Origin of the sequence: Paracoccus sp. 228 (genome assembly GCF_000967825.1) — a bacterium.
Classification (GTDB): domain Bacteria; phylum Pseudomonadota; class Alphaproteobacteria; order Rhodobacterales; family Rhodobacteraceae; genus Paracoccus; species Paracoccus marcusii.
On record NZ_JYGY01000007.1, the window covers coordinates 1 to 57,197 of the forward strand.

The 57,197-nt window shown below is 58.0% G+C and carries 54 protein-coding genes and 1 pseudogene (1 of these 55 running past the window's edge); 26 read left to right on the forward strand and 29 right to left on the reverse strand.

Annotated features, from left to right (window positions below; translation table 11 throughout):
• Window positions 1-180: 180 nt before the first annotated feature.
• From SY26_RS17895 to SY26_RS20615, 5 genes are all read right to left on the reverse strand, one after another.
• Entirely contained in the window at window positions 181-1,617 is a 1,437-nt protein-coding gene (locus SY26_RS17895; protein ID WP_045999910.1) for an IS1182 family transposase, read from the reverse strand.
• Between the two features lie 730 nt (window positions 1,618-2,347).
• The gene (locus tag SY26_RS17900) at window positions 2,348-3,094 is read right to left on the reverse strand and encodes a hypothetical protein (protein ID WP_046001758.1); all 747 of its coding nucleotides are present in this window, start codon (window positions 3,092-3,094) and stop codon (window positions 2,348-2,350) included.
• A gap of 319 nt (window positions 3,095-3,413) precedes the next feature.
• Complete coding sequence (locus SY26_RS20065) at window positions 3,414-3,947, reverse strand: hypothetical protein (protein ID WP_232303391.1); 534 nt, start codon at window positions 3,945-3,947, stop codon at window positions 3,414-3,416.
• 133 nt (window positions 3,948-4,080) lie between these two features.
• Window positions 4,081-5,085 (reverse strand): S9 family peptidase, encoded by a 1,005-nt coding sequence (locus SY26_RS17910; protein ID WP_046001681.1) that lies wholly within the window; start codon window positions 5,083-5,085, stop codon window positions 4,081-4,083.
• A complete protein-coding gene (locus SY26_RS20615; protein WP_198143204.1) occupies window positions 5,075-6,703 on the reverse strand; it encodes an RcgA family putative transporter in 1,629 nt (542 codons plus the stop codon). Before SY26_RS20615 ends, SY26_RS17910 begins: the two co-directional genes overlap by 11 nt.
• A gap of 775 nt (window positions 6,704-7,478) precedes the next feature.
• Here SY26_RS20615 and SY26_RS20620 point away from each other — a divergent pair.
• The 15 genes from SY26_RS20620 to SY26_RS17980 all read left to right on the forward strand — a co-directional run bounded on the left by SY26_RS20620 (window position 7,479) and on the right by SY26_RS17980 (window position 19,595).
• Window positions 7,479-7,850, forward strand: a complete 372-nt coding sequence (locus SY26_RS20620) for a hypothetical protein (protein ID WP_231559105.1) — start codon at window positions 7,479-7,481, stop codon at window positions 7,848-7,850.
• Between the two features lie 88 nt (window positions 7,851-7,938).
• Window positions 7,939-8,559 carry a lytic transglycosylase domain-containing protein gene (locus SY26_RS17920; RefSeq protein WP_046001760.1) on the forward strand — a complete coding sequence of 207 codons (621 nt, stop codon included), beginning with the start codon at window positions 7,939-7,941 and terminating at the stop codon, window positions 8,557-8,559.
• On the forward strand, window positions 8,556-8,876 hold the full coding sequence (locus SY26_RS17925) for a TrbC/VirB2 family protein (protein WP_231559042.1): 321 nt from the start codon (window positions 8,556-8,558) through the stop codon (window positions 8,874-8,876). Before SY26_RS17920 ends, SY26_RS17925 begins: the two co-directional genes overlap by 4 nt.
• Before the next feature lie 4 nt (window positions 8,877-8,880).
• A complete protein-coding gene (locus tag SY26_RS17930) occupies window positions 8,881-9,159 on the forward strand; it encodes a type IV secretion system protein VirB3 (RefSeq protein WP_046001683.1) in 279 nt (92 codons plus the stop codon).
• Window positions 9,149-11,527 (forward strand): VirB4 family type IV secretion system protein, encoded by a 2,379-nt coding sequence (locus tag SY26_RS17935; protein ID WP_046001684.1) that lies wholly within the window; start codon window positions 9,149-9,151, stop codon window positions 11,525-11,527. The genes SY26_RS17930 and SY26_RS17935 overlap by 11 nt, the downstream gene beginning before the upstream one ends.
• Window positions 11,520-11,744, forward strand: a complete 225-nt coding sequence (locus SY26_RS17940) for a hypothetical protein (protein WP_157020521.1) — start codon at window positions 11,520-11,522, stop codon at window positions 11,742-11,744. The genes SY26_RS17935 and SY26_RS17940 overlap by 8 nt, the downstream gene beginning before the upstream one ends.
• Window positions 11,731-12,933 carry a transglycosylase SLT domain-containing protein gene (locus SY26_RS17945; RefSeq protein ID WP_198143206.1) on the forward strand — a complete coding sequence of 401 codons (1,203 nt, stop codon included), beginning with the start codon at window positions 11,731-11,733 and terminating at the stop codon, window positions 12,931-12,933. Before SY26_RS17940 ends, SY26_RS17945 begins: the two co-directional genes overlap by 14 nt.
• 1 nt (window position 12,934) lies before the next feature.
• Window positions 12,935-13,723 carry a type IV secretion system protein gene (locus tag SY26_RS17950; protein ID WP_046001686.1) on the forward strand — a complete coding sequence of 263 codons (789 nt, stop codon included), beginning with the start codon at window positions 12,935-12,937 and terminating at the stop codon, window positions 13,721-13,723.
• Between the two features lie 8 nt (window positions 13,724-13,731).
• Window positions 13,732-14,430 (forward strand): virB8 family protein, encoded by a 699-nt coding sequence (locus SY26_RS17955; RefSeq protein ID WP_081994984.1) that lies wholly within the window; start codon window positions 13,732-13,734, stop codon window positions 14,428-14,430.
• Window positions 14,430-15,140 carry a TrbG/VirB9 family P-type conjugative transfer protein gene (locus SY26_RS17960; RefSeq protein ID WP_042250060.1) on the forward strand — a complete coding sequence of 237 codons (711 nt, stop codon included), beginning with the start codon at window positions 14,430-14,432 and terminating at the stop codon, window positions 15,138-15,140. Before SY26_RS17955 ends, SY26_RS17960 begins: the two co-directional genes overlap by 1 nt.
• A complete protein-coding gene (locus SY26_RS17965) occupies window positions 15,137-16,546 on the forward strand; it encodes a TrbI/VirB10 family protein (protein ID WP_046001687.1) in 1,410 nt (469 codons plus the stop codon). Before SY26_RS17960 ends, SY26_RS17965 begins: the two co-directional genes overlap by 4 nt.
• Window positions 16,547-16,548: 2 nt before the next feature.
• On the forward strand, window positions 16,549-17,559 hold the full coding sequence (locus SY26_RS17970) for an ATPase, T2SS/T4P/T4SS family (protein WP_369799451.1): 1,011 nt from the start codon (window positions 16,549-16,551) through the stop codon (window positions 17,557-17,559).
• A complete protein-coding gene (locus tag SY26_RS21250) occupies window positions 17,552-18,151 on the forward strand; it encodes a hypothetical protein (protein WP_157020522.1) in 600 nt (199 codons plus the stop codon). Before SY26_RS17970 ends, SY26_RS21250 begins: the two co-directional genes overlap by 8 nt.
• A gap of 109 nt (window positions 18,152-18,260) precedes the next feature.
• Entirely contained in the window at window positions 18,261-19,214 is a 954-nt protein-coding gene (locus SY26_RS17975) for a type IV secretion system protein (protein WP_046001688.1), read from the forward strand.
• A 66-nt stretch (window positions 19,215-19,280) separates the two neighbouring features.
• The gene (locus SY26_RS17980; RefSeq protein WP_046001689.1) at window positions 19,281-19,595 is read left to right on the forward strand and encodes an H-NS family nucleoid-associated regulatory protein; all 315 of its coding nucleotides are present in this window, start codon (window positions 19,281-19,283) and stop codon (window positions 19,593-19,595) included.
• A gap of 47 nt (window positions 19,596-19,642) precedes the next feature.
• Here SY26_RS17980 and SY26_RS17985 read toward each other — a convergent pair whose 3' ends face one another.
• Window positions 19,643-20,680, reverse strand: a complete 1,038-nt coding sequence (locus tag SY26_RS17985) for a type IV secretory system conjugative DNA transfer family protein (protein WP_232303394.1) — start codon at window positions 20,678-20,680, stop codon at window positions 19,643-19,645.
• Window positions 20,681-20,710: 30 nt separating this feature from the next.
• Between SY26_RS17985 and SY26_RS17990 the strand changes: the two genes are divergently transcribed.
• Window positions 20,711-21,643, forward strand: a complete 933-nt coding sequence (locus SY26_RS17990) for an IS5 family transposase (RefSeq protein ID WP_045983542.1) — start codon at window positions 20,711-20,713, stop codon at window positions 21,641-21,643.
• Between the two features lie 21 nt (window positions 21,644-21,664).
• On the opposite strand, the gene SY26_RS17995 is transcribed toward SY26_RS17990, so the two are convergent.
• The 3 genes from SY26_RS17995 to SY26_RS20075 are packed head-to-tail and all read right to left on the reverse strand — an operon-like array spanning window position 21,665 to window position 25,215.
• Window positions 21,665-22,756: a type IV secretory system conjugative DNA transfer family protein gene (locus tag SY26_RS17995; RefSeq protein ID WP_084693937.1), complete on the reverse strand. Its 1,092-nt coding sequence runs from the start codon at window positions 22,754-22,756 to the stop codon at window positions 21,665-21,667.
• The gene (locus SY26_RS18000) at window positions 22,749-24,614 is read right to left on the reverse strand and encodes a relaxase/mobilization nuclease domain-containing protein (RefSeq protein ID WP_084693915.1); all 1,866 of its coding nucleotides are present in this window, start codon (window positions 24,612-24,614) and stop codon (window positions 22,749-22,751) included. Before SY26_RS18000 ends, SY26_RS17995 begins: the two co-directional genes overlap by 8 nt.
• Complete coding sequence (locus SY26_RS20075; RefSeq protein WP_157020524.1) at window positions 24,598-25,215, reverse strand: hypothetical protein; 618 nt, start codon at window positions 25,213-25,215, stop codon at window positions 24,598-24,600. Before SY26_RS20075 ends, SY26_RS18000 begins: the two co-directional genes overlap by 17 nt.
• Window positions 25,216-25,980: 765 nt before the next feature.
• Here SY26_RS20075 and SY26_RS18010 point away from each other — a divergent pair.
• The 3 genes from SY26_RS18010 to SY26_RS21260 are packed head-to-tail and all read left to right on the forward strand — an operon-like array spanning window position 25,981 to window position 27,855.
• Window positions 25,981-26,748, forward strand: a complete 768-nt coding sequence (locus SY26_RS18010; protein ID WP_081994979.1) for a ParA family protein — start codon at window positions 25,981-25,983, stop codon at window positions 26,746-26,748.
• Complete coding sequence (locus SY26_RS21255; RefSeq protein WP_157020525.1) at window positions 26,738-27,445, forward strand: hypothetical protein; 708 nt, start codon at window positions 26,738-26,740, stop codon at window positions 27,443-27,445. The genes SY26_RS18010 and SY26_RS21255 overlap by 11 nt, the downstream gene beginning before the upstream one ends.
• Entirely contained in the window at window positions 27,442-27,855 is a 414-nt protein-coding gene (locus SY26_RS21260) for a hypothetical protein (RefSeq protein WP_156118014.1), read from the forward strand. Before SY26_RS21255 ends, SY26_RS21260 begins: the two co-directional genes overlap by 4 nt.
• Before the next feature lie 343 nt (window positions 27,856-28,198).
• Here the strand turns inward: SY26_RS21260 and SY26_RS21265 are convergent, their stop codons facing one another.
• From SY26_RS21265 to SY26_RS18015, 3 genes are read right to left on the reverse strand one after another with little or no spacing between them, the layout of a single operon-like run.
• On the reverse strand, window positions 28,199-28,363 hold the full coding sequence (locus SY26_RS21265; protein WP_156118013.1) for a hypothetical protein: 165 nt from the start codon (window positions 28,361-28,363) through the stop codon (window positions 28,199-28,201).
• Entirely contained in the window at window positions 28,360-28,533 is a 174-nt protein-coding gene (locus SY26_RS21270) for a hypothetical protein (protein ID WP_156118012.1), read from the reverse strand. The genes SY26_RS21265 and SY26_RS21270 overlap by 4 nt, the downstream gene beginning before the upstream one ends.
• Entirely contained in the window at window positions 28,530-28,733 is a 204-nt protein-coding gene (locus SY26_RS18015) for a zincin-like metallopeptidase domain-containing protein (RefSeq protein ID WP_369799456.1), read from the reverse strand. The genes SY26_RS21270 and SY26_RS18015 overlap by 4 nt, the downstream gene beginning before the upstream one ends.
• Window positions 28,734-29,153: 420 nt before the next feature.
• Between SY26_RS18015 and SY26_RS18020 the strand changes: the two genes are divergently transcribed.
• The 5 genes and pseudogenes from SY26_RS18020 to SY26_RS21965 all read left to right on the forward strand — a co-directional run bounded on the left by SY26_RS18020 (window position 29,154) and on the right by SY26_RS21965 (window position 35,603).
• On the forward strand, window positions 29,154-29,369 hold the full coding sequence (locus SY26_RS18020) for a hypothetical protein (protein ID WP_046001691.1): 216 nt from the start codon (window positions 29,154-29,156) through the stop codon (window positions 29,367-29,369).
• On the forward strand, window positions 29,366-31,864 hold the full coding sequence (locus tag SY26_RS18025) for an AAA family ATPase (protein ID WP_046001692.1): 2,499 nt from the start codon (window positions 29,366-29,368) through the stop codon (window positions 31,862-31,864). Before SY26_RS18020 ends, SY26_RS18025 begins: the two co-directional genes overlap by 4 nt.
• A 385-nt stretch (window positions 31,865-32,249) precedes the next feature.
• On the forward strand, window positions 32,250-33,140 hold the full coding sequence (locus SY26_RS21695; RefSeq protein WP_052715368.1) for a type I restriction enzyme HsdR N-terminal domain-containing protein: 891 nt from the start codon (window positions 32,250-32,252) through the stop codon (window positions 33,138-33,140).
• A 36-nt stretch (window positions 33,141-33,176) separates the two neighbouring features.
• Window positions 33,177-33,731, forward strand: a pseudogene (locus SY26_RS21960) (N-6 DNA methylase); the annotation flags it as partial.
• A 177-nt stretch (window positions 33,732-33,908) separates the two neighbouring features.
• A complete protein-coding gene (locus SY26_RS21965; RefSeq protein WP_369799457.1) occupies window positions 33,909-35,603 on the forward strand; it encodes a type ISP restriction/modification enzyme in 1,695 nt (564 codons plus the stop codon).
• 171 nt (window positions 35,604-35,774) lie between these two features.
• On the opposite strand, the gene SY26_RS18035 is transcribed toward SY26_RS21965, so the two are convergent.
• The 11 genes from SY26_RS18035 to SY26_RS18085 all read right to left on the reverse strand — a co-directional run bounded on the left by SY26_RS18035 (window position 35,775) and on the right by SY26_RS18085 (window position 48,284).
• Window positions 35,775-36,359 (reverse strand): recombinase family protein, encoded by a 585-nt coding sequence (locus SY26_RS18035; protein WP_046001693.1) that lies wholly within the window; start codon window positions 36,357-36,359, stop codon window positions 35,775-35,777.
• 234 nt (window positions 36,360-36,593) lie between these two features.
• A protein-coding gene (locus tag SY26_RS18040) for an IS3 family transposase (protein WP_232303395.1) occupies window positions 36,594-37,747 on the reverse strand; the annotation gives its coding sequence in 2 pieces (ribosomal slippage) (window positions 36,594-37,495 and window positions 37,495-37,747; 1,155 coding nt in all).
• Window positions 37,748-37,884: 137 nt separating this feature from the next.
• Entirely contained in the window at window positions 37,885-39,828 is a 1,944-nt protein-coding gene (locus SY26_RS18050; protein ID WP_232303396.1) for an integrase, read from the reverse strand.
• Window positions 39,829-40,037: 209 nt separating this feature from the next.
• Window positions 40,038-41,843, reverse strand: coding sequence for a hypothetical protein (locus tag SY26_RS18055; protein ID WP_046001696.1), 1,806 nt, complete (start codon window positions 41,841-41,843; stop codon window positions 40,038-40,040).
• On the reverse strand, window positions 41,840-43,225 hold the full coding sequence (locus SY26_RS18060; protein WP_046001697.1) for a site-specific integrase: 1,386 nt from the start codon (window positions 43,223-43,225) through the stop codon (window positions 41,840-41,842). The genes SY26_RS18055 and SY26_RS18060 overlap by 4 nt, the downstream gene beginning before the upstream one ends.
• 156 nt (window positions 43,226-43,381) lie before the next feature.
• Window positions 43,382-44,080: an ArdC family protein gene (locus SY26_RS18065; protein ID WP_084693916.1), complete on the reverse strand. Its 699-nt coding sequence runs from the start codon at window positions 44,078-44,080 to the stop codon at window positions 43,382-43,384.
• Window positions 44,081-44,808: 728 nt separating this feature from the next.
• Window positions 44,809-45,573 carry a hypothetical protein gene (locus SY26_RS21275; protein ID WP_157020526.1) on the reverse strand — a complete coding sequence of 255 codons (765 nt, stop codon included), beginning with the start codon at window positions 45,571-45,573 and terminating at the stop codon, window positions 44,809-44,811.
• Window positions 45,574-45,656: 83 nt separating this feature from the next.
• The gene (locus SY26_RS18070; protein WP_046001698.1) at window positions 45,657-47,096 is read right to left on the reverse strand and encodes a DUF4942 domain-containing protein; all 1,440 of its coding nucleotides are present in this window, start codon (window positions 47,094-47,096) and stop codon (window positions 45,657-45,659) included.
• Window positions 47,093-47,545 (reverse strand): hypothetical protein, encoded by a 453-nt coding sequence (locus SY26_RS18075; protein ID WP_042249951.1) that lies wholly within the window; start codon window positions 47,543-47,545, stop codon window positions 47,093-47,095. The genes SY26_RS18070 and SY26_RS18075 overlap by 4 nt, the downstream gene beginning before the upstream one ends.
• Window positions 47,542-48,015, reverse strand: coding sequence for a hypothetical protein (locus tag SY26_RS18080; RefSeq protein ID WP_046001699.1), 474 nt, complete (start codon window positions 48,013-48,015; stop codon window positions 47,542-47,544). The genes SY26_RS18075 and SY26_RS18080 overlap by 4 nt, the downstream gene beginning before the upstream one ends.
• Window positions 48,016-48,026: 11 nt before the next feature.
• Entirely contained in the window at window positions 48,027-48,284 is a 258-nt protein-coding gene (locus tag SY26_RS18085) for a hypothetical protein (protein WP_046001700.1), read from the reverse strand.
• A 466-nt stretch (window positions 48,285-48,750) separates the two neighbouring features.
• Here SY26_RS18085 and SY26_RS20625 point away from each other — a divergent pair, with 466 nt between their 5' ends.
• Window positions 48,751-49,035, forward strand: a complete 285-nt coding sequence (locus SY26_RS20625) for an HU family DNA-binding protein (protein WP_084693917.1) — start codon at window positions 48,751-48,753, stop codon at window positions 49,033-49,035.
• A 288-nt stretch (window positions 49,036-49,323) separates the two neighbouring features.
• Here SY26_RS20625 and SY26_RS21280 read toward each other — a convergent pair whose 3' ends face one another.
• The 5 genes from SY26_RS21280 to SY26_RS18105 all read right to left on the reverse strand — a co-directional run bounded on the left by SY26_RS21280 (window position 49,324) and on the right by SY26_RS18105 (window position 55,949).
• Window positions 49,324-49,614, reverse strand: coding sequence for a hypothetical protein (locus SY26_RS21280; RefSeq protein WP_157020527.1), 291 nt, complete (start codon window positions 49,612-49,614; stop codon window positions 49,324-49,326).
• A gap of 1,059 nt (window positions 49,615-50,673) precedes the next feature.
• The gene (locus SY26_RS18090) at window positions 50,674-52,548 is read right to left on the reverse strand and encodes a ParB N-terminal domain-containing protein (RefSeq protein ID WP_046001701.1); all 1,875 of its coding nucleotides are present in this window, start codon (window positions 52,546-52,548) and stop codon (window positions 50,674-50,676) included.
• Window positions 52,549-52,810: 262 nt separating this feature from the next.
• Window positions 52,811-53,224: a DUF3768 domain-containing protein gene (locus SY26_RS18095; RefSeq protein WP_052715370.1), complete on the reverse strand. Its 414-nt coding sequence runs from the start codon at window positions 53,222-53,224 to the stop codon at window positions 52,811-52,813.
• Between the two features lie 960 nt (window positions 53,225-54,184).
• The gene (locus SY26_RS18100; protein ID WP_046001702.1) at window positions 54,185-54,613 is read right to left on the reverse strand and encodes a hypothetical protein; all 429 of its coding nucleotides are present in this window, start codon (window positions 54,611-54,613) and stop codon (window positions 54,185-54,187) included.
• Window positions 54,614-54,749: 136 nt separating this feature from the next.
• The gene (locus SY26_RS18105) at window positions 54,750-55,949 is read right to left on the reverse strand and encodes a DUF1173 family protein (protein ID WP_084693919.1); all 1,200 of its coding nucleotides are present in this window, start codon (window positions 55,947-55,949) and stop codon (window positions 54,750-54,752) included.
• A 176-nt stretch (window positions 55,950-56,125) separates the two neighbouring features.
• Here SY26_RS18105 and SY26_RS20630 point away from each other — a divergent pair, with 176 nt between their 5' ends.
• Window positions 56,126-56,332, forward strand: a complete 207-nt coding sequence (locus SY26_RS20630) for a hypothetical protein (protein WP_084693920.1) — start codon at window positions 56,126-56,128, stop codon at window positions 56,330-56,332.
• A gap of 136 nt (window positions 56,333-56,468) precedes the next feature.
• Here the strand turns inward: SY26_RS20630 and SY26_RS18110 are convergent, their stop codons facing one another.
• Window positions 56,469-57,197, reverse strand: the 3' portion of a protein-coding gene (locus tag SY26_RS18110) for a Y-family DNA polymerase (protein WP_084693921.1). It continues 318 nt past the right edge of the window; only the last 729 of its 1,047 coding nucleotides appear in the window; the start codon falls outside the window, past its right edge; the stop codon is at window positions 56,469-56,471.

Here is a 57,197-nt window from a genome sequence, read left to right on the forward strand (position 1 = left end):
TGTTCAAAAACGATCCAGACCGTGTGAAAACTTGGCGAAGTCTGATGGTGTGCAGGGTTTCGGCTGGACCGGAGATTTCCCTTTAGGGGATCCGGATCAAACGCTTGATTTTGGGTTTTGGGGTCCTGTGGGGATCTCTGAAGGCGAATATGGGCTGATACTTAAGGAAATGGGGAGCCTTTACAGCCTGACTGCCGCAATCAACGCCGGAATGCCGACAAGGCTGATCGCTCGACGCAAATTGTAGGCGATGGCCGTCAGGCTGAACTCAGCGCGCACGTTCTCCAGCCTGCGCATCAGGAATGCACCCTGGCCCATCCATTGCTTCACGGAGCCGAACGGGTGCTCGACGCTCTCGCGCCGCTCATCGAGCACACCGGGCCGCGCGGCAAGCCGTTTTGCCATCCGGTCCAGCACGGCCTCGTTCTCATAGCGTGCAACCTTGCGATAGGCCGCAGCGGTGCAACGTGTTTTGAGTGCGCAGGACTTGCAAGCAGCCGAATTGGCATAGTCGAACACGCGGATCTCGCCACGAACCGGGCGGCTATGCACATGGCGCAAAGCCGCGCCGCCCGGGCATGTGTAGATATCTGCCTCGGCGTCATAGCGGAACTGGTCCTTGGGAAAAAATCCCTTGGCAACAGCAGAGCCGCGCTGCGGTTTGGGAACGTAAGGCACGATGCCTGCCATCTCGCAGGCCTCGATATCTTCGATCTTGAAGTAGCCCCGGTCTGCCACGGCATCGATCTGCGCAACATCGAGGATCTCACGCGCAGCCTTGGCCGTCTCGGTCAGCAGGCCCAGGTCGCTGACCTTGTTGTGGACCTGCTGCTCCGCAATCAGTTTGTGCTTGGTATCGACCGCGATCTGGATGTTGTAACCGACCCCGACGCGGCTGCTGGACTGCATCGCGCGTGCGTCCGGGTCGGTCAGCGAGATCTGGTCCTCGCCGCTGTCCGCAAGGGTTTTGTTATGATCATTAAGGTGTTCACGCCGCTCCCGGAGCGCTGCAATCTTTTCCTGAACCCTCTCGACGGTGCCCCTCTCTGGCGCGTCCTCACCGTCCTTGTCGGCCTCATCAAGCTGCTTGAGATACCGCGCCAAGCGCTCATCGCTTTCCGCCATCGCTTTGGCCAGCTTGGCCTTGGTGAAATTCCGCTCCCGGCTGTTCACCGCCTTGATCCGGGTGCCGTCGACCGCGATCAACTCTCGTCCGAACAAGTCGAGTTCGCGACACAGCACCACGAACTCCCGGAACACCTGGCGGAACGCCGTCCGGTTGTCACGTCGGAAGTCTGCGATTGTCTTGAAGTCGGGCGTCAGACGGCGGAGCAGCCAGATGACTTCAAGGTTGCGTCGCGTCTCGACCTCCAACCGGCGGCTGGACCGTACCCGGTTCAGGTATCCATAGATGTAGAGCTTCAAAAGATCGGCCGGATCATATCCCGGTCGACCGGTACTCTTCGCCTGGACCCGCTCGAAGCCAGCAGCCTTCAGATCGAGCCCGTCAACGAAAGCATCGATAAACCGGACAACGTTGTCCCGCCCCACATAGTCGTCCACAGAGTCCGGCAAAAGCAGGAACTGGGACCGATCACCGCCTGAAATATGTGCCATGCCCAAGAATACCACGGCCGCTCAATGCTGGGAATCCGGTTCGAGTTTTCACACGGTCTGGATCGTAGGTGCAACAGCGCTAAACGTGTTGCAAAGGCCATCGTAGAACGCCCTTTTGAGACATGTCGCAAAAGGGCACGGTTTTTGATACATTTTTTGAATCCGAACGGCTTCACTGCCTAGACGGAATGGACGGCTTGGCCGGCCACACAGACAACTTTACGCTTTTTTCGCTGCACTACCGCAAGATGCGGCCATATTGGTCCCTGCCCTTTGAAAAGTAGGCGACTGGAATGCCACTTATCATGTCTGACAAGGTCAATGCCGCCTGCAGACCGCAGCGCCAGCCGCGGTCTTACAATGAATACTGGTATGCCAGGGCTCAGGTGCATCAACCGAACCCAGTTTGACGCGTTCGCTCTTAATCTCGATAAAGACACCGGCGATCACGCTTGCCTGGCCTGAAATGCTGTCAGCATACACCGGCCTTGCGAGGGCGCAGCACAGGCCGAAAGATGTAAAAAAGCTTACGCCGAAACATATCACACCGTGGAAAGGTCTGGCATTGCTCCACAGCCGCAACCGGTTGTCATTCATCGCCATTGCAACGGCGGCGCGAGAACTGCGGTTCGCTCTGAAAATGCTCAGCCTGCCCACCGGCTCGTCTTGCTCGGGTTGGAACCGCCGCCTAGGCATGTTTGCCTCCCGATGCGCGGCGTCATCTTGCCCTTCAAGCATAAGAGAAAGAGGTAGATTGGGATTCAGTCCGCTTGGCGGACTCGCGTAGATCTATGGCCTTGCCCATTAATGCCAGAGCCTTCGCAAGATCTGAGTCCTCGATCTTGAACGCTGCCAGTCCCGCCAGGTCGAGGGTCTCGACATGCTCTGCTTCCACGGCGGCGCGGTCCCCGCGCGCGGCTTGGTCGTCATCCGGTGCAGCTGGCCGACCAGCCCACCGCCCGAGATGCGCAAGGGCGCGCTTCGGTGCAGACAGGCGATAGGCATTGCTGACCTGTCGAACCTGCGGCCCCCGGCCCTCGTTCGGGGCAGGCTCGAAGCGGCGCAGCCAATCCAGAAAGCCATGATCACGCAGCGCCTTCAGCGCCCGCACAACCGCGTCTCGCGACCGGCACAGCTTGTCGGTGATGTAATCGAGGGACGGATCCAGTCGGCCCGACTTGAAGTTCACCAGATTAGCGAACAACGCCAAGACCTCCAAAGCAATGCCGCCCAGGGGGCCATTCCGCTTACCGGGTTCCTTCTTTGCCCGGTCATACTGTCGGGCGGCCATCAAGACTTTCTGCACGTCCTTGCGTGACGTCCCGCGCCAGAATGATGCCTCGCACGATCCCTTACGGCGCGAATTGCGGCGGATGGGTTTGCGATCTGCTGCACTGTCATCGGTGCGCGTGCCATCAAAAACGCTGTTGATGCGTTTGAAAAAATTGCCGCGTTCTGCGGCCTCTCCGGTATTCATCTGCTGCTCCTCGATCAAGAAGCGCGGTGTCCGCAGGCAAGCCGTATCCGTTCGCACAGATGCGTTGTTTGCTCTTGATTTTCGGGAGTGGGAGGATAACTATAGCATATAGAAACGAGTGCTAGTTCAGGTCGGCAAAACCTGAGTTATCGACACCAAGCCCCTCGTGCGGACCCCCGCGCGGGGGGGGGTTTTTTGGGGTGGTATTTTTATCTGACTTTGCGCGCCCCTCCCGTTGCAGGGGCTTTAGCTTGCCGCGCGAGAGATAGGCGCATGCATGGCAATTGATAGAATGCCGATATGCTGCCAAGTGTCTGCATCAGTACGTCTCCCAAATGACTTCGGAAATCTGACCGCTGTAATCCATGGTCCTCATCGCAATGCCGCGCCTCGTTCCGGCTTGTTCTCCACCGTGATACCCAACCCGGTCACGAACCCACAAAGGCGCGTCCTCCAGGCGGATACTGATCCAACGAAACTCGCCGGCCTCGTCGTAGAAGCCCCGCTGCGTCGAATCTGATATCTCGATGCCCTCACTGTTCCGCTGACCACGATAGTTGACATGGTAGACCTCGATCCCGTCACGATAGCCCCTGATCTGGTCTGTCAGACCATCGCTGCCCATGCTGGGCAGCGGCGGGAGACCGCTGGCACGCAGCGGGCAGTTCCAGAGCTGCAAGGGCGGCTCAACGGGCCACGGCGTAACGCGACGGATCATTTCGATCCTGGCTGCTGTGCACTCCGCTGATGCAGGGAAGCCGCCAGCCAGACAGAGAAGAATTGCGCAATCGATCGGGTAGGATTGCGCAGCGACACGCATCGGTGTCACAACGCCCGCCGACACGGCGATCATCACTCCCAACGTGACTTGGCCTAGACGACGCATAACCACTCCCTCAAAGCAACGATCCTATACGATGTCTGTCATCAGTATAAGATCATATAGAGCCTTTGAGAACGCTTTGGCAACGCCTAGAGGTCATTCTTCACCCTGTCAGAAACCGGATCGTGCGAAGACCTGCCGGTAGGATGTACGGTGGCAGCGAAAACGAATAGTGCCCGCAGTTCAGCTGTAGGGTGTCCACCCTCGCCCCGGCCTGGTTCAACTTGGTGATCAAAGGTTCTGCCAGATGGGGCAGCACCACAGTGTCTCTGGTCGCAACGACAATCAGAAGCTCCAGACCGGGCCGTGCCAACTGCTCTGTATAGTTTTCGAGATTTAGCGGTCCCCACACTCTGTTGAGTTGCGTGGTGTCGATCTGGCCCTCCAGGCTGGCGCGAATGTGCTTCGTGGCAGCTCCGGTCCAAACCATATCGGCCAGACTACCTGCGGTTAGAAAAAGCCCTGCCTTCCTAACAGCTCGGTCTGTAGCGGCAACAAGGCCAGCGATCCAAGACCCAAGGCTTATGCCCAAGACCGAAATATGCTCATAGCCCTCACGTTCCAGGATGCGTATCAGCTTCCGCCCATCCGATACGGCTTGTTGAACTGACTGTAATGTCCGGCCCAAATTAGAGCTGATCATATAATCCGCATATGACGATTCCGACCGGGACCGTTCAAAGTGATACGGCATAGCGATCTGGACTACCGTAATTCCCCGCCTCGATAGGAATGCAGCGATCTGCTTATATCTCGATCTCGCATTCCAATGATGAAAAATAATAAGGGCGCGTTTTTTGGTTATGCTGTCAGTTACTTTGGCTTGAATACGGTCGTTCTGCGCAAAGCCCGTTTTAATATCGGACTGATACTCGATCCAGCCATCTTTCCATGTATAGCTAAAATCAGACTTCGCGGGTTCTTCAAAAAATGAAGCATCAGCGACAGCTCGCTCAGCCAAAAGCATGAAATCAGCAATGCCAATATTTTCATTTTCCGGTATAGGAAACGCAAGATGCGCGTCCAGACTGAACACAGTCTGGCACTTTAAGGCGTTTCCACGCTGCGCCCGTTTATCATCCCAACGATCCAGCCAGCTATGATACATCAACGCGCCTTTCCACATTGCCAGACCGCGATCCAAGCCATGGATCAAAGAGTCCATAGGCTGCGAGAAGTATGGAAAGACCTAGAATGATTGAAAAGCCATCGAACATCCCGATAGCCGTATAGGCTATCACCAAAGAAAGGATACAACCTGCCATTTTTACAGGGACACTTCCAAACTGTCGTACAAGTCCTACTTGGGAAATTACATAAGCGAACGTAAACACTGTTACCATGACAATAAGCAGACTTGTATATTGGTTAGGGGTACTGAAGTCTTTGCGGCTAAAAATAGTGTCGTTCCCAACCGTGACAGCCAGAAAGTCATTCACGAACCAGCTTATGATATCACGACTGTCTGTAACCAAGTAAACAGACTGAAGCTTCATGCAGATTGCAATTAAGATACCTGATATAGCACACCTAAAAACTCCTCTAGAAAGTTTTGCGCTGACCCCCAGGATAGCATCTGACAGGTTGTCATCCTCAACCCTCTCTGATTGGCGTTTAATATCCCTATAGTCATATGCCAACGTGTAAAGGAGAATGAGTCCTACGAAGAAAAGATAGAAGCAGAGACACATGTACAGGTAAGCAATTCCGGTAAAGAATGCCTGGGCCATTACGGACGTCAGCTCAGGGCGTATGATGCCAATTGACCCCCAATCAATCGCATAATCGCGACTACCATCAATAAGGGGCAACAAGCGAACACTGACCCACTGGAAAAGACCCGCAAATCCTATGCAGACGAGAAACACTGACCAGTAGGTAAGCGGCGAAGCCTCAACCTTTTTCAACCATCCATTATTGCCCTCTGTACTACCGCTTGCTGCAACAAGCAGGTCTCGTCCCTCATTTTTCCAGAAGGCTATGACCTCATGGCAAAAGCCGAGAAAGAGAGGCAGGAAAACCATGAAAAGAAGGGTCCAGTTTGGAGCCCAAAAAAAGCCTACTTGCTTCAATGGTCCATTGTTTTCCGCGTAGGTAATACTATGGACACCTAGGAAGACAGACATAAACCCAAGCACCGCCGCGCCGGCAAAGACTGATACCGGCAGGTCTAGGAACGATCCCCCACCAAAGATTGCCTCTGATGTTCGGGCCAGACTGAAGCGTCTTTTGGGCTGAATATCATCAGGAAGATCGTCGTCGGCATCAATCACGATCCCGTCGCCAACTTCGACTGCTATTTCTTCTAAGTTGCTTGCCTCAGAGGCGCTGCTGACCAAAGATTTCTGCCGCTCACGTCTTTGGGCAACCAGCTGCCGTTGTGATGCACTCAATGCAGCTTGCCAGGCGCTTGTCGCCTTGGGGTCGTCGCAGCCAAAGATCCGTGCAAGCCATCGGATGTTCTCTGGACTGATGCCTTTGTCGTTGTCTTGAAACCAGAGCTGGACAGTGCGTAGCTCTATCCCAGCCCGGTTTGCGTCGATCAATGAGATCGCTTCAGCGAGAAGGTCTGCCGTCCAAGGGCCTTTTGGAAATCCGTTTTCGTCAACCGGTCGCCCGGCTCCTGCCGCCGCGAGGTTCTTGAAAAGCACCTTGAAATCTCTGCCACCAGCATCAGGCTGAACGAAAAACTTTCCATTTTTTATCAGCATGTTGGAGGGTTTCATTTCGTTCTGTTTCGCTCAATTTCGTATCGTGCCGTGATCAGGCCGCGGACCATAGTTCATTAACCAGAGATGAACAAATCGCCGGTGGATGGAACGCGCTGCGTTGCCACACACCGCGCCGTCCCTGGGAGTAGTGATATGGGTATTCAAGGCAGCAAAATCGTGTCCGTCGATAACGATACGACTGGATCGCTCAACGAGAGAGAGCAGGCTCATCCGATCAAGCGCGTCTTGGATCAGGGATCGCGGGAGGTCGTGGGTTGGCTCTACAAGTGGAACACTGGGCATGTCGCCATCATGTGGAAGGGCGAGAGATGCGAAAACGTGATCTACGAATGAGGAATGTGCAAACTGCACATTGCTCATAGCGCCCTATAGCCCCGGCCCCGTGCATTAGGGCGGTCTTCGGGCCGCCCTGCTTATTCGTCACGCAAGACACCCATCGCGGTCTAGGCCCATCATCAGGTCTGCCCGCCATGCTTCTTATGAGGCGTCGCTTGGAAAGCCCATGCAAGACGCAGCAGCAAATCCCGGCATTGTGGCAAAGGCATTCTGCCGCCGGCGGAAGGCAATCCTGCACGCAACCCTCCCCCTAGCCAGCACAAGCCGCACCCTCCGAAGTAGCTTTAATTTCATTGGTCAGCGCCCTACTGATGGCTGCGCAGGAGAAAAGTAGCGTTCAGCAATCCTATAGGGTTGCTGTCAATATTATAATATCGTAGAACTGGGCTACCCGAGAAGGGTGCCTAGTCCTACCAGTTGGAGGACCACAGGCGTGGAAGAAATAGAGTTAGAAAAAGAAACGCCGAATGTGGTTACAGAACCCAGATTCAGAAAGCTCGTTGCTAGCGGCTATCTCGCTGAGGTCGTTTGCCAAGCGGCGGCATACCGCAAAGCATCCGTCTGGTATGGCGAATGGATCGTTCGCGTCGTTAATTCAGAAGGGACTTTTGAAAAACTCCTCGTCACGACACCACGAAAGGTCGATGACATGGACGAAATTAAAGTCAGGGTTTTCAGGACAATTAACGGCCTTACTTCCTTCATGCACGAAGCCGGATTCAGGCACGTGGATGTTCCGCTGTTTGATGACGAGCGGACGGTCCATTCAACGTCAACAAAACCAGAAGATAAGAAAAAGAGCTAGGTCTTCACTATCCTCCTTTTCTCCGGCAATGGCTGGCTGCATGATAGGGCTTCTTCCGCTCAATCCAGGCCACTCCTTTGCAAATGGCATGGTTCTCGTGCCCGGCTCCGATGGAGCCTTTCAATTCAGAGAACAAAGCAACGGCTTCGCTCGCCATTTCGGATCAGGCGGGCAGCCGATAATTCCAGAGGCTGAACGCCCGGCATCCCCTTCCCAAGACTCCATGTCGTTTCTTGCAGAACCGGAAAGCGGTTTTGTCGCGCCGCGTGCAGTTTCCGGAAGCGAAGAAATCCTCAACGCCATTGATCAAACCGCAATGCGCTACGGCGGCCACGTCGCCCTGCGCAAAGCCGGAATGTCAGTCATGGAATGGCGGCATTTCTACCGTGCCAATATTGAAATCGAGAGTGCCTATAACCCTCGGGCGCGGAGCCATGTCGGGGCTATCGGCCTCGGCCAACTGATGCCCGCCACCGCCGCAACGCTCGGCGTGAACCCCCATGACATGCACCAGAACCTCGATGGTTCTGCACGATACCTGCTCCTTCTTCTTAATCGTTTTGGATCAATGGAGCTGGCACTGGCTGGCTATAACGCTGGCCCCGAAGCTGTTTCGCGCCACGGGGGCATTCCGCCCTACCGCGAAACCCAAGGCCACGTCCGCAAGGTGATGGCCGTCTTTTCCCGATTGAACGGAGACATCCTATGACCAAATCAATGCCGGTTTCGGCACTCAACCTGCTGCTCTTTGCCTTGCTGGCTGTCGGCCTTTTCATGCTGATGACCGAGCCTGCAATGGCCCAGGGGCAGATCAACCTCAGCCCGATTACGAACATTCTGACCGGAATTGCCGACACCCTTACCGGGCCGCTTGGCCGGGCCATGGCAACGCTGGCCGTGATCGGCATCGGCGCAGCTTGGCTGATGGGCTACGTCGATTTCCGCACTGTCGTCTATGTCGTCGCGGGCATCGCCATCGTCGCCGGCGCCAGCGTCATCGTGAACGCGATGTGGGGCACTCAGTAATCTCATGGTCAAACGGTCCCCCCTGTTCCTCGGCCTCATTCGCCCGGCCCGCATTATGGGTCTTCCGATGTTCTATGCCGTGATCTGGATGGTGGGGTCCGTTCTGGCTTTCGTGTGGGTCCAGAGTTTCTGGACCCTCACATTCACGGCCCTGTCCTATCCGGCCCTTTGGATCGCTGCCGAATGGGACCCGCATTTTTTCGATGTGGTCACGGCCGTAAGCAAAAAAACCCGCCGAACCAAAAACCGCGATCAATGGGGTGCTGATAGCTATGAACCGTAATCTTCGGATTGGGCCTGCCGCCCTTGATGCCCTGCCCGCATGGGCCAGCCGGGAACAATCGGTGGCTTCCATGCTGCCATATGTCTCGCTGATCGACGACCTGACCATACGCACAAAGGGCAACGAGTTTTTCCAGTGTATCCGCGTCACCGGGCTGAACAGCCTGACCGTCGCTGACGAAAAGCTGGACCGGATGAAGGACATCTTCGCCAGCATCATCGCCCAGACCGGCGACAAGTTCGCCTATACCGTCCACAAGGTATCGCGCCGCATCGACACGGCCCTTCCGCCCGTCGCGGATGATGGGCTTGCGGCCCAGATCGACCGGCGTTGGCAGGCCCATATGAGCCGCGCCAGCCTGCGCGAACACACCATCACCATCACCGTCATCAATCGGCCTGACGTGCTGTCGAAGATCCCGTTCTCGCAGCGCCAGTCTCAGAACGCTCTCGCCCGGCAGATCGACGGCCGCGTGGCCCAGCTGCAAGAGGTCGTGGAATTTCTCTGCTCAACACTCTCAGGCATGAACCCGCACGTGCTGACCGCATCCAGCGGTCAACTGCTCGGCTTTCTGGAAAGCATCAATACCGGGATCGAGGTTCCGACCTTCCACACGTCGCTGGACCAGACCATTGCGGAAACCGTCAGCAACACGCGCGTCACCTTCAAGGGCGACAGGATTTACCTGGCCGGGGGCAGCCTGCCGGATCGGGTGGGCATGATCTACTCGATCAAGGAGTTTCCGCGCGAGTCCTTCGTGACCATGTTCGATGAACTGGACCTGCCCGTCGATATGGTGGTGTCGAACTATTATGTTCCGGTCAACAGCGGCATCATGGAAGAGCGGATCGCGCGGGAACTGCGCCGCCGCGCCGCGATCAACGACAAGGCCGCCAACCTGATCGAGGCAGTGCAACAGGCGCAGAACCGTCTGTCCTCCGGGGAAATCAGTTTCGGACAGCATCAGATGGCCGTTGCCGTCTATGCCGACAGCGAGGAAGAACTGGCAAAGATCAGCTCGATGATCCGCAACATCGCCGTGGGCGCGGGCGTCAAGATGATCGCGCAGGGCTATACGGCCCGCACCGTCTATTTCGGCCAGCACCCTTGCAACCGTGCCTTCCGCATCCGCGAAGGCGTGATCACCAACGAACAGTTTGCCGACTTTGCGGCGCTGCATCGTGCGGCCATGGGCAAGAGCGGTGAGAATGTGCCGTGGGGCACGCCGATTACGTGGTTTCCGACGATTTCGCGCAGCGCCTACCGCTTCAATTTCCATGAAGAAGGCGATCCTCGCAAGGAACCGAGCAACGGTCACACGCTGGTCCTTGGCCGCATGGGGTCGGGCAAGTCCGTGCAGGCGGCATTCCTGGCCGCGCAAGCCCAACGGGTCGGCGCGCGGGTCTTTGTCTTCGACTATCGCCGGGGCATGGAAATGGCCGTGCGCGCCTTGGGCGGCCGGTATTCCGAACTGAAGGCGGGCGAACGCACCGGCCTCAATCCTCTCTGGATCGAGACGGACACGTCCGGGCAGGAATGGCTGAGCGACTGGCTCATTCACCTGATGGAAACCGGCCATAGCCAGCTCCAGCCGGAACAGTCCCGCGCGGTGCGCGATGCTGTGCGCCAAAACGCAGAAGCGCGGAACCCCAACCTGCGGACCTGGACGCAGTTTGCGCAGCTGGTCGGGGCCACCCATGACGGGGGCGCGCTGGCGGATCGGCTGAACGAGTGGACCGAGGGAAACCGCTTCGGTTGGATCTTCGGGCGCGAGGTCGAGGACACCTTCTCGCTGGACGGCCAGTTTGTCGGCTTCGACCTGACGGACATTCTGGACAGCGAAAATCAGAAAGCCCGCATGGCGGTCCTGTCCTACATCTTCCGGCGCATCGAGCGGCAGATCGAGGACAAGCGCCCCACGATCATCATCATTGATGAGGCGTGGAAGGCGCTGGACAACAGCTACTTTGCGGGCCGCATCGAAAACTGGCTGGTCACGGCGCGCAAGCAGAACACGGTCGTCGTGATGATGACGCAGTTTGCGCATCAGCTCCAAGCCTCCGCGCATGGCCGGACCCTGATGCAAGCACTGCCCACGAAGATGCTGCTGCCGAACAAGGACGCCAGTGCCGAGGACTATGCCGGACTGCCGCTGAACCAGAAAGAACTGGAAATCCTCATGGGCGTGAATCCCGGTTCGCGGATTGCGCTGCTGCGGTCGGATGACGGCTCGCATGTCATCGACACCGATCTTTCGGCCCTTGGCCCGCTCCTGACCATCCTCGGCGGCATGAAGGCCGGTGAGGCGCTGGTCGGCGCGGACTACCGGACCCGCCCTGATTTTTGGAAAGGATTTGAGAATGCGTAAGCATGCCCTCTGCGCCGTTTTGGCGTCCCTGGCCCTGTCTGCCTGCGCTGGCACCCAATCGAAGCCGGTCAGCAGCAAGTGCTTCAACGCGCGGGGTGATCTGACCTGCGATCTACGCCCCCTGCCCGAACTGTGGGGCGAGGCGCGACAGGACGCCGTGCGCCAGGTGGGCGTTTATGAGGGCGCGGTCGAGGATGGTCCTTATGCGCAACGGTGATCCGCGCTCCATGCCCGCAAAAGGCCCGCGCGAGACGTCAAGGATCGAGCAAGGGACTGCGGGCAGCCTGCGGGTGGCTCTGGCGGCCCCTGCTCTTGCCCTGATGCTGTCCAGCACGGCGATGGCGCAGGGTGTGCCGGTTGTCGATCCGGCTAAGAATGCCCGCGAGGCTGAAATCACCCTCCGGCTTGAAGCGGACCTCGTTTTGCAACGGCAGAAGGCTGAGGAAGGCCGCAAGCGCGTTGAAGCCGAACAGGAGCAGGTCGAGGCGCTGGAGGCAGTCACCGAAGGAATGACCCTGCCCGATAATGGGGCCGGGGCCGAGGAAACGGTTCGGGGCCTTGAGGAAGGCTTCGCTCCATCCGCGGAAGTCTATGCCACCGACAACAGCGCCGCTGCGGACAGGCTATTCAGCGGCGAGCGTGAGAACGTCGAACAGATCATCATCCGGGCGGCGCAGGACACACACCATATGCAGCGCGCCGGGTTGTCGCTGATCCAGTGGCGGTGTTGGTTGCAGGCTCTCATCTGGCAGGAAAGCCGCTTCAACCCGCATGCTCAATCGCCTGTCGGGGCTTACGGTCTGACCCAGATTATGCCTGCAACTGCGGGTGATTTGGGTATCAGAAACACCTATCGCAGTGACCCCTATGTCCAAGCTGAAGGTGGCGCGCGCTATCTTGCACAGCGGTTAAACGAATTTGACGGCGACATGATCTTGGCGCTTGCCGCCTATAACGTTGGGGCGGGCAATGTTCGCAGATATGGCGGCGTGCCGCCTTTTACGGAAACCCAGAACTACGTCCAGATCATCCCGACCAAGTATCGGGAATACATGGCGGCGCTTGGCGCTGCCGACCAGATCGGCAGCATCGAGGCCACCTACATGGCGAATGCCGACCGGGCGATGATCGGCGGGGCCACGGCGGAATATGCCGATGAAGCCGGGCAGGACATGGGGCTGGCGATGGCCCGCCTTGAAGAAGCTATGTCCCGTCTTGGGGATACCACCAACGCAGCAGAAGCGATGGCCCTGAACAGCTATGTGCGCGCCGAATTTGTGCGCCTTCTGGTCATCAGGACGCGCCTCGTCGCCGCCCGCTCCAAGCCGATGACGGCTGAGCAAATAGCGGCTGCATCGGCCTTCGCGCAGGAACGCGCATTCATGAATTTTGAAGGGGGATTGTAAGATGCGGATTGCATTCAAAGGATTGATCGTCGGCGCGGGTCTGTGCCTGTCTGTGGCACTGCCCGCGCCGGTTACGGCGCAGGGCGTGCCGACCGTCGATACCCAGTCCATCGCACAGCAGATCACGCAGATCAGGCGGATGCTGGAAGATTACGGCATCCAGAGCGACATGCTGGACCAATTCATCGAGCAACTGGCCGAATTGCAATCGCAGACAAATGAGCTGCAACAGATCTATGCCGTCCTGACAGGGAATGCCGACATTCAGGGCCTTCTCATGGGTGATGGGCTGGATACTGTTCTCGATCCGAAAATGACTAGCATCCTGCAAGCCGCCAACTCTGCATCCTCCGGCGACTGGTCGGGCCTGTCGTCGGGCTACCGTGAGCAAATTCAGGCAGCAGCGCAGTCCACGATGATCGGGGCGGGCCTCGATCCGGCACGGGTCGAAGACATGGGCCGGGATGGCACCGTGGCGGAAAAACGCGCCGCCAACCAAGCCACGACCGGCGCGATGGTGGCGGCCTCGGCCGACACTGCGCAGCGCGAGTCTGCGGTCAGCCTCCAGCGCCTTGACCGTCTGGTGGGGGAAATTCCGCAGCAGACCGGCATCAAGGAGGCCATCGACCTGAACACCCGGATGATGGGTGAGGCCGTCAGCGAGCTGATCAAGAACAACCAGCTTCTCGCCATCCAGAGCTATGGGATGGGCATGTCGGACGTGTCGCAGGCCAGTGCCTGGGCGCAAGAGCAGCAGATGCTCGATTTCACCCTGCCGAATTTGCAGTGAGGTCACCGATGTTCAATCGCAAAAACAATAAGGCGCAAGCCGCAGCCGTCGCCTCCCGGAGTGTCAGTGAGACAGAGGAAGAGCTGATCTACGGCGAGCGCCGTCGCGGTGCCTTTTGGCAGAAATTCGGGGTCGCGGGATGGGGCTTCGGTGCCATCGGTTGCATCATGGCGGCGGTGATCGCGGCCAGCCATGAGACGCCCGCCCCGGTCCTGGTGCCGTTCGATCCGTCTAGCGGCATGGCGCTGCCGATGGTGAACCTGCAAACCATCTCTGTCAGCAACCGCGATGCTGTCGTGCAGTCGTTGGTCCACGCCTATGTGCGCGACCGGGAAACCTACAGCATGCTCGACAATGACCTTCGGGTCCGCTCGGTGCTGGCCCGGTCGTCGGGGGCGGCGCTGCAATCCATGCGCAGCCTCTGGTCGTCGGAAAACCCGGACTATCCACAACGTAAATACGGGCCGAATGCGCGTATGGATGTGGAGGTCCTTTCGGTCACGCAGATCACCAATGATCGGGCCCAAGTCCGGCTGCGCAAGCGGCTGCAGGATAATGATGGGGAAACCCAAGGGCTGTTCACGGCGACACTGGCCTTTCGCTACGACACCACTGAGGCCCGTTCGCTTGAGGATGTCTGGACCAACCCGTTCGGCTTCTCGGTCTACGAATACGCAATCACATCTGACAGGTTGGAGGTCCAATAATGCGGGGCATTCGTTTCGCCATTGCCATGTGCGCGGCCAGCATGGGGGCGTCGAGCGCCTTAGCCGAAGTGACCCCTCGGGCGGGCAATCTCGATGCCCGTGTCCGCTATGCCCAATGGGTCGATGGACAGGTCTACCGCGTCCAGACGCAGGTAGGCCGGGTTACTTCCGTGGAGTTCGGCCCGGATGAACAGATCACGTCCGTGGTTGCGGGCGATACCGTCAGCTTCAACTTCGATGCGGTGCCGGGTGGCAGCGCCTTCGTGATGAAACCCACAACTAGCGGCGCCGCCACGAACATCAACGTCTATACCAACAAGCGGCAATACTACTTCGAGGTTTCCGAGTCTGCCTCGGCGCAGTTCTCCGTGGTGCGCTTCACCTACCCGCGCGGCTCGGGCAGCGCCACGCCCGCCAACCGCCAAGTCGCCCGTGGTCCGCTGAATTACGACTACGGCGGCAGCATCGTGAACGGCACCACCCCAACGCTGGTCTGGGACGATGGGACCTTCACCTACTTCAAGTTCCGCAGCACGGGTGAAATGCCCGCGATCTTCAAGGTCACGGCAGGGCAGGAAATCACGGTCAATTCCCAGACAATGCCCGATGGCGTGGTCCGCGTGACCGGCATTAACCCGTTCTGGATGCTGCGCTTGGGAACGGTTGAATCGACCGTGGGGATGATGAAAGCCGTGAGGTTGGTGCAATGAGCGATCAAGAGACTATTGACCTGCGCGAGCGCCTGGCCGGATTGGAAAAATCTGACCCTAAGGCACCCAAGAAAGCCCGACCTGCGGCGAATGCAGCCAAGATGGCCGGATTACTCTGTGGCGCCGCAGTTCTGGCCGGGCTGGTCTATGTCTATTCGCAGCCCGAAGGCGAAGCGGATCTGGGGGTCCGCGAAGCGCGCGAGTTCCAGACCGAGGGCAGCGGCTTTGGCGATCTTGAAAATCGCCCGCGCCCTGCCCCCGAACCTGAACCTGTCGAAGTCGCCGCGCCGGAAACCAGTGTTGCGCCCGTCAGGGACAATTCTGAAGTGGTTGATCTGATCCGCGGCCTGCAAGACCAAATTGACCGACTGTCCGAGGCCCCGGCCGAGGACGCCCAAGGTGAGCCGGTCGTGGATACTGCCGCACTTGACCAGATGCGCGGCGAGTTGGACCAGCTACGCGATGAAGCAGAAGCGCGAGAACGGGAGTTGCGCGATCAGCTGAGCAGCCGTGATCTGCAAATTGCCGGGCTGAACAATGACCTGGACATGATGCGGCTGCAAAGCGGCCAGAGTGTCATGCCGGGCGGCGCAGGCAGCTCACTGACACGTGGCAATCCCGCTGCCGATGAGGCGTCCCAATTGGAACAGACACGGTTGCAGTCCTCCATGGTCGCCTTGGGCGGCGGCGGCAGTGCCGCAGCCGGCGCCGCTGCCGATGCGACAGGTTTCGGAGACGGGGCGGCTGCGCAGCAGGCGGCGCGTCTCAGCAGTGATGCGCAGTTTGTGCGTGATGCAGGGCGTCCGGTTCAGGTCCAGCGCGCGGAAATAATTGTGAACCCGTCCAACACCGTCACGCAGGGGACGATGATCCAGGCGGTGCTGGAAACAGCTATAGACTCCACGCTTCAAGGTCCGATCCGGGGCCTCGTGACAACTGATGTGGTGGCCTATGATGGATCGCGCATCCTGATCCCGCGCGGGTCGCGTCTGATCGGCAGCTACTCGGCTGACGTGGATACCGGCCAGAACAGGCTTCTGGTGGCTTGGGAACGTATCATCATGCCCGACAACCAGTCGGTACAGATCAGCTCCTTCGGTGGCGACGCCTTGGGCCGTTCCGGCACCACCGGCAAGGTCAACAATCACTTCTTCCGTAGGCTTGGGGCGGCGGCTCTGATTTCTACAATCAGCGCCATCCCCTCGGCCTTGCAAGACGACAGCGGCGACGGGGGTGTGACCATTTCCACGGGCGGCTCCAACGATCCGGCAACCGGTGTGTCCAATGCCGTCAGCGGCGCAACAGAGGCTGCCATCGGCAAGTATGTCTCGATGCCACCGACCATCACAGTCAACCAAGGCACCCGGATCACCGTCATGGTGGACCGCGATCTGGAGATTTTCTGATCATGAACGACATGACCCATGGCAGCTATCTGGATGAAGCCTTGGCACGCATCGGGGCTGTCATCGACAGTCCCGCCTTGGTGGAAATTGCCATCAACCCGGACGGTCGCATCTGGTCACTGGAACACGGCGACCCGGCGATGAAGCTGGAAACCCGCGCACCGATGAACCAACAGGAAGTCACGGACCTGGGCCGCCGCATCGCCAGCGCGGGCAAGCTGACCCTTGGCCGGGATGCGCCGATCATCTCGACCTCCGTAGATTACCGGGGCCGTCCGATCCGCGCGCAAGTGGTGGCGGAGCCTGCGGTGCTGTCTGGCGCGGCAATCTCAATGCGCTTCTTCTCGTCCCTGCCCCTCGACAAGATCCGGGTAAAATATCTGCACGGTCAGCAATACTCGGTGGACCAGGCCCGCGCGGACACCAAGCGGGAACTGAAAAAACTGGCAGCCTCCGGCGATATTGACGCGGCTATGGCGTTCATCGTCGGCCACAAAATGAATGCCCTAATCGCCGGTGCCACCGACAGCGGCAAGACGGTTTTTGCTCGAAAAATGCTGTCCTATGTGAGCGACAGCGAACGGATGATCACCATTGAAGATGCATCCGAACTGGTGCCGACGCAGCCAAACGTGGTGACGCTGATTGCGGATCGGGACAGCCGGACAAGGACGCCGGACATTCTGCTCACCTCCTGTCTGCGGATGCGGCCTGACCGGCTGATCGTGGGTGAGGTTCGCGGCAAGGAGGCCATGACCTTCATTGAAGCCATCAACACCGGCCACGGCGGGTCAATGACGACGATCCATGCCGAAACCCCAAAGCTGGCTTTGTCGAAGCTCGCCATCATGGCGCTGAAGTCGGAACTGCCGCTGACATATGCAGACACGCTGCGCTACATCGCCAGCTCGATCGATGTGGTGATTCAAACCGGCCGCGCCGGCGGCGACCGAGGCGTGCTGGAGTTTTTTATTCCTGATATTGGCGACAACGGAGAACACGAAAATGCTTGATCGAAAAACCCTTGTGATCGGTGCGGCATCGCTTGCCATTGGCGTGGCGATCAGTGGTGTCTTCCTTGGGAATGAGCCTGAAGATGAGACAGCTTCTGCCATCCAGGCAGAGCGGGATTTCATGGACTTTACCATGCCCGACCTGTCGCAGGCTGACGAACCCCGCGCCAACGCTGAAACTGTCACTGAACGAAATGCTGAACCGCCAGTGTCAAAGGCAGAGCGGGATTTCATGGATTTCACCATGCCCGACCTTTCCAAGCCTACAGAGGATGAAAACCCAACTCTTGATGGCTGTATAAAACCGCCCCGCCCACAATGGGTTATAGATCGAACACCGCAGGAAGCAGTCAATGCGAAACTGCTAAGGTCTATCTATGACAGAAATCGCCACCAAAGCATTATCGATACAAAATCATGCCCATGTGAAATTGAATACCCATCATGGGATGATTCAGATGCTCAATACAGGGAAATTGCAGAGGGAAAAGATCGCGGAGAAATACAAGAGATAGGCGGTGACATAGCCCGCGAAGCGGCACAAATTCAGAGGCTTTCCCGAGATATTTGCCGCGAATGGCAGGGTCGCTGATATGCCGATTGTAGAACCGATTGTGTCCTCTGCTGAGAGCTTCCTTGTAAATGCTGCAAGATCGACATTTCTAGGACTTGTAGAGGCATCCGGTACGCTCGTCGGTTACATGGCTGTCCTGGCGGTAGCCCTCGTAGGCATCAACATGATGGTGCAGCTGCGGCCTATGGCATGGGTTCAATGTATATCGCTAATGATCAAGCTGGCCCTTATCGGCATCTTCGCTTGGAACTGGAACCAGTTTTGGGCCGTCGCCGATGGCATCCTGCGCGCTATCGAGGCTACAGCTGGCGGCATTCTCGCCTCTAGTGGGAATGGATTGGGCGGCTCAACCATCAACGATGGATTTGCAAGTTCAATAGATCGCCTGATGGACGACTTCACAGTTGCTGCGACAAGTATAGCTGAAGACATGGGCGGGTATTTCACGTCCGCCATTGTTTCCGGCATCTGCATCCTGCTCATTGGATTCATTTCAGCAGTCTCAGCCCTACTTATCCTCTTCCCCAAAGTGGTCATAACTGTCCTACTTGGCTTGGCCCCTATCGTCATTGCCATGACCCTCTTTGAGGTAACCAAGGGATTCTTCGAACGATGGCTCTCAGCCTGTATCAGCTGGTCCCTTTATCCTCTCTTCATCGCTTCCATCTTCTCGATCATGATTTCCATGGGAACCGATATGATCGAAAGGATCGGAACTGATGGTTATACGAGCATCGGGGCATTCATCCCTTTCATTGTTCTAATGATACTTATTCTGCTGTGCATGGCACTTCTCCCTATGCTTGTCACAACCGTATCCGGCAATATTGCAATGACTGGTGTTATCGCAACAGCCAGCAAGTTTGTGGGCCAAGGTAAAAGTGTTCAAAACCTTGGAAAAGGGGTTGCTGCAAATACCGCAGCCTTGGCAAGAACGCCGGGACAGACACAGCGGGGAGAAAACGCATTAGGACGCACCGCGCAGACATTTGCTTCCCACCCCTCTGTTTTTCAGGCAACGACAGGGGTTGCAGAGTCCATAAACAGAATGCAGGATAAAGCCCGCACTCTTGGAAAATAAGGATCGCATAAGCGATGGTCATAAGGGCAGCCTAAAGGATGCCCTTATACTCAATAAGGAATCACGATGAATATTGAACTTGATACTATGTCGCTAAAAGAGCTTCGCGATCTTCACAAGGCTGTCGGTCGCCAGATCGACGGATTTGAGGCAAAGAAAAAAGAACAGGCCATGGCGGCAGCACAGCAAGCGGCAGAGGAACACGGGTTCTCGCTTAAGGAGCTGCTTTCCGGGGGAAAGGCGGCCAAGGCAACCGTCGCGCCCAAGTATGCCAATCCTGAAGATAAATCTGAGACTTGGACAGGCCGGGGGCGTCAGCCCCGTTGGGTAAAAGGTCATCTGGACGCTGGTGGTAGCATCGATGATCTAATGATCAAGTAACGCTCTACGATTTAAGAAAAATGGGCGGCCATTGGCCGCCCATTTTATTATTCCGCAGCTTCCATCGCTACGCCGTTATCATCTTCAGCTTTAACAGCATCCACTTTGGCGCGGGCAGCCAGTAGCGCCTGAACCTTTTCGTCGTCCGTGACGATTTCAGTTTGCTGGACCTCGCTATTACTCAGTTCGCGCTTCCGGCGCATGACGAACGCTGCCTTGCCTGGTTCTTTCTCAACCACTACGGGCTTTTGGTTCTTCCCCTCAGACTGCGGTTCACCAACGGTAAGTTTGGCTTTTTTAGGGTCTTCCGGGGCTTTGAAAACCATAGACGGCAGTGCTGCCTTGACCCTGCTTCTTTTGGCAACTTCCTGGACCTTGTTCGTCAGGGCCTCCAGCTGGTGGGTGGTTCGGACCAGATCGCCTCGTAGATCACGAATTGCCGCATCTTTCGGATCAGGGGCCGGTAACTGCCCCTTCTGAGAAAGGAAAATGGGCTTCAGTATTCTGTCGTCAAAATACTTAATCCGACGCGCCTTGATTGGGTGCTGACCATTGGCGAGGATGATCACCGTGTCCTCATGCAACCTGCCAGCTTCGTCCTCGGTCAAAAGATCGCGGTCCTCGCTCCGTTCGGAAATATTGACCCCTGCAAAGGGCCCTTTACCGATGGTCTTGGACTTTGACGTAACGCGATGCGTGGTCTTGCCGACCGCAGCGGACAGTTCCGACTTGGTGCGCTGCTCGGATGGCGCAAGGTAGATCTTCACCCCTGCCCCGCCTTGCAACGACAGTCGGGTGTCCTCACCATAGATCTTGTCCAATGCCGGAATGGTCTGGGTGACGATCGCCAGATGCCCGCCATAGGCCCGCAAGGTCTTAATGCTGTCTGTCACGCTCGGCATGCGGCCAAGCATGTCAAACTCGTCTAGCATGATCATCACCGGCCACGGCTCTTCTTCGCCGGGCAGATGGCTATGTAGGCTGGACAGCAGGTCAGAGAAGAACAGCCGCACAAGCGGCGCAACTGCCCTGATCTTGTCATGCGGCGGGGCATTGTTGCAGAACTCTGACTTCGGACGATTCACAAAGTGAATCCATGCGGTTAGATGGGTTGCATGAGCAAGCCTCCCCCCGCCCGCTACCGCACGACGAACTGGTCCAGCTATAATGCGGCGCTGCGTAGGCGTGGCTCGATGCTGATCTGGGTCGATCAAGACATGGCTTGGCTGGCGCCGCGTGAAGGCCGCCCCGGCCGCCCTTCCGTCTTCTCCGATGCTGCCATCCAGTTCTGTCTTTCGGTCAAGGTTCTGTTCAAGCTGCCCTTGCGACAGACCGCGGGGATGGTGGCCAGCCTGCTCCGATTGGCGGGGCTGGACTGGCCCGTGCCCGACTTCAGCACTCTGTGTCGTAGACAGAGGACCTTGGCTGTTCAGATCCCATATCGCCGTATCGATGGCCCGCTCAATCTGCTTGTGGATAGCACGGGCATCAAGTTCCTCGGAGATGGCGAATGGCAAGCCCGCAAGCACGGCGTCCAAGGCCGACGTCAGTGGCGCAAGGTCCATCTCGTCATGGATACGGCGACTTCCGACATTCGGGCTTTAGAGTTCACCCCCAGCAGCGACGGTGACAGTCCAATCCTACCCGAGTTGCTTGGCCAGATCCCCGAGGACGAGCAGATCGGAACGGTGACAGCTGATGGTGCCTACGACACCCGCCGCTGCCACACGGCCATCACCCAACGTGGGGCCATCCCAATCATCCCGATCCGGAAGAACGGACGCGCCTGGAAGGAAGACTGCCCGGCAGCGAAGGCTCGGAACGAGACGCTTCGCGCCACGAAGCACTACGGCAGGGCATTCTGGAAACACTGGACCGGATACCACGCCCGAAGCCGTGTCGAGGCCAAGATGCGATGTCTCAAGGCATTCGGCGAACGCATCGCCGCACGAGACCCCGACCGCCAGACCGCCGAGATCCACATCCGCGTTGCTCTCATGAACCGCTTCTCAGCCCTCGGCACCGCCGAAATCGTTCGCGTGGCATAATGTGAGCGGGGTAAGGGGAAATCACGCCTCAGGCCTCAGTTCTGCAACAACGCCATGCGGCGGTGCCACAAAATACGCGGTCTGCGGCGTGCGGCGGAAATCATGAAAACTGAAATCGCTCGTCTCTGTCGCACGGTCGATTGCGGGGTTGGACCACAGGCTGAGGCCCGAAGTCATCAAGAGCGACAGGTAGGACGTCAGGGTGCGGTCATTGGTCGAGGCAAGCCGCTCAAACATCAGACGCGCGGCAGGGCTTTGCACCTTGTCAGCATAGGACAGATACTGCTTCTGCTTGTCGCCCCCTGCCGATGCCAGACGGTAAATCTCGCCCAGGGTCGGAGTGCCCCGCTCAATCGCGAAGATGCCACAAGCCACGAACAGGTCAATACCACCGTCCAGTAGGCCCTTAGCACTATCGTCTTCGGTTTGCAGAAACAGTTCTGCCAAAAGACGAATCTCCATCTGCCGTTGATCTGCGTTCGGCAGTGCGTTGATCCGGTCTAGGGGATTATAACGATGGCTCGGTTTATCCCAATCCAGCGGAGCGAAGCGCCAGATTTTATCCCCCATCGACCGGCGATGGCGGCTGGTCAGTTCGAAGTTTTCGCCTTTGACGTCTAGGACAACCGCACTGCCCTGAAACAGCAGTAGGTTTGGAATTACAAAGCTGATGCCTTTACCTGCACCGGTCGGGGCCACCAACAGGCAATGTGGGAAAGACGCAGAACACAGGAATTTCCCCCTGCCCTTTGGCGATCCAAGTTTCCCAACCACAAAACCGCGTCCCGGTTCTTTGAAAAACTTGTTGGCTTTCAACTCGCGGCGGCTTTGCCAATGGGCACGACCAAACGTGGTCAATCCCTCCGTCAGAACCTTTGCCGAAAAAAGAAGTGACAAGACAATAAACCCGCCCCAGATCAGATTAAGAATCTGGAAGGCTTGCGGGTCGTTATTCTTGATTGCGAAGTAACCGGTCGCAATCCAGGTCCAGTCCAAATACTGGCCGTTAAAACCGTATCGGAACGACAGAAATCCGGTTCCGATGACATAGGCAAACCCTGTTGCAACCAATGCGAACAGAAGGACGCCACCAAGGAGACGCAGCTTATTCATGGCCGCCTCCTTCATGGCCGCGTTCCTGGCGAACGCGGTCACGCTCGGCGGTCAGTTCGTCGCTCACACGCTCGATGCCCTGCTGTGCAGTCGGATCACTGCTGGCGCGCAGATAATCCCGCGCCAAGGTCAACTGGTCCTCTCGATCCCCGACGCCGCGCAGAACCGCCGCATCGCCGTTCTTCAATGCTGCCAATTCCTCGCGGGTCAGCGACCGCTCGATGGCCTCGCGCAGCTTACGTTCGTCTTCGGCACCGACAGGGTTTGCGTAGCGTGCTAGTTCGGCGTGATCGGTGCCTGCGCCATCGCGCGACCCGATGGACGTGACGGGCGCCCTCTCCTGCGCATCGGCCTCGCGGATGCGCTCGATCTGGGCGGCAGCATCATGGCCCGGCTCGGACGTCTCGATTGCCGCACCGCGCTGTGCAGCCGCGCGCTGATAGATAGCGTCATCGACGCCATAGTCTGCCGCTACCCGGTCATAGGCCGTATCAACGACCGCGATTGCCTGCTGCAACTGCGCGTCGTCGCGCAGATCAAGCCCACGTAGATCAGCGACAGCCTGCAAATCCTGCTGGACCCACCGGGATTCCAGCGCCGCGGAATTGGCTGCCACCCGCATCCGGGCCTCGACCTCGACCGGATCAATGCCGGTCCCGTCTAAGGCTGCACTCAGTTTGTCGCGGCCTTCCAGCGCAAAGCGGGTGTTCACCTCTTGGACGTTATGCGTGGAATAGATGCCTTCCTCGCTTGCCGCCTCGCTCAGATCGCGCGACCGGGTGCCAAGCGGTTGCATATGCTCGACCGAGGACAGCGCCTCGGACAGCTTGCGTTCCATCGCCGGGCGCTGGTTCGGAGCCGCGTCAGCAATCCGCACCTCCGCATCATCGACAGCACGCCGCAGGCCGTCGGCAGCTTTGTCAAAGTCGTCTTGAACTGACATGTAAGGTTCTCCCTTGGATACAATGACGCCGCCCTGGGACAGGACGGCTGATGCCTTCTCAAATGCGGTAGAAAGATCCTGCAAATTCGCTTGCGAGGCGTAGCTCGCAAGGTCGCGGTAGCGCAGGGACCAATCGCGGACCTCCTCGGTGGCACGGCTAAGCGCGTCACCGGTCCGAGGCTTGCCCGAAGGGGCCTCGAAGGCAGTGCCTGTCGTCACTGCCTTTTCTTTTGCCCGCAGCCACTCGCCATCGGTGGGGGGGTAATTGATATGCCCGCGCTGCAAACGCGTGGTGGCCTCAAGCTGGATGCCATAGCGCGCGGCATGATCCACCATCGCCTCTTTGAAGGCTTGATATGTGTATTCGGTGCCCTGACGGAGGGTGAAATAATCCCCCGACTCCCTGCCCCGCCGATTGACGATGATATGGGCGTGCGGGTTCTTGTTCGGACTGTCGGTGTGAACGGCGATCATGTAGTCGAACCGCCCACCCAGCTTCTCCTTGCAGATTTCACCGGCAATCAAGCTGACATGCGTGGGCTTGGCCCCGCGCGGAAACGACATGACCATGTGGCTTGTCCGGGCCGCGTTCATCTGGCCCCGCCAGTCGTCGGTCCAGCGTGACACGGCACGCTCGATCTGCTCCGGCGTCAGGCGCTTCTCACCGTCCAAAAGACCGCGTGAATCATGCACATCCACGCTCTTGCTGAACAGGTAGTTGAACTGCGACGACAGCTGTCCCTTCGAGGCACAGCCACCCGTGCGGATCATTTTGAAAAAGGCTGGTGATGCCCCCTGCGCAGCGCGTGCCATGTGCCGGGCACCGGACAGCTGACGACCGCCCTTGATCTTGTCCCAACCGTCCTCGAACAGTTTGGTGGAAACACCGGCAACGGCATTAGTCCGTCCCATCATCCACCCCCTTCATCCCAGCCACAAAGCGGCGGAACGTCTCTGAGGCGCGCTTGCCTTCCATCTCGCGGACCTGGGTGGACACCCCATCGATGTGATCCAGAAGATCACTCAAGAGCTGCTGCTGCGGCTTGGTCAGCTTCAGCTTGTCGCCCCGCCGAACCTCGTAGTTCTTGGTAGCGACCAACTGATTCACGTTCCGACCGATGGCAGAAAGCTCCCGCGCCACGTCGCGCAGGGCATCGGCCAAGTCAGGATCAGGCTCTAGAAATGCGGAAGGAACACGACACACGCGGCGCAAAGCATCGGCTCGGCTCTTCAAACCAAGCCGTCCCGTTACAGCATCGAAGGTCCTAAGCGTGTTCCAATCGACAGTGAAGGAGACATTGGCAGTGCCGACATTCGCCCCCTCGGCCTTCTCATGAAAGCTCCTGATAGCTCGGTAAATGGTCGGACGGGTCACGCCATAGGTCTTCGCCAGAACCGTCACAGGCACCCCTGAACGGACTGAAGCGACGATCTTTTTCTCGTCGGCGGAGGTGAGCTTTTTCGATCCAGATGCCATGGGCAGATGTGTAAAACTTACAATTGCATTTCTTGCCAATCAGTCACTCTACCCTCGCCTAAAAGACGAAGACTGTCAAGGATTTCGGCTTTTAGGCGAGGGTAGAGTTCAATTCGCCTGGACTGAGGGTGCAGCGAAGCATGCACCCGAAGAACAGCCGCAGAGGCCCTCAGCGCGTCGCTGAGGGCGAAAGTCACCCATCTGACGGGGAGTGACTGCGGAAACCGCCCTTTGCGCCCCTAGCGGCCCTTCCAGGGCCGCTGCGGTGACTTGCGAAGCCTTCTCCCATTGCGCAGATCGGAAATTCAGCGCCGGAAAGCCCTTAAATGACGCCCCATCGCGGCAGCTCGCAGACAGTCGGCGCAGACAATCTCCGCAGACATTTCTTAAAGACGTATGCCAACGCACTAAAATTTAGACAAAGATAGAAGACATCGGCGAATGACACGCAGACGCGACATTAAGACAAGCCATGCAGACACTACATGCAGACATGACATACAGACCAGACATACAGACCAGACATGCAGACACTTCATGCAAACACGACTAGCAGACCAGACATGCAGACCAGACATGCAGACACTACAAGCAGACACTACAAGCAGACATGACATGCAGACATGACAGGAAGACCAGATACGCAGACAAGACACACTGACCAGACAAACAGACACGGCATGCAGACAATACGCGTTGACCAGACATTGTGGCCGGGCATACTGACCCAATGGATGGCTGGATCAAACAGCGTTACCGGCATTTGGCGTTAGACAAGCGGCCCGGTCTGAATGGAGTTACCGAATGGCAATAGTAATTAGCATGATGAGTAAAAAAGGAGGTGCGGGAAAATCAACAATGACGAAGTTGATGGCCTCCGCATTCCTTTTTACTGGCAAAAAATGCCTTCTCATAGACATGGATGAAAGCGATGACTCGGTAGAATGGTGGCAAACAGGCGTTCAAAACAATCTCACGGACGAAAAGCTGATAGCGCGCCGTGCAGAAACTGGCGACGAGCTTTTTGAGATCATCAATAAATATGAGCCGGAAGTTGATTTCATCATCATCGACACAAAAGGGGAGGGCGTCGATTATGCTGTAGAATTGGCTAGTGTGTCAGACGTTCTTCTAGTTCCTTGCATGAACGCCAGAGGTGACAGAAAGCGAGCTTCAGAAACTTTATCTTGGTACAATGACCTAAAGGAGCGTTCCGAAAATCCTAGTGCGCTTCCGGCATTGCATATCGTTCTAGCCAGAGTGCAACCGGGCCTTTTCACCCATGTTAGAGGGAACCCGAAACCGGACAAAATCGGCGAACGCGAGTTTGAACGGCATTATGAAATCATAGACCAGTTCAACCCGCTCTACACGATGGTTCCTGAGAAGGCGCAATATCGGGAAATGGATGAACAGGGTGTCTTGGGGGCTATCATTGAAAAAATGAGGACAAGCCCTGATCCGAAGGATCGCGTCAGGGTTACGCATTGGGAAGTTGCAATGTCCCATGCGATTACCCTGATCAACAATGTCTTCAGCGGGCGGAAAATGAGGCAAGAAGATGGCGCGTGAGTTGATCAAGACTACCCGAGAAGATGCGACAGGGTTTCACAAACCTAAGAAGCCTGCGCGGGAATCGATTCTCAAACCGCTCGATGAAAGCGCGGTCAATGCCTTCGCGCAGAAGCGGCAGCGCATTGCGGAAACACCTCCTGCAAAAAGTAAGGTGCAACCTGAGGAACCTGCGCCCACCGATGCACCTAAAGCCCTGGCATCAGAAGAAAGCATCACGCCTTCGCCTCGCATGGATGCTGATACGGCACGCAACGCTGACCTGGGGCAGGTAGCAAGCAAAAATACACCGGCTGAAATATCGGATGAGCTTGTCGATCTGGTCGTGCCGCCTCGTGACAAGGTGTCCAAAGCCCTGCCTGTGACGCTTCGTCTGAGGGTTCTGAAAAGGCACGTTGCACCATTGGTGAAGCTACAATCTGCCGGGCTTGAAGTCGAAGACATCATGAAAGCCGCTCTTAGCCGTCTACCCGCTATCAAGTTTGAGCCACGATATGTCGCCCAAGTGGCCGAACCATCCGGGACCGGAGGATGGGGGTATCGCCTCAATACTCGGATCAAGCCTGAAACCCTCCAAGCAATCCAAGCGCAGGTCCGCGGCGGTGCAACAGCGCCTCGCTCAAAGCTACTATTAGGCCAAGTTGAAGCCTTGTGGTTTTCCAGCCTCGATCAGACCATCAAGGATTTTTCAAAATGACCTATCGCATTTCCAGCGCCGTAATGGCCCTTTGCACTCTTGCAGCGCCAGCATTCGCTTGGGACGAAACTACCGACTTTCGCGGGCTTCACATCTATACTGTATCATCTGACGGGATAGCCTTGACCGCTGTCTGCGACCCTGACGGTGCATTCATCCCACCTACAAATCATCTGCAGGTTGAGGTTCAGGGTCAGCCGCTGGAAGGCCCGTATAGTCTCAAGTCTGAGGCTCATACATTTACCGGCACGATGATCGCCGGTGCGGCAATCTCTCGTGACGAAACTGAGTGGGACGATGTTATTGCCGTACTGCAGGGCGGGTCGACAATTGAGCTGACTGCTTCCGATGAGACATACAAGATAGACACAGGATCACCTTTGCCTGTGGCATGCGGCGCGAACGTCTGAAAACCGCATCTGAGCCGGATTTGTCCACCCGTGGCCCATCTTGCGGCCACGGGCTTGCAGACCGCGAACGGAACGGCCCCCATAGAGCGAAGGGACGTGAGTGGGCTGTGGTCAAATCCATCCTGTAAAGCGGCACCTTTCCCCACGCACCCGCGGCGGCGCAGCTGCCGCCCAAAGCCGCCTTCAGGCGGCGTCTGCGTGAAACGCACCAGGATCATGTGGCGCGGCTTGCCGCGCTGCGATGTAAGGCGAAGCCTCGGGCGGGCGGGCTGGCGGCGAAGCTGCCAGCCCGCCCGCCAGACATTCTCCCTGCGCGCCAGGACAGAGGGGCAGGGCAGGGAGGTCAACAGACCCCCACAAACCTTTCACCACCCCGGCTGTCGATTTCATAGATCAAAACGGGCGATCCGATCCGGGCGGCGCGGCGTCTGCCGCGCCGCTCCGCTTCGGCAAAGGTGGCGCACGGGATGGGCAGGTCGTCCGGGTCGTCGCGGATTTCGTAGGTCACAGCGCGATCCCCGGTTTCACGTTTCCATCCCGGTCCAGCCAACCGCGCGCTTCCGCACAACCGATGCAGATGCAGGTTCCGGCTCCCCCGACCGTGACAGGGGCCAGATAGACCGGGGGCTTGGTCGTGCCGCATTTGCGGCACGACAGGTCGGGCAGGGGGCCGCTCACGCGGCCGCCCTTTCTTCTTCGACGTGGTGGCGCTTGGTCAGCAGGTCGGCGGCTTTCTGGGCCTCGCTGGCGGCTTTGAAGATCAGGCGCTTGTCGTCGTTCAAGGCGCGCAGCCAGCTTTTCAGATAAGCCCCGGATTGGGCAAAGTCGGGGGTCAGGCCAAGCTGCGCGCAGACCATGCAGTTGCCGATTTCGGCAATTTATCCTGACAGTCTACTTCGAACTATGCCGTGACGATGACTGTGGACGTGTCGTGGTTCGCCACGATAGTGGTGCATTTGGTCACTATCTGGGCTCGCTGGCCATTTAAAGTGTCCTCAATTGGTGCCGCTAACCTGCTTTCATAGGAAGCGGCCGCTCAAAGGGCGTGGAGGGCTCGACGCGAAGAGCCCATCAGCGACGTTCGCGCTGGTTGCAGCGAGTTCTGGTGCAGCGCGAGCAGGCGGCCCATAGCGGACTGTCTCTGCCGTCGCGATAACGGAGGTTGGCTTCATCCTATGGTTGACCAAAAGATGAAGCGACGAAATGATTGCATTGTGAAGTTGCTCGGATATTTAGTAATTAACCTATGGCGCCAGCATTAGCAGGCTTATCGCCAGCTCGGAAAGGCCGCCTGCCAGATGGAATTCGATCCAGCATTATCACTCTCGGACAACCTTGCCCGTTTCCGTGCGGAAGCAGAGAGCATCGATGCCGATTGCGCCCGTATTCTATTCGACAATCTGGGGCTGCTGGCACGCGACGGTGATGCGACACGCACCCGGCAGGCCGTTCAGGAGTTCAACCGGGCGGTCCTCGCTGCGCTCGACGACCTGCCGGAAGGGCCAGCGGCATGAGCCGGTATTTTCTAGCCTCCGCCGCCATTGAGGGATTTCGCGGCATAAACAATGACGGCGATCCCCTTGTGCTGAAATTCAAACACGATGCCGTCAATTCCGTCCATGCGCCCAACGGGGTCGGCAAAAGCTCGATCTTCGAAGCGCTGCACTTTGCTCTGCACGGCACGGTACCTCGCCTGGAAGGGATGCAGGACGCCGAACAGGGTGCCAGTTACATCGTCAACAAGTTTCATCCGGCGAAGCAGGCGACCATCGCCCTTGTTTTCAAGAGCGATGACAGCACGCCCGATGTGTCGATTACCGTCACCCGGACTGCCGCGGGTAGCCGGGCGGTCACATCTCCTTCCGGCCATACCGATCCGGACAGCTTCCTGGCCGATCTTTGCGAAGATTTTGTGCTGGTCGATTACCCCCGCTTTGCCTCTCTCGTGGACTGCTCGGCACTGGACCGCGGGCGCTCTTTCGCTTCGTTGGTTGGTATGAGTCGGTATTCCCAGCTAAGACAAGCGCTCGACGGGGCAAGGAGCACTCGTAACATCAACAGCGATCTTGGGCTATCCACGCTCGATACTGAAGTCACTGGGGAAAACCGCGCGCTTGCAGGCGCACAACAGCGCATTCTCAGCGCACATCAGGAGGTAACTGGCGCGTTTGATGGCCAGATAGTGAATACTACGGAGTTGAAAGCGCAGGTGACGGCGGGACTGGCGAGCATATCACTCTTCGCACCGCTCCTTGCCAACGCCTCGGTCATAGACCTGGATTTTGAAACCGCTGAAAGTATCGTTGATCAGGAAGAAGGTGGCACGGCGCGGAAAACTCTTGATGGCCTCAACACCACAGTCATGACGCTTAGCGGCTTGGAGGTTTCGGCCGCGGAACGTGCCGAGATCAACGAATTGGTGGCGATGGCGAAGGCGCGTGACGAGGCCATGCGCAAAGTCGGAGCCGCCAGTCTCCACACTTTGCTGAAAGACGCGCTCACAGTTGTGAACAGTGCGGACTGGCATGATCCGAAGGTCTGCCCCGTCTGCGAAAAGGCAGGCGATGGACCGCTTCAAGATCAGCTGGAAGCAAAGATCGCGCTATACGACGAGGCCGATCAGCTAGATGCGGAACTCAAACGGCAGGTTCAGAGCGCGGGATGCATCGGGAAGCTACGGCAGCTTGAAGAGCAACCGCATCTTGGCATTCCGGACGCTGATCGCATCGCTCCGGTTCTGGCGTTGGCTGCGCGCCAGTCGTCGGTTTCAACGGCGAACCTTGAACGCGCGAAAGATGCGCTAGGCGCGCTCGAAGCAAAGCGGGCTGGCGTGATCGGAGAAATCAATGCCAGGATCGAGACGCTGCAAGCCAGCTTGCCGCCGTCGCTGGTCGCCGTCACCCGTACCCTCGGGCATGCCAGGCACTTCCGCGACGCCATGAACGAATATGAGCGGGCCCTTCCGGCACTCGCGGCAAAACGGGCCAAGCTCGCAAAGCTTAATCGTTGGAAGAGGTTCATTACGAACGTAGCGGGGCAGTTTGCAACGGCGGAAAGCACGCTCGCCAATGCGCGTATCACGGATATTCAGGCTAACTGTCAGGAGCTTTTCGGGCATCTTATGCGCGGCGGTCCGGACGTGCGGCCGACTCTAAATCGGGCACATAATACCGAGCAGGTGGATTTGACGCTCGCGGACTTTTTCGGCCTTCCCGACCAAAGCGCGCGGGCGCTCCTCTCGGAGAGCTACCGCAATGCCGTCGCAGCCTCTATCTTTATGGCGGCGGCCACCAGGCACCAGGGCGTGCCGCGCTTCATGGTGCTGGATGATGTGACGTCAAGTTTCGATGCCGGACATCAATTTAGCCTGATGGACACGATCCGGACGAAACTGCGCTTTGGTGCGGCAAACGGTCCGCTCGGCGGGCTTCAATTCATCATTCTCAGCCATGATACGAGCCTCGAAAAGTATTTCGACCGGCTCAACGGCACGGCAGAGTGGAATCATCAGAAACTGCAAGGCATGCCGCCCCGTGGGCGGCTGATGATCGCCACGCAGCAAGCGGATCGCCTGAAGACACAGGCGGAACAATACCTAAACGCGGGGCAGATAGATATCGGCGAGCCGTTTGTCCGCCAGTATCTTGAATACAAGCTCGGCCAGATCATTACCCGTTTGGAGGTTCCGGTGCCGCCTGACTACGCGACGCGGGGCGACAAGCGCACGTTGTCAACTTATGTGGACGCGATCACGGCAGCGGTTGGACTTTATCAGGCGGCGGGGCGCTGCGTCCTCTCCACCCAACAGATCATCGACATTCAAAACCATCACATGCCTTCCGTCATGGCGAACTATGTCAGCCACTACGAAACAGGAGCAGGCAATCCGTTTAACGCCTATGCCCTGCTCGGTGTTCTACAAAGTGTGGACGCGCTTGCCGATTGTTTCTGTTGGACCGATCCAACCAACAATCAGCGAAAATATTATCGACGACTCGATCGGCGGTGACCGTTCGAGGTTTCGGTCTAAAAATTTTATCGGGTTAGTCTCGGTCGCTCAGAAAGTTTTTCTTGTTGCTGCATTGGGCCGTCCCACAAAGCGTGTTCTCCCACCTGCGGAACGCCTCCCGCTACAGCGACGGGTGACGCTGAACCTGCAGCGAACGGCAGCTTGTCCCGCATATCCGCCGTCAAGGCGGCATTAAGGCATAAGCGCAAGGAGCCCTCTCCGACGTTCGTCCCTCCCGCCATCGCGGAAGATTAGGGTGCTACTTTTCTTTCCTCAGACCGGCCGTCTTTACGGGACTTGGTAACGGGCTTCTCCTTCACTGTATCCTTGGGCACAACCATCTGCTATTCCGATTAAAACAATTCAAAGTTGTAGCGGCAGGGCGATGGACGTAACTGATCTTGAGAAATTTGCGGACGACCTGAAGGCTAAGTTCGCCCTGATCGGAACGGCTTCCCCCGAAGACCAGTTGAAACCCAAAGTAGCGACACTGTTCGTCTGTGCTGGCGCGAAGCTTGGGTTGAAGGTCGAGACCCGGACCGAGACGCACCTTTCGGAACACAAGGTTCGGCCCGACATAGCGATTTACGTTGGCGGCCTGATCTGTGGCTATGTCGAGTTGAAGGCCCCCGGCCTCGGTGCCGACGCGCCGAAGCTAAAAGGCGACCACAATAAGAAGCAGTGGGCCAAGCTGAAAGGTCTGCCGAACCTGATCTATACAGACGGCCAGGAATGGGCGCTCTACCAATCTGGCGAGCGACCGGACGGCTTCCCTATCGTAAAGCTGGCCGACGACCCAACTGTGAAGGGCAAGGCTGCCATCGGCGGAACCAACTTAGACGACCTCGCCCGATTGCTGGAACCGTTCCTCCGCTGGAAGCCTGTAGTGCCGCAACAGCCGACGCCGCTGGCCCAATATCTCGCGCCCCTGACCCGGTTCATGCGATCCGAGGTGGAAAACGCGCTGACCCAGACCGGATCAGCGGTCGGGCTACTCGCCAACGAGTGGCGGCAATTCTTCTTCCCCGATTCCGACGACGCCAAGTTCGCAGATGCTTACGCCCAGACCGTGACCTACGCGATGCTGCTGGCACGCCTGTCAGGGGCGACGAAGCTTGACCCGATCGAGGCCGCCAAAACGCTCGACAGGAACAACGGCTTGCTGGCGCAGACGCTGAAACTGCTTGGCCACGATGACGCGCGCAAAGAATTGGCAGTCGGGTTCGAGATGCTGCAACGCTCGCTCGAAGCGCTTGACCCGCAGGACTTTCTATAATCGAAACCCGACCTTTGGCTATATTTCTACGAGGACTTCCTCGCCGCCTACGATCCCAAACTACGTAAGGATTACGGCGTCTACTATACCCCGCGCGAGGTCGTTGAATTACAGGTTCGGCTCGCCTCGGAACTGCTGGAAAAGCGGTTCGGAAAGAAGCTCGGCTTTGCCGACGATGGCGTAGTGTTCCTTGACCCCGCTGTGGGCACGGGCACCTATCCCGTCGCGGCGGTGAAGCACGGGTTGGAAAAGGTGCGCAAGCGGTCTGGCCCCGGCGCGGTCGCGGCGAGGGCGCGGCAAATGGCTGAGAACATGCATGGTTTCGAGGTGCTGGTCGGTCCTTATGCCGTCGCCCACCTGCGGCTGACGCAGGCACTGGAAGGCGCGATGAATGACGCCAAAGCGGCGGCGGGCGAGCCCGAGGAAAAGCTTGGCAAACGGCTAAATATCTACCTAGCCGACACGCTCGAAAGCCCAAATTCGAAGCCGCCGATGCTGACGCTGACCTATAGGGCCTTCACTGAAGAACACGAGGCCGCGCGGAAGTTGAAGAACACGGGTGACGTTCTCGTTTGTCTTGGAAACCCACCCTATGATCGCCAACAGATTGAAGAAGGCGATACGACGACGAAACGCAAAGGGGGCTGGGTTAGGTTCGGCGACCAGCTTGAGGGTGGCGCAAACCAGGAGGAACAGGGCGAGCGCCCGATTTTCCGCGACTTTACGGAACCGGCCACAAAAGCTGGGGCCGGGGTCCATCTGAAAAACCTGTATAACGACTATGTGTATTTCTGGCGGTGGGCGCTCTGGCGGCTTTTTGAAAAGCAAACTACCGGCGGTATTATAACGTTTATCACCGCATCGAGCTTCCTTGGCGGACCGGCTTTCGTAGGGATGCGAGAATATATGCGCCGTGAGTTTGACGATATTTTCGTGGTGAATCTGGGAGGTGATCTTCTGGGCACCAGAAAAACCCCGAATGTGTTTAACATCCAGACCCCTGTCGCCATAACCATTGGCGTCCGATCCGGTGGGCGCAAGACTGATACCCCCGCAACCGTCAGGTATTTGAGAGTAGAAGCAAGCGACCGGAAGGCAAAGCTTACTCTATTGGACGGGCTTGGCGCCCTTGATACCCTTGCTTGGGAATCTGTTTCCGATAACTGGATGGATCCCTTCTACCCAAAGTCTCTCGCCAAGTATTTCTCTTGGCCGGAGCTTACGGACCTGTTTCCTTGGCAGCACAGTGGATCGCAGTTTAAGCGGGTCTGGCCCATAGGAGAGAATAAAGAAACGCTTGAAAAGCGATGGGAGGAGTTCCGCGCGACCAAGTTAGATGCCCGCCCGAAAGCTTTTAAGGAAACGCGAGACAGAAAGATTGTGCGGCAATACGACGACTTCTTTGGCGCACCACAAAAGCGTTTGGGCGACTTGACCGCAACGGATGCGATGCCGGCAGTTGAGCGCTACTGCTATCGTTCCTTTGACCGTCATGTTGCAATGATTGACAATCGTCTCGGGGATTACCTTCGTCCGCCGCTTGTGACGGCTCGTGGGGAACGGAACGTCTTCTTTGCTTCGCTTATGACCAAGATGCTCGGTGTAGGCGCGGCGATGGTCGTATCACCTGACCTGCCTGATCTGGACGTATTCTGTGGGCGGGGCGGCAAGGATGTAATTCCCCTCTACCGGGACGCCGCCGGGACCGAGCCCAACGTGACCGCCGGTCTACTGGACGCGCTCGGTAAGGAATACGGCACCATTCCCTCGCCCGAGGATGTGGCCGCTTACGTCTACGCACTCCTTGGGGGCCAGTCCTATACTAGGCGCTTCTGGAACGAGCTTGAGACCCCCGGCCCGCGCGTCCCGATGACAAAGGATGGCGCGACCTTTGCCGAGGCGGCGAATGTCGGGCGCAGGCTGATCTGGCTGCATACCTATGCCGAGCGCTTCCGGGACGACGGGTGCGGCGATGACGTGCCGCAGGGCAAGGCTACGACGATCAAGGGCGTGTCGTCCGACCCGAAGCACTACCCCGAGGACTACGCCTATGACCCCGCCAAGGGCGAGATTTCCGTGGGTGACGGTCGCTTTGGCCCGGTCGCACCCGAGGTCTGGGACTTTGAGGTGTCAGGCCTTGAGGTCGTGAAGTCGTGGCTGGGCTATCGGATGAAAAAGCGGGCGGGCAAGAAGTCGTCGCCGCTGGACGACATCCGCCCCGAGCGATGGACCGCACGAATGAATGACGAGTTTCTGGAACTACTGTGGGTTTTGGAATCGACCCTTGCGATGGAGCCTGAGTTGGAGAAGGTGCTGGACAAGGTCGTCGCCGGGCCGTGTTTCGCCGCAGCCGATCTGCCCGCGCCGAAGCCCGAGCAACGTAAGGCTCCGGGTAAGACTACGGCGTCCGATGACCAGCCCGACCTGTTCGGTGGAGACGACGAAGACGGCGTCGCTGACTGACAATGTGTTGTGTTACCTCCAAAGTGGCCGTTTTCCCTAATCGTAGCGAATGGCCGCTTTCCGCCCTTCTGAGCGACCCGTGCAATAGCAAGGGGAAGGGAGCTGGAGGTGCAACGAATGGCCGGAAGGTCCCATCAAAGCAGCTGCAGTACAGTGGCTGGCGAGCGGCAGCTATGCAGAGCGTTCAGCATTTTTACCCGCAGCTTCTGCGGCACGAACATAGGCATATAGCGTTGGTTTGGAGATGCTGAGCATTGTGCAAATCTTAGCAATAGCTGTTTTTTTCTCATGATAGAGGCGCACAGCGAGCTCGCGTTTATCCTTGTCGAGCACCTGAGGACGCCCTCCCTTGCGACCGCGGGAACGTGCCGCAGTCAGGCCGGCTTGAGTACGCTCGCGGATCAGATTTCGCTCGAACTCCGCCAAGGCTCCAAACAAGTGGAAGGTCAGCTTTCCGGATATCGTGCTGGTGTCGATCGACTCTTGCAGGCTCAGCAAGCTGACCTTCTGCTCGTCAAGCCACGTCATCCAGCCGATCAGATCGCGCAACGACCGACCAAGCCGGTCGAGCCGCCAGACTACCAGAGTATCACCGGCGCGCAGTTGCTCCTTGACCTTCTCAAGACCTGGCCGAGAAGCCACCGCCCCGGAGGCAGTATCGGCAATGACCCTCTCACAGCCAGCAGCCCACAGGGCGTCTCTTTGCAGATCCAAGTTCTGCTCGATAGTAGAAACCCGTGCATAGCCGATCTTCATGGTCAATCGCCCGCGATGGTAAGAAAAGTCGTCGTATCTGAGATTAAGTTACCATAGTTTTGTTTACCGGATAATTTTACGCCGAATATGCCGTTTACTCAATAAGCATGGTAGGGCGGGAGCACGGACAAGAAAACCTGGGTTTTCTTTACTGTCACAGCCACGGGTGATTTATCTTCCCACTTGTCAGATGACTGAGGTGCTCCCCCTTCCTTGGACAGGATCTGGCGCTTTTTAAGCTCTGAGTTGCTCCTGTTGATCGAGTTGTGTGACTTCGATTTGCAGTGAGTAGATCACTGCCGGCGGTCGGCCGCCAAGGGCCTTGTGCGGCCGGCGGTGGTTGTAGAATTCCATCCACTTGCGGACACCGGCGCGTGCCTGCGATCCGGTCTCCCAAGCATGCAGGTAGACGCACTCGTATTTCAGGGTGCGCCACAAGCGCTCGATGAAGATGTTGTCTAGGTAGCGGCCTTTGCCATCCATCGAGATGCGGACGCCCGACCGCCGCAGGCGGTCTGTCCAGGCAAACGATGTGAATTGGGACCCTTGATCGCTGTTCATGATGTCCGGCGGTCCGAACCGATAGATGGCCTCGTTCAGCGCCTCGACGCAGAAGTCGGCGTCCAGTGTATTGGAGATCCGCCACGCCAGGACCATGCGGGTGTGCCAGTCCATGATCGCCACCAGATAGAGAAAGCCGCGACGCATTGGCAGATAGGTGATGTCCACGCACCAGACCTGGTTTGGCCGTTCCACCCGCAACCCGCGTAGAAGGTAGGGATAGATCTTGTGACCTTTTGCTGGCCTGCTGGTGTTGGGCTTCTGATAGATCGGCATCAGCCCCATCAGGCGCATAAGCCGACGTATGCGCTTTTCGTTCACCTTGTGGCCCTCGTTGCGCAGGTGCCAGGTCATCTGACGGACGCCAAAGAAAGGCGTGTCGAGGAACTGCACGTCGATCAGCCGCATCAGCGCGAGGTTTTGGTCCGTTTCACCCTGCAGCGTATAGTAAAACGACGACCGAGGGATCGACAGCAGAGCGCACTGCTGGCCGATCGACAGGTCCGGATGGTCGCGTTCGACCATGCCGCGCCTCACTTCCCGCCCCAAGGCTTCAGCTTTCTTTCCAAAAAAGAGTTGGCCACTGCCAGCTCTCCGATCTTGGCATGCAGATCCCGGACCTGGTCTTCGTCGATCACCGGCGCCTTGCGGCCACCGCGTTCAAAGACACCGGACGCGCCATCGAGCAGCGCGCGTTTCCATTGATTGATCATCGTCGGATGCACGCCGAACCGGCTCGCCAACTCCGACACGGTCTCCTCGCCTTTCAGCGCCTCAAGTGCCACCTTCGCCTTGAACTCAGGGGCGTGCTGCTTTCGTTTCGACATCGTCGATCTCCCTCGTGATGAAGATCAACAGACAGCAAAAACAGAGCTTACGTCAGTGTCCAGTTTTTGGGGGGCACCTCAGACCTCAATGAATGCTCCGTGTCTCACAGAAGATTTTTAAAAGAGCCCGCAAAATTTTAAGGTTTCGAGAACCCTTTAATTACATCTCGAATTCGCGCCTGTTCTGTCTTCAATGAGGAGCGCTGCAGGTCCGAAAGCCGCTTCTCCTTGAGAAGTTTTTTGGCGTCATCGTCTGCCCTCTTCCAATTTGGAATATGCTGAGCTCGGATACAGGCGTTGGGACACTTCGTCGGCTGACAGAGCGCAGTTTGCGGCTTATTTTGGTCGGTGGCTGTCTTGAGACAAAGGGCCATAGTGGGATCGAAAAAACAATCTGCCAACATGCCGACGTGAAACGTGCGGGCCAGATCGCCGAGCATCGCCCGTAGTCGTCCTCGATCGGCGATGCGTGCAGGAAGTGGGTCAAGTTCGCTGTCTATTTTTTCGAAGGAGACCTTCAGCCGGGCGGCCGCCGGGCCCCTTAACGTGTCACCGACCCGGTGGGCGTCGAAATATTCTAGTATGTCATCCATCTGACCATGCTGGTGCTCCTGATCGACTTGGCGCCTAAATCCAGACGAACTTGACCCCGCATATCCCTCAATTACAGCGACCGAGGCATGCTTATACTGGATCATGCCGGCAATCGTGCCAAAGGGCCGGTTGGCAATGTGCCACGCGAGAGTGCGGCGGAACTGTCGAGTATTAATCTTAAATGCCTTGTCATTGTTTGTCGTAGGGATCAACTCAGCCGAATTGTTACATGCCAACTCAGCATTGATGTGATCCCGGAAAGCGTTGATCGAGCGCACAATCTCTGTCGACAGGTGGGTCTTGCCCGCTCGATTCATGTCAAGAACCGGCCAGAGCGTGTCGGTGCCGTGAGCGACGCAGGCGTCTTTCGAGAGCCGTTCGAGGACCCCGATCACTTCGGCGATCGGCTCTATCGTAATCCAAGTGGCCGGCACTCCTGACACGCGTTTCCATTTGTAAGCTTTCGAGCGCACTCGGTATCGATCGATCAGCCCGTCGTCGCTGCGCGAGACGGTCAAACAGCCGTGGCGCATCGCCTGGACCTCGCAATCGCGCATGCCGGTCAGATAAGCGCACAGGATATATCCCGCTACCTGCAACATGCGCTTCTCGCGCTTCACGGCCAGATGATCGAAGCCCAAACGCCACGGTCGCCCAGTGTCCGGGTCGCAGGAGACAAGCGTGTCGAAGCCGCCTGATTCAACTCCATAGTTAGCTATATGTCGTTCAACAATCTGTCTCGCAGATTTGAGCATTCCAAGATGGCTTCCAGGGCTCACATGCAAATCAACACCCGCAACAAGATTCAGCAGATGCCAGTTGATTGGTAGATTACCCGCATTGTCGCGCGTTGCTCCATTCGTCGGCTGCGCCCAGACCGGCACGCCGCGACCTTCGTGAGCACGCACAGAAAGCCAGCGCTCGATCCGGGCGCAGCGCACAGCGATGAAGTCTTTGCGGGTGCGGTTCTGATCCGACTTTGAAAAACGTTTAGCGCTATCTGCTATTGCAGACAGTTCGGCGCGCGCAGCTAAGATGTCGACCGCAAATAGCTGCACGTATTTGAACGACCATTTCAACAAAGGCGTCAGGATCGGCTCTGGAATACGCTCAGTCTGGTTCTCCTGCCGCTTAGAGGAATGCCCGACAACGGACGCTGAACTCCGCCCCGGCCAGGGTTCAAATGGCAGACCAGCGCTTGGAAGGTGCATGCGATAGTGATGCAGATGCCAGATCGGCTTGAGCAGCAGGGCATTACTCGCCGGTTTTCGTTCCTTCGAAGACATAATGGTCTTGGCGTATCTATCCAGCAGCGCCTGATCAACACCGGCTATGTTAGTCGCGCCCAGCTCGGCGAGAACAAACTCGAAGAATTGTCGTATTTGATTGAAAGCTTGTTGAATATTCGCTGGCGGTAGGCGAGGCGCCCAGCCTGGAATGTGAATGTTGAGCCGTGCATAGAGATATTCCCGCATTGCTGCCGCCATTGCCGGGTCTTGCAGTGTATCGAACCTGACGGTGCAATCGTATCTCCGCGCATTCTCTCTAAATACCGCCGGGCTTAGGTCCCAACAGTCGTCATCGTATCGCGATAGCGCCTCCCGGTCGTAGCTGTCACGGAGCGGCATATGCGCCAGAACGTACCAATCGGATCGGCTCTCGCCGCTGTGTTCAGGATGTGACGCTTGCACTTCGATCATTGTGTGGTCTCAGGTGGCAGATACATTTGTGGCGGATCGGACGCGAGTGAAGCACGTGCCGCTGCGATCACCTCCGCCGAAAATGACGGCAGCACCTGCCGTGTGATCCGCGCGTGGACGTGGCCAAACTTGGCTGCCCAGTCTGCTGCGCCGAGCGCGGTCCTTTGCGCAACGATAAAATCCAGAAATCCCAGGATGGCGGGTAGCTTGCGCTCAGAGATGACAGCGTTGCGGCAATCGAGACAGCCCCAGAAGGGATGGCTACATGGGGCGCCGGATTTAGAGAACGGGCTCTTATAGAACCCCGAACAGCTCGCAAGCCAGACATCCTGAATGTCCGTCGGCGCAATGTGACTGTCCTCGTGTAGCGGAGTGCTGCGCTGCGGATCTGCAGCGGATTCATTAGCAATTAAAACCGGGGCGGTCATTACCTTAGCAGCCGGTCGTATCGCATCCTCCAAAGCCTCCACCACAGTGGTCTCGTGAAGTGGTCGCAAGGATGGAATATCGGCATAGTGCTGGGCCGCGACGTCGATCGAATGTCCGACTGCAAAACGCGTCATGTGCCCTCCGGTCTTGAGATACCAGAGCGCCTTATGGGTTTTGCGCAACCGTGACAGCAACAGGGTGAGCGGACGCCCCTCGTCATCGACGATACTGTGGCGCGTTATCCACTGACTTAGTGTCAATTTAGGATGCCGAACGACCGAATGGAAACCGCAAGAATGATAGAACACGAAGAGCGCATCTGTCGGATGGAACTGGCGCGCAGTCCTAGTCATCTCCGTAATGGCGCGGATCAAACCACCCGGAGTCGTTGGTCCACCGTCCCGCACGCGCATTGTCTTCTGCGCATGCCCATGGGCACGACGTTTCATGTAGCTAAGGGTTGCGGTTCCAGCCGACGCGTTGGTCAGGCAGTCGATCTTGAGCGTCTTGACGCATTCGATCTCAAGGCCAGTGTCGAGACTGAGAAGAGTTAGCAACGGTGGAAGGTCGTGAACCATCAGATAGAACCGCGAATAGATACCTTCGCGCAGTGCGGTCGTTGGCAGCCCGCGTGAATAGAGCGCGCTGTAGAGGGAGCTGGTGGCCTGGTCAGTGCGCGGAAGAAAGCCCCGTCTGACCACAGCTTCACTCACTGCAAGGGCTCTTTGCCGGATGGTGGGATCGGCGTGCGCAGCCAGTGCCTCCGGTAGGCAACTATCTATGCGCCGCATCAAAGTCGCGACGTCCGCTCGCGCCGCATCGCGCAGTTGCCGGGCGACATATGGACTATAGGCATCACGAGGACAGGGCCGCTCGAAGGCCCGCGCGCTCGTGTATCGCAGCCGATCGCGTAGGCTTTGCGATACCCGGTCAGGGTGTTCCGCGCTGATCTCGCGAAAAACTAGAACGATCTTCGACAAGAGCGTGAACGCGTGGACCCGGCTCTTGCCTTTTGCATCCAGCCAATCCTCAAATTTGTCGATATGCTTAGCCTCAATCTCAGAAGTCATTGTAAGGCTGGACGCTTCAGACGCTAAGAAGTCGAAGAAAATGGGTATTGCGTTGGCATAGGCCTTGACGGTGGTACGTGCACCGAGTGGACCGCCAATCTCGCTTAATCTGCGAATGGCCTGGGCGACGTCGATCGCCAATGGCCGAGGCCGGAGGTCAGTAAAATCTAGGATGGCAGTTCCACCTGATCGGGCTGAAATACTGAACCGTAGACCGGATACAGAACTGGGTTGATGCGCCTCTATGATGCCATCTTCGGTTGAGAAAGCGGCAATACGGCCTTTGCATGGTCTGGTGCTCATAGAACGTCACCATTGCTTACAAGCGCGAGCAGCCTCTCCACAGCAGTATCCACTGTATCTGCCTGCGCCGCGATCTGTTCGAGATAGACATAGGTTGTCGTGATGCTCGCGTGACCGAGCAACCGTTGCACCTGTTGCAACGGGTCGCTTAAAAGCTGGCGGTAAGCCTCCATGCCACTAACACCATGTGTGGTAAGACTAATTTGCTGTTCAATCAGCATGGCCAGCATGTGGACGGCGAACGTATGCCTGAGTTGATGGGGCGAAAGGCGGATATCGAGGCCCGCACCGCTACAGCGCCGGCTTGCCCGCAGAAAGATTGCCTCCCAGGAATTGAACCTAACTGGGAGACCAATCTCGGACAGCCACAGAGAGGCTGGCGCGCAAGGCATGCCCGCCGTGCAAAGTACAAGCCGCTGCCGCTCTTCTGTACCAAACCGGTCAATACGGGCCCTAGAACCGTCAGGCAGATTTAACATTGTGGGATCGCCTTCAGATTGCTCGGCGAAAATTGGCCGTGTAATTCTGCTCCACGCGGATCGAGCCTTGAATTTGGCAGTAGCACTGGCGCGCTCTATCTCGATGTAATCCTGAATCCGAACTATGACGCGGCGAGGAATCAAGATCGTCCGCCCGCGATTGCCTTTGCCAATCGGTGGCGCCAGCACAAATCTAATCTGTCGCCGAGTGTCGTTCTCCATGCCCGTCGCATAAAGCTCACAGGCCAATAGTGATCCCGCCTCTTCGAGCCGTAGCCCGGTTGAGACGAGTAAATCGGCAAAGAGCGAATTCCGTATACCGTTGCGATCTCGCGCTCCCGGCCGCTCGTGTCCGTTTTGCGTCTGCCCTCGAAGACCGAGCCTGTTGAACAACCGATAGACCTCCAGAGAAACAAATCGAGGCCGAGACGACACGGCGGATGGCTCGTACGCCATGTTCCGCTCTGCGCGAGCCGAGCGCTGGCCACCAAAGCCGCGCCGCCACATTTGCCGGTGCCGAAATGGACTGGATGCGATCAATTCGCGTTCCATACCCCACCGATAGAGCTTGTCGAGGGACGCAACAGAACGGTTCCAGGACGATGCAGAGATGCAATGAGAAGCGCCGCTACTTCGTCGAGTGCCGTGAAAGGCGATGACATCGTCGTATGACACAGACCAGACCGAAGTCATGCGGGCCTGTTCCAGAAATCGAAGCCATACGACAATGTCATAACCGATAGCACGAAGTGAGTGTCGGGATCGCGTGCCGTTCAGCGGAAGTTCCAGAAAAAACTGCTCGAGGTGGGGATCATAGAGTGCCCCATTGGCAAGAACTGTCGGAATGTCCCGATCAATGCCTTCTACTTTGCGAGTTTCCTGAAGTCTAATATCGCGTGCCATGTGGATACCCGATCTATCATTCCAACCTATACATCTTACCGGACGGCGGTGATCAGGCCAGCCACCGCCAGCTTTATGGGGAGCGCGGCGGCTGGCCTGACCACCCCCTACGTCGCGCTAATAGCAAAGCCGCAAGCCGACAGGTGGTGCAGACTGTCAAGATAAAGCAATCAGTTCCTCGAACGCATAAGCCTTGCGATCTGTAAAACGGGAAAAGCGGTCAAGGCGGGTGCTGTGTCCGGTCCAGTGGCAAGCCTCATGGGCCAGCGTCCCATAATAGCCTGCCGCATCGTGAAAGGTGGCAATCGGCGGCATGTGGATATGGTCGGCGGCGGGGTCGTAGTAGGCTTGCGGTTCGCCGCTGGTGCGAATTTCGGCCCCGGTCGCCGCAAAGAAAGCGTCAAGCGCCGGGTCGGCCTCGGTCCCAAGGTCACGCGCGGCCTCGGCGGGGGTGCCATAGTATTCCGGGGCCAGCCCCTCGATCTGCTCGGCGTTAAACACGCTGTAAGATTTCAGATAGGGCAGGCGGCGTTCCTCGCCGGTGTCTTTGTCCTCTCGGTCAAAAGTCCCGTATTTTACAACCGTGGCGCACCGCTCTCCCTTGCGAACGTTTCCGCCCGCCTCTTGGGCTTGGCGATAGGTGAACCAGAACGGGGCGCGATAGCCCTTGGCGTCTGCAGCCAGCCACAACATCAGGACGTTAATGCCGGAATAGGGTTCGCCGTTGCTGCGCAGCGGGAACGGCGCGCCGCCCTTCTCGCCCGTCCAAGGCTTGCGCCATGCSGGGGTGCCGGACTCGATGCTGGCAATGATGCTGTCGGTGACGTGCTGGTAGAGGTCGAACGATTTAGCCATTTGGCTTTCCTTTCTTTGCGACGATCCCGCCCGGTCTTTGCGCCGTGGTCGGGTGCCCAAAATGGGCGGGGGGTCAGGCGAGGAAGCGCGAAGCGCGCCCCTCTCCTGAACCCTTGCCTCCCGGCGAGGGCAGGGGGGGAACCGCCGCAATGGGAAAATCAAACGGACAAGGGGGTGGTGCGGCCCGCAGCGCGACGCGCGAGGACACGGCCCCGCAGGACGTGCAGCATTTTCATGTTGCGGTGGGGGACCAGTGGTCCCCAAACGGACAGGCGCGCAGCGCCTGGCCCAACAAGGGCAGGGGGCGTTTGGCTTGTCCAAATCCCCCCTGCGTCTCGATCGCCGCGCCCCGCGCGGGGATCTCGCTATTCTGAAAGAGGCCGCGGTGGGTCTGTGCCGCAGCTGCCGCAAGCCGCCCCCGGTTGCCCACAGGCCCTTGCTCGATCCTTGACGTCTCGCGCGGGCCTGCTGCGGTCCCGCGCCTTCACTCCCAAGGTCGTTCCCGGCGCGCGACTGGACAACCGCCGTCGCGCCCTGCGTCAGCGGTCCCGCCCGTCAGGGACGAGATGGACGGGGCAGGGCGCCCAGGACCGGTGTGCGGGGGGATGGCTCGGAGAGACATTCAACCGTGCAGCGCAGCCGGGCGCATCACCCCGACCAGCTCGGGTGGAGGCCGGTCTTGCCGGCCGGAACCGGGGGCGCGGCCCGAAGGGGACGCCCGGATCAGCTTACTCCTGCTTAGTCTTCCGTTTGAATTGATTTGCTCTAATAAATTCCACGCCCAATTGACGATATTTTTTATCCATATCCTCAATCCTCAATAGCATGTATCTTTCAGGCCACATCATCTTTAAAATATTTAGAATAATTCCTGAAAATTGAAGTATCCAAATATTAGCTTGATACCTTTTTTCTTCACCAGCGAGCTGATCAAAAACAACAAACGCTGAGTTACCGTCAGTTGGGTTAGTATAATAACTACTAAGATGCTCTATAGCGCCAATGTTAGGATGCCCGCCAAAATCAACAAAATTTTCTGTAAGGCTTGCAATTTCCGCCGCTAATTTAGCGTTGGATTTTTTCAAGAAATCTCTTGCTGCTTTGGGGCCATCTTTCCTAAATTTTTGTGCGGCCGCTTTTGTCTTATGTCGATTTTCCCAACAAGTTTGCCACTCTGAGCTGCTGGCAAAGAGGTGAGCGTAAGTCAGCGCCTCAAGCGAAGGTCGCAGAACAAGAGGAAGCTGATGGACACATCCTGCCTGTGCAAGCACGACTGCCGAGCGCCAATTGCTGTATGCGTAATTTATTAGCCCAACGGCTCTAAGCTTACCCGGACTACTCAAATTCCGAATAAGAATACCCATCGCCGTATCAGCCGCGTTAATAAACAAAGGCATGGGCCCGTCTAAATTTGACCTAACTGCGCCAAAATATTCACCAATACCACTCCACTCAGGCAAATCCTCAGGGCGCATTGGGGGAAATTTGTTCATGGCACTCCGATGGGTGGTCGGTAAAAATGGCCCCGCCGAAGCGGGGCCTAAGTCACTCCGTCGCAAAAAGGAGTAGGTTTTGCCTAGCACTTCTGAAGGGTCAGCACCACGGTGTTGATACGGACGCCCACGCTGGCGAAGCTCTCGGGCGGCAGGTCGCGCCACTGGTGGCAGCGATAGCCGCGCGGGGAATGCTGTGCGGCCCATGCCCGGAACCGCTCATGCTTGGTGGTCGATCCAACCTCGGCGGACGCGGGCAGGATCGCGCGCAGCTCGCCGCCCGATGCAAGAAAGTCCCACGCATGTTTGACGTGATCCATGAAATGGGTGCCTGAAAACGGCGGGTTCATCAGGATCAGGTCATAGACCGGCGCAGGCGTGACCTTCAGGAAATTTGCGCAATGAACCTTGAGCGCAGGGTGGGCCATGCCCCGCAATGCTGCTGCCCGGTCAGGGTGGATTTCGATAGCGTCCACGGTCGCGCCCATCTTCAAGACAGGCCGGACGATGGCGCCGATACCGGCGCTTGGCTCCAGAACACGGCTGCCCGCCTTGATCGTTAGATCAGAAAGCAATTCTTCGACCGTCGCCGCAGGCGTCGGGTAGAAGGCAAGATCCTTGGCAACAGCAGTTCCGGTGCGGAAGTCGGCGGGCTGCTCGTCGGACCCTGCGGCATCGGCCAGCACTTCGCCGTAATAACTCGCCAGAACCTGATTGACCTTCCGCAGCAGGTCGGCATCCTTCACCCACAGGTGCAAGTTGCCGTTCTTGAAGCATCGGGCGGTGAAATACTCGGTCTCGATCTCGGTTTGACGTGCGCCCCATCCGCCGCGCCGGGCGGCATTGATCGCGCCCTCAAGGTCGCCATAGCTCCGCTGGCCGGACAGTTGCGAAAACACCCGCTCGACGTCCGCCAAGGTGCGCCGCATCTGTTCGCCCCTGCCGGAATAGGACCAATAGCCGCCATCATCGAAAACCCATGTGAAGATCATGCGTTTGCCGATCTTGAACGCGTCGTGGCTTTTGAAAGCCGGGTCCAGTTCGGAAAAGGCGCGGGCCACGCCCCGCATGAAAATCAGGTCGGCATCGAGGGTCAGGCGTTCCAAGGTGGCGCGGATGTTCTCAAGCGTAGGCTCGGGCATGTCATCCGCCCCCATCTGCTTGTCCAGCTGGTCCCGTTCGGTGCGGTCCATGATTTCCTTGAGGCGGCTTTCCTCAACGATCCGCAGCCAGATTGCGGCATCGAGGGTGCGCTTATACCGGGCCAGGACGGCAACAGGATCAAAGGCGGAAAACAGGGTCGATTTCACGGCCTCGTTGTCGCTGTAGTGCAGATAGCAGGAATGCCCCGCGGTCGCGCCCTTGGCCGTCTCGGCCGCGTCCAGCGCGCGGCTGTAGCCGTCCGACAGGGTGCCGATAGCGTCCTGCATCTGCGTCAGCGCGGCCTCACGGGCGGCGCAGATGCTCAGGATGTTCATGGGCGCGACCAGCGCCCCGGCGCTGAATGTACTGCGGGTGTTCATGCTGCTGCCTCGTTCTCGATGGCTTCAAGGATTTGCTCGCGCAGCTCGGACAGCGGGTGCGCGTCGAAGTCGTCACCGCGAAAATCTTCCGGGTTGTCGTAACCGGGGATTTCGTCGTGGATGCGTTCGGCCAGACGGTCGGCAAGATCGGCCAGCGTCCCGGCGACAGTGACAGTCTCAAGGTCGGCATACTCGAACCGGGCTGCCGCGTTCCCGGACAGGGCGGCGAGGGCAAGGCCCGCGTCGTCGGCCTCGGCGTCATGGACAAGCCGCCAGCCTGCGCCGGTGTCGCCATAGATCGACCAGAAAGCCCGGCCTGCAGGGCTGCAAACCTCGATGGCTTCCGCATCCGTGCCCTCGCGGATCATCCTGACCGGCGACACGCGAAAGTCGGTAAAGGTGGCGGGGGTATCCCCCGCCACAAAACCGTTGAAGGAAAACCCGCTCATGCCGTTGCCTCCGGCTTTGCCGCAAAGGCATCGAGCATCAGGTAAAGCGTCTCCATCGTGGGCGGATCGCCATAGACGACCGTCCGCCCGGCCAGTTCGGGGTCGGCTTCACACTTGGCCCGAACGGGCAAATCGTGATCCAGATAGGCGTTCACGGTGAAGCGGAACTTCCCGGTCCCGGCGTCGTAGAAATAGACGTGCCACTTCACCAACTGGTCGGGGTTCTCGTCGGCTTCCGCAAACAGTTCATCCGCTGCGATCCGCTGAACCTCCAAGGATCGGGCGCAATCGCGGATGAAACCATTGCTTTTCGGCCCGTCAAAGGCCGCGCCTTCGCGGATGCCAAACGCGTTTCCGGGGCAACGCTCCCGCACAAGGCGGGCCAAGATTTGGGCACTCCGGGCGCTGCCTGTTGCTGCAACGTAGGGGGCGGGGTGAATATCGGTCTGTACGACAGAAAAACGGGTCATCTGCGGCTCCTTCACTGGCTCAGGGCCGAATAGGTGCCTTCATCCTCATAGCGGATGATGGCATCGCCGGTTTGGGACAGGCCGCCCCAGAAGGGGCCAAGGAAACCGGCAATCTTGGGCTGGCCCTGCAATTCGGTCCGCAGGCTTGCGCGGGTCTCGGTCCCGGTGATTTCGGTGCCCATGTCATCGACCCATGCGGCAAGGTCATCGGTCACAACGCGGCTCATGCCGCTGTCGTCGGTCATGGTGACGATTTCAAAAAGTGCCATTTGGCGTTCCTTCTTTTGCGACGATCCCGGCCCGGACTTTGCCCTGTGGCCGGTGCCCAAAATGGGCGAGGGGTCAGGCGAGGAAGCGCGCAGCGCGCCCCTCTCCTGAACCCTTGCCTCCCGGCGAGGGCAGGGGGGGAACCGCCGCAATGGGAAAATCCAGCGGCCAAGGGGGTGGTGCGGCCCGCAGCGCAAAGCGCGAGGACACGGCCCCGCAGGACGTGCAGCATTTTCCTGTTGCGGTGGGGGACCGGCGGTCCCCTGACGGACAGGCGCGCAGCGCCTGGCCCAGCAAGGGCAGGGGGCGTTTGGCTTGTCCAAATCCCCCCTGCGTCTCGATCGCCGCGCCTGCGCGGAGATCTCGCTATTTCAAATAAACCTGGGACCAAAATAGGAACAGATAAGATCGCTTCGGGTTATGATCAGCTAATTTCGTGACCTTGAAGTTTTTGCTGAGGTGGACTGCATGGTTCGTTCTGAATTGATAAAGAGAATTGTAGCTGAAAGACCTCATCTTCCATCAAGGGACGTCGAGGCCGCAGTTGATAAGATCTTTGAGGCAATTGTCGCGAGCCTTGCGCGTGGACAAAGGGTTGAGATCAGAGGATTCGGTGTTTTTGAAGTCAGACCTAGGGTAGCGTTCACCGGTCGAAACCCCAAGACCGGGATAGCGGTATCCGTACCGCAAAAGTCCGTGCCTTGGTTCAGGGGTTCTATCATGCTCTATGACAGACTTAATCTAAAAGATTAACAAAAGCTGTCTCACAAGATAATCAGGATGCGCGCCCTGCGTCAGCGGTCCCGCCCGTGAGGGACGAGATGGGCGGGGCAGGGCGCCCAGGACCGGTGTGCGGGGGGATGGCTCGGGACGAGACATTCACCCGTGCAGCGCAGCCGGGCGCATCGCCCCGACCATCTCGGGTGGAGGCCGGTCTTGCCGGTCGGAACCGGGGGCGCGGCCCGAAGGGGACGCCCTGCCTTTGCCCGTGCAAACGCTGCCTGACTGTTCACTTTGCAATTCACGAGGAAGGTAACGGCATCAAAACGGGTCAGTCCATAGCCATGCTATTGCCGCTAAAATACAGGCAGTCAGCAATGGTGGTATGGACATAGCAATATAGAAGGCGTGGGAAATATCTCCTGCTGGTTCAGCAAGGCTTTTCTTGGCAAGTATGACCAAACCTATCCCAATTAAAAAAAATATCGTAGCTACGGAGTATAACGCTCTAACGCGATATTTTTCTGGAACCGCAAATGACAGGATCAGAGGTATAGACGTGCATAGCCCTGTAAGAATGAGCAAAACGAGTATGTCATGGTCTATGAACATCGCCTGAATTCCTTCTGATCTGCCGACGACCTTCTTACCTCGAACTTCTACATCGCAGGGTAAACGGGCATTGAGCTATAATATGGCATGTAATCTGGGACGGGGTCGCATTTATGTAGCTCTCGATATGCTAGAGCATCTTTTACCCGTCTTATATAAGACGGCGTAACGGCACCAAGAGTATCTATAGATTGTGACTTTATCAGGATATTCTCTAAAGCCCTATCGGTTCCGTGGTTTATCATTAAAGATATATATGGCGTATTTTCCAATAGCTGCCTGTCTGTAAGGCTGTTCGGCCATAAATTTATTGGACTATCTTGCGCAGGTGTCGGGCACGAAAGACTGTCCGATTTATTGGCATGCGTGCATGAGATGCACAGTGATACGAGCATGATAGCAGAGTAAATTCGGATCATGCTTAGATCGCCTTTTAAAAACCTGTTACGTTAAAACGTGCGATACGGCTATTGTTTACATCTGCCAACTGTAAACCATGCAGAAATGCTTTGCATTCTGATATTCTCATCAAAATGTAAGGTGAGGGAAAGCAGCGACAGAATCTAGAACTTCGCCAACGTCTGCAGGCATATGTTCGACCTTGCCTGCCTTGCCGAAGGCGAGGCTCCGCCCGAAGGGCCGGGCCTGGCGGTGGGGGCCGGCGCAGACGGCCACCCCCGCCAGGTCATCAAGACGCCGCCCATTCCTGGCGTCCGCTTTGCTTTTCCTTGGCCCTGTCACGACAGAAGGCGGCGATGAAAAAAGGCCCCGCGCAAGGCGGGGCCAGTTGAACCTTCGTCGCAGAAGGATGGGCGGGGCCGCGCTCGACTGAACAGGAGCTGCGGCGGGAATGTCGGACTGAGCGGTGGCGAAACAGGGGTGGGCGTTCTTATGGATTGCAGCGGCGGTGTGCATCGTCTGCCGGTCTTCAATAAATGTTTATAGTTCACTGCGCGGGTCTATTCAGGTATTGCCATACCAATAAGTTGCATCTTATAACGTGTATACCTCTGTTGATAGATTGAAGGGGCGGCTATTCTCGCCGCCCCTTCTATTTTTTCAGAAGCAGTCCGGGGTCCAAGCCTCGATGCGGGCCTTCTTCTCCGCGTCGATCTTCCATGCCTTCTGATACTCGGCATCGCTGAACAGACGCTCCATGCACTGCGCTTTTTCGGCCTTCTTCTGCGCCTTGTGCGCCTTGAAGCCGTTCCCCTGCGGATCACAGCCGGTCAGGTCCAGATGCAGCGTGTCCAGATAGTCGGCGCTGACGCGGCTGAAAAAGTTCTCGGCGGTGGGCGTCCAGACCTTGCGGATACCAGCCCCGGCATCGGCCTCGATCAGTCCGAAGAACTCGGTGCCCCCCGCACCATAGGGCAGGGTCCGCGCCACACCCTCGACCAGCGCCGCGTTGCGGGCTTTCTTGCCAGCGGCGACGAACGTGCGGAAGGCAGTCGCCAGATCGTCCACCCGCAATTCCGGGCGGCTCCATGCCTCATGCCCGGCAGGGGCATGGGTCAGGCGCTCGGACGCTTCCAACCCCTCGGGCTTGCTCGGGCAGTTGTTGGGGCGGCCCGGCGACAGGTCGAAAACATGGGTGCTGACACCCGATGCCAGCGACATGCCGAAGGCCAGCAGGTCAAAGATCATTTCCGGCTTGTCCAGAAGCGCGGTCTGGATCGCGGCCAGCCGCACGGCCTTCATGTCCTCGACCAGCGCGCCGGAATAGGGCGACTTGGGCGCGTCTTCGACGCTGGCCGCGCCGTGGCGCGTTGCGGCATGGCCGGTCAGAACCTGCATCTCGATTGCCTCGGCGCGGTCATAGGGGCTGACAAGGGGGGCGGTTACGCAAAGCCGTCCATCGCTTCCTACATAGACGAACACCCCGGCCACGGCGCGCTGCGCATCGGTGTAATCTCCGTCAAGGATTGCGACGAGTTCCGCCAGTTCGGCCTGCCCTGCCTCGTCCAGAACGTCGCCATTCGCCAGTTCGGCCAACTCGTCATAACGCTCGGTCTGTTCCTCGGTCAGTTCGCCCTCGACGCGGTAAACGCGGTCCATCTTCTTGGTGGTGTCGTAGGGGATATAGCTGTCGGTCCAAACCTCTGCCCATTTCCAGACCGCCCCGGCCTTCGCCGCTTCCTCTTTCAGTTTCTCGATGAACAGGCGGTCCAGCAGGTCGGCATCGTGCAGCGCGGTCGTGTCGCTGAACAGGTCGCGGATCAACCGCCCGCCTGCGGCCTCGTAGGCGTCCAGCCCGACGAACAGGGCGCGGCGGTCGGTGCCGCTGATCGCGTCGGGCTGCAAGGCGCGCTTGATCTGGTGTTCCGACAGGTCGCGGCCCATCACCTCGGCCAGAACCTGCAAGGTCAGGGCCTCGTCCTGGGACACGGTGAAGGCTTTCGCCATGCCGAGGCTGATCTGCCCCGCCTTCAAGGCGTCCAGAACGGGGGCGGGCAGCGCGGCCAAGGCAAGGCGGCGGTAAACATGCGCCTCGGTCTTGCCGAAGCTGCGGGCGATGGTGGACACGTCTGCGCCTGCCTCCTTCATCCGGCCATAGGCACGGATTTCATCGGCGGGTGCCAGGTCCTCGCGGGCGGCGTTCTCTGCGCTGGCCCATGCCCGCGCGGTGGCCTCGTCAGGGGCGATGCGGACGGGAACGGAGGCCAGTTCCGGGTGGCGCTTGGTCACGGTCGGATCACGCTCGACCGCGCGGGCAATGGCGCGCAGCCTGCGGCCCCCGGCGACGATGCCGACGCGGCCATCCGCATCGACGGTGCCGGAAAGGTTCTGGATCAGGCCGATCATGGCAAGGCTGTCGGCCAGCAGGTCGATCCCCTCCGGGTCCGCGTCCTGACGCGGGTTCATGTCGGAGACGTAGAGTTGGGCCAGCGGGAAATACTGGATCGGGGCGGCGGCGATGATTTCGGTTTTCATGGGTGGCATTCCTGTTTGCGACGATTATGCTTATTGGTGCCTTGTCCGGCTGTGAGGGCAGGACAAGGCGGGGGGGCTTAAACGGCCCCGTGCTGGTTCAGGAAGCGGCGGCCGATCCCAAAATCATCGCCCTTCCTGACAAGTGCCCATGCTTCCGCGAGGCGCTGTTCAAAGATTGCTTTGCTCATGTGTTCACCCCCTTTCCGGTTGAAGCTGCGGGAAGCATCGGCCTGCTAACGGAGCAAAGCAGGCCGATCTCTGGTCAGTGTTCGGACGGCAGGTAGAGCGTCAGGACACGGCGCGTCTGGTCGGGGTCACAGGCACAATCGGGCATCGTTGCGCCGTAGGTGTAGGCGGTGTCGTAAAGGTCGATCTTCCAGAAAATCGCAGCGCCATCGGCTTCCACGCGCCCAAAGGAATGATCCTCCCAAGGGTCGTTTTCTTCGGTGAAGTCGCTGAAGTTGATAACCTTCTCCATCAAGGCGGATTTGGTCGCCACCGGCAGGGCCTCGAAACCCGGCGTGACGACAGCACGGCCTTTCAGATGATGGTCCCGCCATAGGGCGGCGAAGCCCAGGCAGCGCCGGAAGGCGTCGTTCTGCTCTGCGATCAGCAGGCGCAGCATGTGGTCGCGGGCCTGCTCGGCGGCGGTGTCGGTCTGGATTGCTTGTGCCATTTGGCGTTCCTTCTTTTGCGACGATCCCGGCCCGGACTTTGCCCTGTGGCCGGTGCCCAAAATGGGCGAGGGGTCAGGCGAGGAAGCGCGAAGCGCGCCCCTCTCCTGAACCCTTGCYYCCSGSCGAGGGCAGGGGGGGRACCGCCGCAATGGGAAAATCAAACGGACAAGGGGGTGGTGCGGCCCGCAGCGCGMAGCGCGAGGACACGGCCCCGCAGGACGTGCAGCATTTTCMTGTTGCGGTGGGGGACCRGYGGTCCCCWRACGGACAGGCGCGCAGCGCCTGGCCCARMAAGGGCAGGGGGCGTTTGGCTTGTCCAAATCCCCCCTGCGTCTCGATCGCCGCGCCTCGCGCGGGGATCTCGCTATTCTGAAAGGGGCCACGGTGGGTCTGTGCCGCAGCTGCCGCAAGCCGCACCCGGTTGCCCACAGGCTGACGCTCGATCCCTATGGTCTCGCTTACAGCCTGCTTCGGTCCCGCGCCTTCACTCCCAAGGTCGTTCCCGGCGCGCGACTGGACAACCGGCTACGCCTCGCGTCAGCGGTCCCGCCCGACAGGGACGAGATGGACGGGGCAGGGCGCCCAGGACCGGTGTGCGGGGGGATGGCTCGGGACGAGACATTCAACCGTGCAGCGCAGCCGGGCGCATCGCCCCGACCAGCTCGGGTGGAGGCCGGTCTTGCCGGCCGGAACCGGGGGCGCGGCCCGAAGGGGACGCCCGGATTGGTCAGAGGAACAGCGCAGAAATCTGCAACAGCATGCCAAATCCAATAAGCATCAGGATGACGTGCCAGAAGCTCCCTTCCGATTTTTCCTTGGTGGGATAACAAACCTCGTTCCTAATTATTCCACAAAACTCACAATGCGAAAGTGAATCAGATGTCGAGGCACATAAAGGGCAACAGTATTCCATGATAATCTCGCTTTTTGTTGGTTATCTTTTACTCTGAAACCAACTTTTAGTAACGACTATTCTGCTTACTTAATTTGACGCCTTTGCCAGCTCCGGTTGGGGCGATCTTCAACCGCAACCCTGCGCCGATGATGTAGCTCCTGAGAATATCCGGTTGTATCTGCGCGGCTTCATTCAGCATATCCGCCAAGATACCTGTATTTTTCTCGGCTTCACGTTGGAAGATCCGCCGGTAATCCCTGCTATCGAGATAGAGGTTGAAGATTTCATAGTCGATGTTCTTGGCGCATGAGACCATGTAGGCAGCGATATAGGTGATGCCTTTCTCTACCATGTAGTTCCGAGGCAGGCCATTGTCCCGAATGAAGTCGAGGCAGAAGTTCTCTGCGCCCTTTATTGCGAGTCTCATCTCGTCATCGCCATCGGAGAGACCGCCTACAGAGTTTATGGCAACAGCCCATTGAAAATGGTTCATCCTCGTAGCCTTTCAGTCCTCAACCAAACAATATAAATCTGACGCCGCTTAAGAAATGCTTCCATTTACTCTAGCCTTCTGGCCATTCAGAAACCAATAAACAAATGACCTGATAAGAAACCGCCGTGCCGTGCGATTATTTTGACTTGCCTGGGATACCAGGTAAGTCAAATTCTTCGGGTGCCCACAGCCACGGCGGATAGACGCCATTGGCGGCGATCTTTTTCAGGTCGTCATACGCCTCCTCTGTCATGTCGTGATTGGGGGCGAACATGGCGACAGGCGTTCCGGTATCCAATAGCAGAGCGTTGGCGACAGGGGCTGTGGCCGACAGGTTGTATTTCAGGCATTTGATGAAGTCGCGCTCGGCCAGGGCGTCCAGCAACTGGTGTTCGCGGTCGTGATCGAACGGAATCCATTGCCCGTTGACGGGCATGACGGCAATTTCGCGGATGTTGCCGTGGCTCGGCTTCGGGCTGAAGGTCGCGATGACGATCAGGTGGCTGTTCGGTGTGGCCTCGATCGTCTCGATCTTGTCGGCCGCGATCCTGTCGAACCGCTTCCCGGTCTCCTCGTCCAGGAACATGGGATAATCCGGCAGATGCTTGAGGATCAGCTTTCGACCGTAGGTCGAAGGCTCATAGCCTTTGTATTCCGCGATGACGACGCCAAGGGGTGTGGGCTTTCCCGCAACCGGCTGAAGCCGGTGCAGGAAGCGACGCCGGTCGGCGGCGAGCCTTTCCTTTTCCTCGATCGTATAGAGCGGCGGGACAAAGAGGTTGCCTGAGATCGGCCCGGCCTTCGTGCTGACTTTTGCGGCCGCGGCCATCAATTCACGGTGGATGATGAACCAGCTGCGGCGGCGGCCGAAACTATTCCGCCACCTGTTCAAACCTGCGGCTTCCCAAAGGTAGTGCAGCATGGCCAGCAAACGCAGCTTTGCCGGGCTGGCGACGGCGGATGATGCGGCCTCTCCGGGATCGGCCACGGGGGCGGCCCGTCCGCCCTTCACTGATAGCGGAAAATCCAGTTTGAGCATCGTGCCGCCCGCCTCGTCGGTCACGATGGCCTGACCGTTCACCTGGCCCAGGCCGGACAGTTCCGGGGGTGGATCGAATGTCTCACAAACCGGATCGTGAAGATGGCCCGTTCCGGGCATTCGTTTCAGGATATATTCGTTCCCGACCTTGGCGATATACATTGCCGGTTCCTGACGGCTGCATTGGCACAGCGGCCTGGCCTTCTTATCGTATGCGCCTTCCAGGATACGCTGCAAACCTTCGGTCGATGTGCTGAAACGCGAATGACCGAGGCGATAAGTGTTGTCGGCTTCCATAATGCTCTCCTTCAATAAGAAAGAGAATCGCCTATATCAGCCATCATTTCCAGAGAATATTACAGTGTCTGGTTGTAAATTAGCACGGCGCTGATTTAAACTTGGGGAATCCGTATCACGCCAGATGGTCGATACCGAAATATGAAACGCATTAACCAGACAGGTGCGCATACACAATGAAAGTCACCCATACCGAAACCACGTTCACGATGACCGGCAGGTATTGGTCCGGCACATACCCGATCAGCGAGCTTCCCAAATGGCTCAGCTTCTATCAACGGCTTCGTGCTGATTTTCCAAAATCAGGAACGGCATATGATGAATGTATTGAGGAACTGGAACAGTTGACACAACAGTTGCGCACCGGAAATACAGCTTCCTGACGGTGACACACATGAACATGGCAGATTGCATGACAAAGAATTGGTCAAAAAGTTTTGGTATGCTCTCGCCTATTTTTCTATATCGGTAATATTCCTTGTTGTCGTTTGGGGTCTGGGCAACCCTGCTCAACCTGTATCAAACCTTTAGGGTTGGTAGCTCGCTGATCCTCGTGGTGTAACGCGGCGAACGGTGATCCGCTTTTGTCGCCCAGGATCGGTCAACACCTTCCCGCGCCAGCACCATCGTCTTCTTGCCAAAACGGTCATTGATCGCATCGAGCGCGTCCGTCAGGCGCGCGTCGCGTGGCCTTTCCGGTGGAAAAAGCATGGCAGGCTGGTCGCCTTCGGGCAGCAAGTCATCAAGGATGATCCCGGCCTTGGTGTAGCCATAGCCGTTTCCTGAAGGATCGCCCTTCCAGCCTCCCCGCGCAGCTGAGACAGCGGCATCTACCAGGTCGAACGTATGGTTTGACATGGGCCGCAACCGCACGCTGCGGGACGCAGAGTGTTGTGGGCGGTCGGACTTGTGCGGGTTCGTGTGAAAAAAAACGGTCAGCGCACCTGCAACCAGCTCGTGCTGGCGCAGCTTCTCGGCCGCCCTTGTGGCATGCGCGGTGACGGCCTGGGCCAGCGTGTCGAAACTGGTCATGGGCGCGCCCGCAGAGCGGGTGACGGCCATACCCTTGCGCTGTGGGGGCACGTCCTCAAAATCAATGCACGACAGCCCGCGCAGCTCGGCCACCAGGCGTTCAAGGACAACCGTGCCGATCTTGCGGCTTAGGGCCAGAGGCAGATCCCGCAAGTCGGCGGCAGACTTGATCCCCTGGGCCTTCAGCTTGGCCTCGGTCGCGGACCCGACGCCCCA

Excerpts from the sequence above, each read along its gene's own strand:
- SY26_RS17895 (WP_045999910.1), bottom strand. The coding sequence starts at position 1,617 with ATGGCACATATTTCAGGCGGTGATCGGTCCCAGTTCCTGCTTTTGCCG.
- SY26_RS17900 (WP_046001758.1), bottom strand. The coding sequence starts at position 3,094 with ATGAATACCGGAGAGGCCGCAGAACGCGGCAATTTTTTCAAACGCATC.
- SY26_RS20065 (WP_232303391.1), bottom strand. The coding sequence starts at position 3,947 with ATGATCGCCGTGTCGGCGGGCGTTGTGACACCGATGCGTGTCGCTGCG.
- SY26_RS17910 (WP_046001681.1), bottom strand. The coding sequence starts at position 5,085 with ATGTATCATAGCTGGCTGGATCGTTGGGATGATAAACGGGCGCAGCGT.
- SY26_RS20615 (WP_198143204.1), bottom strand. The coding sequence starts at position 6,703 with ATGAAACCCTCCAACATGCTGATAAAAAATGGAAAGTTTTTCGTTCAG.
- SY26_RS17920 (WP_046001760.1), top strand. The coding sequence starts at position 7,939 with ATGGTTCTCGTGCCCGGCTCCGATGGAGCCTTTCAATTCAGAGAACAA.
- SY26_RS17925 (WP_231559042.1), top strand. The coding sequence starts at position 8,556 with ATGACCAAATCAATGCCGGTTTCGGCACTCAACCTGCTGCTCTTTGCC.
- SY26_RS17930 (WP_046001683.1), top strand. The coding sequence starts at position 8,881 with ATGGTCAAACGGTCCCCCCTGTTCCTCGGCCTCATTCGCCCGGCCCGC.
- SY26_RS17935 (WP_046001684.1), top strand. The coding sequence starts at position 9,149 with ATGAACCGTAATCTTCGGATTGGGCCTGCCGCCCTTGATGCCCTGCCC.
- SY26_RS17940 (WP_157020521.1), top strand. The coding sequence starts at position 11,520 with ATGCGTAAGCATGCCCTCTGCGCCGTTTTGGCGTCCCTGGCCCTGTCT.
- SY26_RS17945 (WP_198143206.1), top strand. The coding sequence starts at position 11,731 with ATGCGCAACGGTGATCCGCGCTCCATGCCCGCAAAAGGCCCGCGCGAG.
- SY26_RS17950 (WP_046001686.1), top strand. The coding sequence starts at position 12,935 with ATGCGGATTGCATTCAAAGGATTGATCGTCGGCGCGGGTCTGTGCCTG.
- SY26_RS17955 (WP_081994984.1), top strand. The coding sequence starts at position 13,732 with ATGTTCAATCGCAAAAACAATAAGGCGCAAGCCGCAGCCGTCGCCTCC.
- SY26_RS17960 (WP_042250060.1), top strand. The coding sequence starts at position 14,430 with ATGCGGGGCATTCGTTTCGCCATTGCCATGTGCGCGGCCAGCATGGGG.
- SY26_RS17965 (WP_046001687.1), top strand. The coding sequence starts at position 15,137 with ATGAGCGATCAAGAGACTATTGACCTGCGCGAGCGCCTGGCCGGATTG.
- SY26_RS17970 (WP_369799451.1), top strand. The coding sequence starts at position 16,549 with ATGAACGACATGACCCATGGCAGCTATCTGGATGAAGCCTTGGCACGC.
- SY26_RS21250 (WP_157020522.1), top strand. The coding sequence starts at position 17,552 with ATGCTTGATCGAAAAACCCTTGTGATCGGTGCGGCATCGCTTGCCATT.
- SY26_RS17975 (WP_046001688.1), top strand. The coding sequence starts at position 18,261 with ATGGCTGTCCTGGCGGTAGCCCTCGTAGGCATCAACATGATGGTGCAG.
- SY26_RS17980 (WP_046001689.1), top strand. The coding sequence starts at position 19,281 with ATGAATATTGAACTTGATACTATGTCGCTAAAAGAGCTTCGCGATCTT.
- SY26_RS17990 (WP_045983542.1), top strand. The coding sequence starts at position 20,711 with ATGAGCAAGCCTCCCCCCGCCCGCTACCGCACGACGAACTGGTCCAGC.
- SY26_RS17995 (WP_084693937.1), bottom strand. The coding sequence starts at position 22,756 with ATGAATAAGCTGCGTCTCCTTGGTGGCGTCCTTCTGTTCGCATTGGTT.
- SY26_RS18000 (WP_084693915.1), bottom strand. The coding sequence starts at position 24,614 with ATGATGGGACGGACTAATGCCGTTGCCGGTGTTTCCACCAAACTGTTC.
- SY26_RS18010 (WP_081994979.1), top strand. The coding sequence starts at position 25,981 with ATGGCAATAGTAATTAGCATGATGAGTAAAAAAGGAGGTGCGGGAAAA.
- SY26_RS21255 (WP_157020525.1), top strand. The coding sequence starts at position 26,738 with ATGGCGCGTGAGTTGATCAAGACTACCCGAGAAGATGCGACAGGGTTT.
- SY26_RS21260 (WP_156118014.1), top strand. The coding sequence starts at position 27,442 with ATGACCTATCGCATTTCCAGCGCCGTAATGGCCCTTTGCACTCTTGCA.
- SY26_RS18020 (WP_046001691.1), top strand. The coding sequence starts at position 29,154 with ATGGAATTCGATCCAGCATTATCACTCTCGGACAACCTTGCCCGTTTC.
- SY26_RS18025 (WP_046001692.1), top strand. The coding sequence starts at position 29,366 with ATGAGCCGGTATTTTCTAGCCTCCGCCGCCATTGAGGGATTTCGCGGC.
- SY26_RS21695 (WP_052715368.1), top strand. The coding sequence starts at position 32,250 with ATGGACGTAACTGATCTTGAGAAATTTGCGGACGACCTGAAGGCTAAG.
- SY26_RS18035 (WP_046001693.1), bottom strand. The coding sequence starts at position 36,359 with ATGAAGATCGGCTATGCACGGGTTTCTACTATCGAGCAGAACTTGGAT.
- SY26_RS18050 (WP_232303396.1), bottom strand. The coding sequence starts at position 39,828 with ATGGCGGCAGCAATGCGGGAATATCTCTATGCACGGCTCAACATTCAC.
- SY26_RS18055 (WP_046001696.1), bottom strand. The coding sequence starts at position 41,843 with ATGAGCACCAGACCATGCAAAGGCCGTATTGCCGCTTTCTCAACCGAA.
- SY26_RS18060 (WP_046001697.1), bottom strand. The coding sequence starts at position 43,225 with ATGGCACGCGATATTAGACTTCAGGAAACTCGCAAAGTAGAAGGCATT.
- SY26_RS21275 (WP_157020526.1), bottom strand. The coding sequence starts at position 45,573 with ATGAACAAATTTCCCCCAATGCGCCCTGAGGATTTGCCTGAGTGGAGT.
- SY26_RS18070 (WP_046001698.1), bottom strand. The coding sequence starts at position 47,096 with ATGAACACCCGCAGTACATTCAGCGCCGGGGCGCTGGTCGCGCCCATG.
- SY26_RS18075 (WP_042249951.1), bottom strand. The coding sequence starts at position 47,545 with ATGAGCGGGTTTTCCTTCAACGGTTTTGTGGCGGGGGATACCCCCGCC.
- SY26_RS18080 (WP_046001699.1), bottom strand. The coding sequence starts at position 48,015 with ATGACCCGTTTTTCTGTCGTACAGACCGATATTCACCCCGCCCCCTAC.
- SY26_RS18085 (WP_046001700.1), bottom strand. The coding sequence starts at position 48,284 with ATGGCACTTTTTGAAATCGTCACCATGACCGACGACAGCGGCATGAGC.
- SY26_RS20625 (WP_084693917.1), top strand. The coding sequence starts at position 48,751 with ATGGTTCGTTCTGAATTGATAAAGAGAATTGTAGCTGAAAGACCTCAT.
- SY26_RS21280 (WP_157020527.1), bottom strand. The coding sequence starts at position 49,614 with ATGTTCATAGACCATGACATACTCGTTTTGCTCATTCTTACAGGGCTA.
- SY26_RS18090 (WP_046001701.1), bottom strand. The coding sequence starts at position 52,548 with ATGAAAACCGAAATCATCGCCGCCGCCCCGATCCAGTATTTCCCGCTG.
- SY26_RS18095 (WP_052715370.1), bottom strand. The coding sequence starts at position 53,224 with ATGGCACAAGCAATCCAGACCGACACCGCCGCCGAGCAGGCCCGCGAC.
- SY26_RS18100 (WP_046001702.1), bottom strand. The coding sequence starts at position 54,613 with ATGAACCATTTTCAATGGGCTGTTGCCATAAACTCTGTAGGCGGTCTC.
- SY26_RS18105 (WP_084693919.1), bottom strand. The coding sequence starts at position 55,949 with ATGGAAGCCGACAACACTTATCGCCTCGGTCATTCGCGTTTCAGCACA.
- SY26_RS20630 (WP_084693920.1), top strand. The coding sequence starts at position 56,126 with ATGAAAGTCACCCATACCGAAACCACGTTCACGATGACCGGCAGGTAT.